Below are 56,204 nucleotides of genomic sequence, written 5' to 3' on the forward strand. Positions count from 1 at the left end.
TGGAGGTCTCTTCGCTGTTGGCTTTAACTTGCCCGAGTTCGGTATAGACTTTCTCCAGGCTTGAGGTTATGTTCTCGATGAGGCCGAGTATCTCCTGCAGGTGGTTCGATTGTTCCCCTGCCCCCGCCGCCACCTGTTGGATGGCCTTGGCCACTTCGCCGGAAGAGGAGGCGATCTCTTCCGAAGACGCGCTTAAAGCTTCCGAGTTGCCGGCCAGGGTTTTAGCGTCATTTCTAAGGCCCGAAAGCAGTGGTCTGAGGTTGGCCTGCAGGCGGTCGACGGCCTGGGCGAGCTTTCCTATCTCATCCTTCATGCGTAGGTATTTTTCAGGCACCGGCCGGGTGAAGTCGCCGTTGGCTATAAGCCCCAGATCGTCGACCGCCAGGATTAGTGGTGTAGTGATGGTTCGAGTAAAGAAATAAGTAATTACGGCCAAAATCAATAAAACAATAATACTGATAGTAACCAAAGAACCGGAAAGGGCCTTTCTGGACTGGGCAATCTCCCGAGCTACATCATTTTTGGCAACCTCTACCATGGATAAATAAGTGCCCGTCCCGACCGCTAACTCGGAGTTGCCAAGTTTAAGAGGGGCTATAATAAGAGATTTTTTCCTCTTCCTTGTTAGTCTTGGGGTTGAGCCAAATGTAAGACACAAATCCCCCGCCGTTCTGGGCCACTCTGATGAATTCCTGAACCACTTTCTTGCCGGATTTATCCGTTAAGTCCCAAAGATTCTGGCCTTCCTGTGACTTGTTTTCCGGCGCCACTACCCTTATACCATCATATCGGTAAGCAAAAAAGTATCCAGCTTCGCCATACCTGCTGGCATCCAGCGTTTTTCTTATAAGCTCAATAAGCTGAGCTTCCGGTATAGTGCCGGCATTACTTTTATACATATCGGTTAAGGAGGATACCATAGAATCGACTGTGTTTTTGAGGCCACTTTTTACTTCATTTAATACGTGTTGTTGTACTATTGATTGAGATTTAAAGGTAAGATTTGCCAGAGAAACGTTGGCAATAATCAATTGAACTACTACTGTTGCTAGTATAGCTATAAGTGTCAGTGCCATGAGCTTGCTTTTTATGCTTCTCAGAGACATTCTCTATCTCCTCCCAGTATACATAAAGTAATGGAACACGCGTCATTTTCATGTCTTCTTCGATAGCGGCGCTGGCCTGAACATCGCGGCGCCCCCGTTCATCCCAAAGCCGGCATAATCTTCGGTTATCACCTCCCTATTGCATACGCTCCAGCATTTCCTTCTCTTCTACCTCGAGGAGCAGTTCCAGTTTGATTATGATGATGATCTTATCGTCCTTCTTGGCCAGCCCCTCCACAAAAGCGGCGTTTACCGTCGTAACATCGGGTGCAGTCTCAATACTTTCTCTACTTTAGAACCACAATTACCAACTTCTTCCCGTATAGGTAGCCGGGTAAGTGTCCGTACTTTGCCCTCCTTAATCTTGACTATTAGTTCTTCGTACGCAGCCAACAGTTCGTTAATTTCTTCCTCAGTTAATGGACCATCAACCATACTTTGCTCCCCCGTAAACAAATGTCCAATGATTTCTGGTGGTAGGTGCTGCCTGGTTTGTTACCCTACTTAGCATTTAACCATAGCCTTGAGGATGTTTCCTTACTGCCGCATGGTAAAGGAAAATACTGCCAGTAAAGGGCCAAAAACCTACGGCCGCCTGGCGATCATACCCATGCAAAGGGCTTTAAACCTATGGCTTTGCGCCCCTGCCTTTCGACAGGTTTGCCTTGAGTGTAAGATACTTAGGGAGGGAAAGTGAGTTTACCGTTGGTTTAGGGTAAGTATGGATTAAAGAAGAATATTTTCGCGGGCGAGGCAAAGGAAAAGAAGGCTAAATAGAAAGAGGATGTAAAGAAGGTTTATTTCCAATAACCGGAGGTTATGGTAATCATACCCCCCCCATTTACATTTATTGGCAATTACGATTTCGCGATTCATCGTGCCTTCCCTTCTTTACTAACCTGTTTTTATTTTTAATTCGACAAAAAGTATCTTTTATTTAGGCGTTCAGCCATTGGAATTTCGGCCTTTTGTTAGAATTGCCGTTTCAGCGTCCCAATCACAGGCCGAGAAGAGACGCGGTTGGCGTGTTTGGCCACATCACATGTCTTTCTCCGCGCGCAGGGAGTCCCGATAGGACACCAGCGTGGCGCCTATTGTTAAAATAATAAGCAGGAAAAAAGCAGTCATTAATTTACCGCGCAAGTTGTTAAAGGCTATTTGCCTCTTTTTCCTCCTCGCGGTTCTGGGTAAGGCCGTCCCCGGCCAAAATGCGGCAGAAAATGTCCACTATTTCCGGATCAAACTGGCTACCGGCACAGCGCCGCAATTCCTTCACGGCTTCATCCGGAGCCAGGGCCTGCCGGTAAACTCGGTCGGTAGTCATGGCGTTAAAGCAGTCGGCCACGCTTAAAATACGAGCTTCCAGGGGTATGGTCGCGCCCTTCAAGCCCCTGGGATAGCCGCGACCGTCGTATCTTTCGTGATGGTACAGGACTGCCCGAGCAATGATTTGTTGATTGCCAGTTACTTTTTTGATTATCTTATAGCCCAGTACGGGGTGGTGGCGGATGGCCTGCCACTCTTCTGGTGTCAAAGCACCCGGCTTATTTAGGCAGGCGTCGTCAATACCAATCTTGCCGATGTCATGGAGCAGCCCGGCCAGGTAAAGGCATTCCTGGAAGTGCGGCGATAAGCCTAAACTGGCTGCTATCCGGCGCGCATAGGCGGCTACCTGGCGCGAGTGCCGACCGGTATACTGGTCGCGCAATTGCAAGGCTTCCAGCAAGGCTTCCGTCGTCAATTGCAGGTTGCGCCGCAATTGCTGGCGCTGCCGGGCCAGGCGCCTTAAGAGTTCGATGGTCACGGGAACGATTAAATAAAAGCCCGTTACCACTAAAAAATCAACATAATCGCTGGCCCTCATGGCTGAAAAAGCCAGGGGGTTCGTAAACATGCGCAGGCAGCCGGCAATCAGGGCAAACGTCAAGCCTTCAAGAAGAGAATTCCATGCGGCGACGGTCACCGGCCCGAGGTAGAGAAAATCAAGAACGATCTGGTAAGACAGGCTCCGGGCATGATTGTTTAACATTGTAACTGCCAGCAGTGATAAAGCTGCTGCGCTCCGCAAGAGCACCCTGGCCGCAGGGGAGGTAAAAATAAGATTATTGATCGCCCATTTGTTAGCGATGCCCTCACTATACAGTCTTTGCCCTCTGCCCATTTTATGCGCCCCCTGCAAGTCCCGGGTATTACAGGGCTGCTGGATTATCACAGTTTTTTAGGGAACCGGTGTCCGGAGGCGCGCGCAGTAGGGACTGCCAGAGGGGGCCGGCATTGCAGATAGCCCAGGTAAAAAAGATTCCCTGTGGTAAAAAGTTGCAGGTTGGACTTTTGAGGAAAGCAGTTAAGCTGCGGCTGTGAAGGCGGGATGGTTTTCTTTTTGCAGGTAATAGTATTAATTCTATTTTCTGGTAATTATGAGATAAATCCCCCCCCCCCCCATTGGCATTTATTGGTAATAATGATTTGGTCCTTCATCTTTCCGGCCTTCTTTATTTTGATTTTTATCTCTTTTTATTCCTTTGTTCGACCTTACTTTTATTATTATTCGACAAAAAGTATTTTTCTCCTCCTTTGCCAACTATTTTAATGAAAATGTCGCTAATCAGAACATCACCTGAATTCTTTCTTAATACTTTGAAAAACATTCTAGAGAAAACTATTTTCTTTAAAACATATTGTGTAGTTATAAAACCCAAGGATCATTTAATGATCCATTGACGTGATATAACACTTAATGTATATTATTACTGAAATAATTTCTAAAACGAGGTGTCTAATGGAAATGAAAAATATCGAATGTACAGTTTCACAAAGCCTTGATACTCCAAAAACTGTATTACGGAGGATTAGAAACTATATGGCCGGTCAAGTAGTCGGCATAACACGCGATGAAACCCTACTTGAGGAAGTACTCAAATGCGCCTATTGTCGAGTATACTTAGAACGTGAAGGAATAGCTTTTTCAGCCAATGAACAAGTTGAGGCTGAGTTTCTTGCTAAGCAATATCGCCAGGCATTTCATCGTATTTGCAACAAGTTCCCTACTCTTTTTGAAAATAATAACGAAATATTATTGGGTCCTAATCACATCGCCTACATAGACCGTGAGTTTGCTACCCTTAATATATTAGATAAAACTTATGATATCATTGGTGACATCTATGAAACTTTCATTGGTTCAGCCTATAGAGGGCAGGAAGGCCAATTCTTCACGCCAAAAATAGCTACGAGTACATTAATTGAATTAACTGCGCCTACCTCAAATGACCTTATCATTGATCCCGCTTGTGGATCCGGCAGTTTTTTACTTGAAGCTGCAAAGTATATTAGCACATCTAGCAAAGTTTCACCTGACCGTATTCATGGCATTGACAAAGACGCCGACCTAGTTCGCTTGTCTCAACTCCACTTAGCCCTCCAGTTCGATACACTCTTTCCTATCAGCTGTACTGATAGTTTAGTTTGGAAAGGCAATGGCTTTGAAAAGTCTGCAACAAAGGCTTTGATGGGGAAATTTACGCTAGTGCTGACCAATCCTCCTTTTGGTTCTAAAATTGTCGCTCTCTCTAACGATGCTCGAAACTCCTTTGAACTCGCTCATAGATGGCGTTTTTCAAAAAGTACTGGACGTTATCAAAAGCAAAATATACTAGCAAAAAACACTCCACCACAGGTTCTTTTTGTTGAACGTTGTATTTCCCTTCTTGCACCAGGTGGTCGGCTCGGCATTGTATTACCAGAAAGTGTATTATCGAATCCAAGTCATCGATATGTGGTACAATATATCCTCGACCATACAACCCCAGTTGCAATTATAGGTATGCCAGAATCACTTTTCAAGACGAGCGGCCGGGGTGGAACTCATACCAAAGTTTGCCTTGTTGTCTTAGAAAAAAAACCACTTGCTATTAACCATAATATTTTTATGGCTGAAGCTAAGTGGTGTGGCCATGATAGCCGGGCACGGGAAATCCCGAAGAACGATCTTCCTGTTATAGTTGAGAAATTTAAAGCCTTTAAAGCAGGTAACGACATTGAACCTGACCATCTTGGTTTTTTAATTTCTTGTAAAGAACTAAAAAATAATGTCCTAGCCCCACGTTTTTATGAACCTGAATCTAAACACATGTTAATAAAGCTTAGTAAAACACATGACTTTTACAGGGTCTCTGAGCTGGTCCAAAATCGTATGATTTCTATTTCAAGTGGTGATGAGGTAGGCAAACTCGCATATGGTACAGGTAATATCCCATTTGTGCGTACCTCTGACTTGTCTAATTGGGAAATCAAGGTTGATCCTAAACATATGATAAGCAGAGAAATCTACCAAAAATATGCTGTTAAACAGGATGTAAGAGAAGGCGACATTCTTATGGTTCGTGATGGTACATACTTAATTGGTACTTGTGCTTATGTATCCCGTTACGATACTGAAATTGTTTATCAAAGCCACATCCTTAAAATCCGTGTCCATGAAAATGCTCCTTTCGATAGCTATTTATTACTGGCAATCCTCTCCTCACCACCTGTAGTTGCCCAAATCAAATCTATGTCTTTTACGCAGGATATTATTGATACACTTGGTGATCGAATTTATGATCTTGTCCTTCCAGTTCCTAAGTCAAAAATTCGATGCCGTGAAATCTCAGAGATGGTCAAACGTGCTATAGAAAGCCGCATTGAGGCTCGTGAGTTAACTCGAAAGGCACGTGAAACTGTGGTTGCACCTTAAAAATTACTACCACTGGAATCTAGGTTTACCCTGGTATTCTCGAATATCATTTAATAACGACCATAACATTTCAACCTTCTCGTAGAACTCTCGAGAAGGTTTTTCTTTTTCCATATCCCGTCTAAGATGATACATAACTGCATCAACTAATTTAACTTCAATTTCTTGCACGGTATCGTTTCCTTGAATACGATTTCCATCATCACTTTGCCATGCTATATTTTCCCATGTGTGCCTCCCGCCCCTCGTTAATGGAGTAATATGACCTACATGATAAGCTGATCTCCCACCCTGGGTATTAATTGCTGCTTGAACGTAGTCAATGAAATTTAATACTCGCCCCGTTACAAAGCACCGTCTTGGATGTGATAAAAAAGTACGTCTACGTGCTTCAATAATTTGGGATTTTATTTTATCTGGTAATAGTGGTGCACCGGCAAACTCATATAGTTCTGCTAATAACTCCAACTCAATCATTGCACATTCGTAGTGAGAAGCATATTGGTTACTACTCGGCCAAGTTGCCCACCTTACATCACGATTAGAGAAATATGGTGGCATAGTTACTTTGTCTGTACAATAGGCCTTAACTTGGATTTTATCTAATGCATTTTTAATTGCATTACTTGGCACACCAGCCCTTCTTAAATGTGAACGCAAGATATTGCGAAGTGTATAGATAATATGTAACGGTTTCATCCAGCCTACATTCGTATGCTCATGGCGGCCGCCAGCATTTAATTCAACCCGGTATGAAGTAGGAATTTCGTAATTACCCAAACGCTGTGTTGTATAACTCAATGCACGTTTTATATCATCTCCAGAAATCATTTTTCCAGTGTGTACGCAAATTAGGCTATGTGGCTTAAATGATCTACCAAGTGTTTCTTCAACAATTTTAATATCCGAATCCGGTGGTATAGATATTCCATAAGCTTCCAAAAGCATGGCTAACAATGTTTCATATACCCGTTGGCATTCTTCTTCTGTAGCATATCTTGGATCCTCGGGCGTAAGGTAGCTTGTTTGATTATTGATATCCCATCGATTAAAGAAAGGGGTTTTATTACATGATCGATCATCTTTTCGTGGTTGACGGATACATGAAGCAAAAAGCCACAACCGCTTCTCTAGTTTGTTTGCTTCATTATCAGACAAATTAAGACTGTTTTTTACATATTGTAGTAGTTTTGAAGCCTTATTATTAGGGTTTGCCATAAATACAACATCTCCTGTACCTAAGAATCAAAGTCCTTTACCATAACTCCGAGAGCTTTGGCGATAACATACATAGAAAAACCACCTTTTTACAGGTGGTGGTAGGTACACGAGATTATTTTTTCGCTGCCCGATACTATATTGAAAAGAGGGTCATTTGGGTTAGTTCCTATAAGCCCATAGACCGTTAATTCTCAAGGTGGTGCGAGAGGCGGGACTTGAACCCGCACGGACCAAAAGGTCCACGAGATTTTAAGTCTCGGGCGTCTGCCGGTTCCGCCACTCTCGCAGGCAAATAATATTATAGCATATAACGATGGGGGTATTCAATACTAAGTTTTAAACTTCCTTCACCACCCGCCGGAGACACTGCGGTATTTTACTGGGCGGTGTGGAATAGATGTCGCCAGTATCTCCCGGTGAAAACCGGATTATTTCACATAAAATATTCCCCCGGCGGTTGCCACCGGCTGGCCGGCAACAGCCATCCTTGCTTCCGTTACTACTATCCGCTCGCCGTTATGGATTACCATCCCCCGGCACTCCACCACTTGGCCGGCCTCTACCGGCCTTAAATAACCAACCTGCAGGTTAAGGGTAACAGCCTGCCTGCCAATAGAACGTACGGCAATACTCATGGCCCGGTCGGCCAGGGCAGCATATACGCCCCCGTGGAGGATCCGCCAGGAATTGAGATGCCTGGGAAGAACTTTCAAGCGTACCAGGCTCCGCCCCGGCCCTACTCCGGCTACTTCTATACCTATCAACTCGGTAAAGGGATTGTCCGGTTGAACGATGGCCTGCCATTTTTCCGCATCAAGTTCACCTGCTGCCCAGGAAAAATCCCCTCCCATAATGCCACCCCTTCTGCTATAATGAATCGCAAACGGGTTACCCTGAAAAAATTACTGTGTCTCCTAATGCCATAAAGGATAAAGGTGGGATTAATCTGGCAACTTTACAAGAACGCATCAACCAGCTGCAGGCGGAAATTGCCGATTTGAAGCGGCGTTTCCCTGCCCATTCTTTAAAGCCTGCCATGTTTCAGCAACTGGAAGACCTGGAAGAGGAGCTGGAAAAGTTGCTCCAGCAACAAAATGAGGAACAATTACATCCTAACAGTTAGCTGCTGATATGTCAACTTCTGGGAAGCAAGATGCTGCAGCTTCAGGCATAAATTGCAGGCAACAACTGGATAATACAAAAAGACCATTTTGCCTACCTGCAAAATGGTCTTCCAGCTACCAACCTGGAGGCGCGGGCCGGATTTGAACCGGCGAATAGCGGTTTTGCAGACCGCGGCGTTAGCCACTTCGCCACCGCGCCAGGGTAAAAAAATGGAGCGGAAAACGGGATTTGAACCCGCGACCCCCGCCTTGGCAAGGCGATGCTCTACCGCTGAGCTACTTCCGCTCGCTCACTGCATGTTAGATTATAGCACGGGTAAAAAGTCCTGTCAAGCATCCGCGATCACTCAAGGCTAACCAAAAGTATAATCTTAACGGAGGAAGTGGGGCCATCATACGGCCCCACTCTCGCTCCTGCCCGTCAGGATATACTCCAGTTCCGCCTGGACAGACGGGTTAGTGAGGGCAAAGACCAGGTCCCCTGCTTTCAGGACCGTATTGCCACAGGGGACAATGGCCGTATCACCCCGGACAATAGTCACCAGGATACATTCGTTGGGAAAGGGTATTTCCTTGATTTTCCGCCCCAGGACAGGGGCATCAGGACCAAGTTTAAACTGGATCATTTTTAAATCCTTAATGCCCTGCATCCACAGGGCCGTAGTCGCATCCATATCCACCCTTTCCTGGATTAATCCCAGGATAAGGGATGCCGGGCCAATTACCTGGTTAACCCCCAGCCAGCGGAAGAGCTTCTCATTGCCCGGATTATTCACCAGGGCCAGGGTACGTCTGGCTTTAAACTGGCGCTCCGCCAGCTGGCAGATTACCAGGTTATCCTGGTCGTCATCCGTGATAGCAATAACTATATCAGCCTCTCCAGCTCCGGCCTTTTTCAAAACCTGTGGTCTGGTACCGTCACCAATGACTACCGGCAGGCCAAGTTCCTGTTTAATTTTCTCACCCTTTTCCTGGTCATGTTCCACCACCACTACTTCACAACCGCAGGCGGCACACTGTTTGGCTACCTGGTAGCCAACCTTACCGCCACCGACTACGACAATCCTCATGACCCAACCCCTTTCTGCTATAACTATTCGCCACCACATACCCGCTTCCTGCCGCTGGTAAATTTTATTCTTTCCGGGCTGGTTTCTGCACCGGCCGGCTATCTCTGCGCCAGGAGGGCCAGGCACAAATTATCAATATTTAAGGTTCGATGATTTGACGGTGGCCATTAATGACCTGGCCCGGACCCGAAGGGAAAACAAAAGCAGCCCCTTGTGACATGGGAGGAGCTGCTTTTCAAGTTTTAAAACATATATTTTAACTTACCCCCACGACCTTACGGGCCTCTGCGAGGAGCTGAATACAGGTAGGCGGCGGCGTTGGTTCAGGTCGCCCGGAGATCCGGGCAATCCGGCTTAAAGCCTGCCATCGTTGCTGCATCCGGGCGTGGAGGCTGGCGACATAATCCCCCAGCTCGCCATCAAGCCAGGCTTCCAGGTAGTTGCGGACGTAATCGCCGCCAGAGGCATCCACGATTTTGTAATAGGCAGCGCGGGTACCCCGGACGCGGCCATTGGTGGTATAGGGCAGCCACCAGGGCCGGTAAGGCTCGTCCACATTATCGCTGTGTAAATAACGGATATACCTGTTGCCGGCAAGGACCGCCAGGGCCGGTTTCATCCAGAAGCGGGCGGCGGCGCTTACATGCAAAACACGGCCTTCACCCAGGAGGATAAGCTGCCACTGGAGGGCCCGGGCCTGGTGCAGGTAGGTGCTGCCTGCTTTTGAAGGCAGGCCCTGGAGCTGGAGGACGGCGGCCTCGTGGGGGGAGAGATCACCTTCCATAGCCCGGCGGGCAGAATTAAAGCTAATAACCTGCTGGACGGCAGTAGCAGCTATTTCCCCGCCAGCTCCCTGGCTACCATCCTGGCCTGTGATGATGACTTCCGTTCCCTCCAGGGTAGGGCTACTATTACTACCCTGTTCCTTCAAGGCCTGCAGTGCCAGCCGCACGTCTTCTTCCAGTTCCGGCCAGATGATATCCGTCCTGTACTTCCAACCGGAGCCGAGTTTGGCGGCCACTCTTTCCAGCTGGGATTTAACTGTACCCTGCTGTAAACCTAATGCCGTTGCTATCTCCCAGCGCTTTAAACCGGCCCGGGCCAGGAGGGCCACCTGGAGCTCAAGGTTTGCTAAGTTGAGACGGGCATCAATAACTTTCTGGCAGCTGCGGTCCATTTGGCTTTATATTTAACTCCTGCAATAGTAACATGATGTATAACTAACTCTTATACATATTCTGCAACTAGGAAAATAATCCTGCTGCCTCGTCCCCCTAGAAATTTATTATGGTATAATAAACCAGGAAAGGAGGGTTTATTATCATCTTTATCAGCAATAACCGCCGCCAACGCCTGACGCCTAAAAATGTCCAGGGGGCGCCGGACCTGGTGGTAGAAGCCTGGATCGTAAATTAAAGCGTAATCTTTATGGGCGCTATGATGTTCTTGAATACTGGCTCTTCGACCCGGACCTTCGCCTAGCGGAAATCTTCCGTCGCGACGAGGCCGGCCACCTGGTGAAGGCGGCCGAATACGAAGATGAAGGCGAGCTGACCTCCCCCCTGTTGCCAGGCCTGGTCATAGATTTAAAACTCCTCTGGCCGGAGGAAGTATGACCCCAGTGTTTCCTTAATACGTCAGGCTTACTGCTCCATTTTCCGTAACCACATATGTATCCTCTACCCCGGCGCTGCCCTGGCCCGGGAAGACAAATTTGGGCTCCAGGGCAAAGGCCATACCGGTTGCCAGGACGGTCTGATCCCCCCTGGCAATCACCGGCCACTCGTTCAATTCCAGCCCGATGCCATGGCCAATATAACTCACCTGGCGGCCATGACCCATAAAATGTTCGCCCAGCCCGGCCCGGCTGGCCATCTTGACGGCCAGGTCATAAAGTTCGCCTGCCGTTACCCCGGGCCTGGCCTTCTCCGCCACCCTAGCTGCTATTTCCATGGCTACTTCCTGGGCTTTCTGCAAAACAGGTGCTACGTCTGCGTCCAGGTAAATGCGCGTCTGGTCGACGGTATAATCGCCATACACGCCGGCGTAGTCAATGAGCAGGGGTTCTCCTGCTTCCCAGCGGTGCCGGCTGGGACCAAGGGGGTAAAGGGGCGTTAGGCCCTGGCCTGCCAGGGGAATATCGAAACAGGAAGCCAGGGCCGAATTGGCCCCGGCCGCAACTATGCCCGGTATCATTCCCTGCTCCTGGCCACGGAAACGTTTCGTACCCTGGTGGCCCAGGCGGCGGGCATAGCCTTCAAACTCGGCGGCAATTTCCAGTTCTGTCATACCCGGCCTTATTACGCTACTTATGTACTTGAAGACCTCGGCGTGCCTGTCCGCTGCATACCGCAGGGCTTCCAGTTCGATGCTGGATTTGAGCATGCGCTGGGACCGCAATATTTTACTTATGTCCACCCACTGGCAGTCCGGGAAAAGCTCCTGGTAACGACGGAACAGGCTTAAAGGGATGACGTCCATTTCTAAACCCAACCGCTTAAGCCCGCTCCAGCCGGCTCCTGCCAGTAGGCCGGGTATTTCTTTAAAGCTGCTAAGAGGCAGTACCTGATTTAAGGCAGCCTCGGCCTGCGCCCGGGTGGTATCCCGGTAGGCCAGGAGCAAGGGTTCTCCCGTCGCCGGGACAAACAGGTGGCAGCTCTGGGCCGTACCGCTCAGGTAATACAGGTCGGCGGCCTGGAAAATGAGGGCGCCGTCTAATTCCCGGGCCTGCAGGGCCTCCTGGAAACGCTTGAGACGCTCTTTGTATTCAGTTGTGGTCATTGCCAGCCTCCATGATTAGCCTTTTTAATTCTTATTCTAACCCACGAAAATGCTCCTGGCAACCACCGGGATAATAAAAAGGCCTGGTTTCTCCAGGCCTTCCGTGCTGGTGCCTCAGGGCGGAATCGAACCGCCGACACGAGGATTTTCAGTCCTCTGCTCTACCAACTGAGCTACCGAGGCATGTCTGGCGGAGCCGACGGGATTTGAACCCGCGATCTTCGGCGTGACAGGCCGACATGTTAAACCGCTACACTACGGCTCCTCTTCTGGTGGGCAGTGGCAGGATTGAACTGCCGACCCCCTGCTTGTAAGGCAGGTGCTCTCCCGCTGAGCTAACCGCCCTCATGTACCTGTCGCGTAAGATATTATAGCATGGTACTCCCCGTAAGTCAAATATATTTTCTCCGTTAGGTTATTTTACCTTCCCCAGGCAAGGATGGCCTCGCGGATGATTTTGCCTGCCAGGATGGCGGTAATATTGCCATGATCGTATGCCGGGCATACCTCTACCAGGTCAAAGGCCACTACCCTGGCCTGTCGCAGCAGGTAGATAACCTGCAGGATCTCCCGGGGCGTACAGCCACCCGGTTCGGGGGTACCGGTGCCGGGGGCGAAGGCAGGGTCCACGACGTCAATATCTATGCTGACATAAAGGGGGCGGGAGCCCAGTTCGGGCACCAGCTTCTCCAGGGGGGTAGTGATGACGTCCATAAAAAAATTGGTTTCTTCCTGACCGTAAGCAAATTCCCCCCATGTGCCTGACCGGATACCAAACTGGTACAGGTTCCCGGGGCCGATTTCCTCCGCCACCAGGCGCATGACGGTGGCATGGGAAAGCCTTTCCCCCAGGTATTCCTCCCTTAAATCGGCATGGGCGTCAAAGTGGAGGACGGCAAGATTGGGGTAGTAACGGCGGGCCGACCGGATGAGGGGGTAGCTCACCAGGTGCTCACCCCCCAGAAAAAGGGGGATCTTCTTGTCCTGGAAAAGGGCGGCAGCAGCAGCCTCCATACGTTCCAGGTTGGCCTCCAGCCGGCCCGGTACCAGGTCAAGGTCACCGGCGTCGTAAAAAGGCACCTGCCCCAGTTCTCGCTGCAGGTAAGGGCTGTATTCCTCCAGGACTTCGGACACGGCACGAATGGCCTGGGGGGCCCAGCGGGCGCCGGGGCGAAAGCTGGTGGTAGCGTCAAAGGGGATGCCCGCCAGGACCACCCGGGCGCCTTCATAATTATCCCCGCTGGCCAGGAAGCCCTGGTTTTTTACATAACCTGCCAGCACTTGAATTGTTTCCTCCGTTTCAACCATTTTTACATAACTATATTACCTGGCCGGTACTGGGCGCGGGACCCTGCAGAGAGGGGCCCACCTAAAACTCCTCTTCGTCCCGCTTTTCTAGAATCTCCTGGACGAAGGGGGGCAGGGCAAAGGCCCCCTGGTGAATAGCCGGGGTGTAGTAGCGGGTCACCAGCTGGGGTGCCTTTTTCCAGTCGACCTCCAGGGGATCATATTCCTTGCTCCCCAGGCTGAAGCTCCAGAGGCCGCCGGGGTAAGTGGGTACCGTTCCCAGGTACAGGCGGGCAATGGGGAATATCTCCGCCAGGTCGCGCTGGATGCGGCGGATGAGCCTGCCGTTAAAGAGGGGTGACTCGGTCTGGGCTACAAATAGCCCGTCCGGCTTCAAGGCCCGGTAAACGTTGCGGTAAAACTCGGCACTGAAGAGACCTACCGCCGGGCCAATGGGATCAGTAGAATCAACGATAATCACGTCATAGGCATTTTCCATCTGGCGGACGTGCTCAATGCCGTCTTCAAAACGGATCTCCACCCGGGCATCATCCAGACCGCAAGAAATCTCCGGCAGGTATTCCCGGGCGTTAGCCACCACCCGGGCGTCAATCTCCACCAGGGTAGCCTTTTCAATGCTGGGATGTTTGATAATCTCCCGGATAACACCCCCGTCACCGCCGCCAATGACCAGGGCCGTGCGGGGATTGGGGTGGGTATTTAAGGGTACGTGGGCGATCATCTCGTGGTAAAAGAATTCATCGCCAACGGTTGTCTGGATAATGTTATCCAGGAGCAACATGCGCCCGTAAGACTCCGTTTCTACCACCGCCAGGTCCTGGTAGGGCGTTTTTTCATGGTGCAGGGTTTTTTTCAGCTTGACGGATATAGCCAGCCCGGGGGTTTGTAGTTCGGAAAACCAGATGCCTTGCAAAGTCAACAACTCCTTCCTTTTATCCAGAAAGCTATCATAGCAAAAAAATACCTTTACCTCAAGGCCTGCTGGCTAAATAATGCCCATGACCGCCTGGGCTATACTGACGTTATGGATGTTGAGACGCAGGAGCTGGTTAATAAGGTCCATGTGAACGGACGTGGTTTCTAGACTCAGGCGGTTTTCCTGCTGCAGGCGCTGGAAATGGGAGTAGCGCAGGTTCTTTTCCAGGCGTAAGATCTCGGGATGACCCTTTATGACCCTGGCGGCCATGGCTTCGTCACCGGCAGCAAAGGCCTGGATGGCCGTCGTAAAGTTCTCCTTAACTTTATTGAACATCTCCTGGAGTTCAGCCTGCCCCGCAGGGGAAAATTCCACCCCGCTGGCTTCGATTTTCCGCCACTGGTGGGCCATTTCCACGACCACGTCGCCAATATGCTCCAGGTCGTTAGCTATATAGAGGAGCCTGGTCTGGGCCACTAACTGGTCGTCGGTAAGGTTACCCTGGTTCAACTGGGCGAGGTACCTGGCCACCGCCCGGTAGAGATAGTCAAGGATATTATCCAGGCCGCGCAGCTTTTCCAGCAACTCAACCTCCCGCTCGGCCAGGGGCTGCATCACCCGGGGAAACATTTCTTCCCGGATGAGGCCGGCCATGCGTAAAAGCTCCTGGGTCGCCCGGGCCAGGGCCAATTCGGGTATATCCAGGACTTCTGTATCCAGGTATTTGGCCACCTTTTCTTCCTCGGGGGCGTCGGGAAGGATCCTTTCCATAAGGCGGCCTACCCACGGAGTAAAGGGAAGAAAGACGAGCATGTTAATAATATTGAAAAGGGTGTGGCCGTTGGCCACCTGGTGGGCAATATCCGGGGATGTCACCCGGGATAAATGGCTGTACAGTCCCAGGAAGGGTAAAAAGAGGAGGACCCCGGCCAGCTTAAAAAAGAAATGGGCCAGGGCCACCCTTTTGGCTTCCCGGGAAAGGGCAATGCTGGAAATGAGGGCTGTAGCTGTGGTGCCCAGGTTGGCCCCCAGGACCATGGCCAGGGCAGGCTCCAGGGGCAGGGCTCCCTGGGCGGCCAGGGTCATGGCCAGGACCACCGTCGCCGTGCTGGCCTGGACAATACCGGTAAAAAGGGTCGCTGCCAGCATCATTACCCAGGGGTGGGCTGCTATGGAGCTCAAGGTACTCACAAAGCCGGGCAGGGTATTTAAGGGCGCTACGGCCGTACCCATGAGGGCCGCACCATAAAAAATAAGGCCGAAACCGAGGACGGCCTGGCCCAGGTGGTGCCAGCGCAGGCGCCTGGCAAAAAGATAAGGTATGAGGCCGGCCACCACGGCCCAGAGGGCGTAGTCGCTGAGGCGCAGGGCAATGAGCTGGGCCGTCAGGGTAGAGCCAATGGCCGCCCCCAGGATGACCCCCAGGGCCTGGCCCAGGCTCATGAGTCCCGCGCTGACAAAGCCCACCAGCAGCACTGTGGTGACGGCGCTGGTCTGGAGGAAAATGGTCACCACCAGCCCGGCCAGCATGCCAAAAAAGCGGTTTTTCGTTACTGCCCCCAGGAGTTGCTGCACCTGGCGGGCTGCCGCTTTTTGCAGGCCGGTGCTGATGAGGTGCATCCCGAAAAGGAAAAGGGCCAGCCCCCCTGCCAGCCCGGTGGCGATGGTAAAAAACAACGTGCTCAAGTTATTACCCCTCTTATTATTACCCCTCTTAAATTGCCGGTGTTGGCCCTTTTATTGCCGCAACCCCGGCAGGACGGTTTTCTGTGGTCCCTGGTAGTCTTTGAAGGCGCGGCGCTGTCCTGTCTCCAGGTAGACGACCATCTCAGCCACGTTCACGGCATGGTCGGCAATACGTTCCAGGTAACGGGCCACCAGGGCGAGATAACTGGCCTGGTCGACATATTCCGGCCCCCGCTTCATAAAGCCCACCAGTTCGTCGTACAGGTCTTCAAAAAGACGGTCGACAGCGTCATCGGCACGGACTATTTCCCTGGCCGCTTCCAGGTCGCGGTCCACCAGGGCCTGGAGGCTTTGCCTCAGCATGGCCCGGGCCAGGTCGCTCATCCGGGGAATATCCACCAGGGGCTTAAAATACGGTCCCAGGCGGGTGAGGCGTTCGGCCACCTCGGCAATATTGACGGCATAATCGCCGATGCGTTCCAGCTCTTTGCCCACCCGCATTACAGTGGCCAGGGTACGCAGGTCTTCGTCAGTGGGTTGCTGCAAAGAGATCAGGTCCAGGGCCGCCATCTCGATATCGTAATCCAGGTTATCGGTAACATCGTCCCCCTCAATCACCTGCCGCGCGAGCAGGCTGTCCTGGGCCTTCAAGGCAGCCAGGGCCTTATCCACCTGGCCGGCAACATAATCACCCATCCGTAAAATTTGTTTTTGCAATTCCATTAGCGCCCGGTCATAGGCGTTAAGTGGCCGGCCCATGGGAATCCCTCCAAGAGACAAATTTACCTTATATTATATTCCTCTTGCCACCGGGGATAAAGGGCCGGCATACTGATTTTTTGCCCGGCTTTCCCGGGCTTTGGTGAAAGCTCGAGTTCCCCCGGTTTCAGGGTTAATTGCCCTGTTGCCGGGCCCGGCCTGCCGGCGCCAGGATCCTGGCTTCAATCAGGTCCACCAGGCCGGCAGCATCGTCCAGGTCATAGCAGGGGACGTCAATGGCCAGGGGTTCGTCGGTGGCCACGGCCAGGAGTTCTCCCGCCGTGCAGAGGAGTTCGCCCCCCACGGCCGCCCGGTGGACTTCAATCTTGGGCTTGTCGCCGCGCTTATAGCCCTCGGTGATGATGAGGTCGACATGATGGATGCGTTCCGCAATGGCGTCCAAGGGCAACTCCGTATCTACCTTTTCAATGAGGGCTATTTTGGTGGGTGAAGAGATGACGACAACGTCGGCACCGGCTTCGGCGTGGCGCCAGGTGTCTTTGCCGGGGCGGTCAATGTCGAAGCCGTGGGTATCATGTTTGATAGTAGCGACCCGGTAACCTCGCCGTTTTAACTCGGGCAGGAGTTTGGTGAGTAATGTTGTTTTCCCGACGTCGGACTTGCCGACAACGGAAATAATGGGAGTTTTGCTTGTCATGGAAAACCTCCTTACTTTTACCGTTGTTGCCTTCAGCTAAGCATAATCACCGTTACTTCCTCCCCGGGCCCGGGAGCAGTACCGGGTGGCAGGTCAATTAGAGCGTTGGCCCCTATAGCAGCGCGGATGCCGCCGGGCCGGCGCGGCAGGGGCGTAACCTCCCAACCGTTGCCGCTGGCCCGGGCCTGGGCCCAGAGGAAAGCCCGTTCCACCCGCGGCCGGTCGATGGCTGCCGCCAGCCTGGCCGGGAAAGTTACCGGCGCCGGTTCCCTACCTCCCAAGGCCCGGATAACCGGCCTCGCCAGGAGGTAACAGGCCACCAGGGCTGCCGGCGGGTTACCGGGCAGGCCCAGCATCAATTTTTCCCCGGAGCGCGCAGCTATGACCCGCCGGCCGGGGCGGATATTTAGTTCCGTAAAGAGCACCTCGCCCCCGGCCCGGGTAAAGGCGGCGGCTGTGAAATCACCGGCGCTGCCGCCGGCACCGCCGGTGGCCAGGAGCAAATCGCCTTCTTCCAGGGCAGACCGGTAGGCCCTTACCTGTTCCTCCAGGTTGTCAGCCAGGGGACCCAGGGATATTACCCGGCCGCCGGCAGCTTCTACGGCCGCTGCCATGGCGTAAAAGTTACTATTATATATGCGGGGAGGTACATTTACGCCGGGGTAACCCGCTTGGTGGCCGGCAGGGGTACCTGCCGGGTTGCTTTTTAGGAGGCTTCCCTCCTTGCCGGCCGGGTCCAGCAACTCGCTACCGCTGGTGGCCAGGACCACCCGGGGCCGCTGGTAAACCAGCACTTCCCGGAAGCCCAGGGCTGCTAAAAGGCCGATTTCCGCCGGTCCCAGGGTTGTACCGGCGGCCAGGACCTCTTCCCCTGCGGCCACTTCGGCTCCAGCCAGTTCCAGGTAGCGGCCGGGAGGCAGGCCGGGTACGCTGATGAAATCACCCCGGCGCCCTACCAGTTCCCTGGGGACAATGGCCACGGTCCCTGCCGGTGGCCGGGCGCCAGTAAAAATGGCTGCCGCCGTCCCCGGACTTAAGGTTATATCCGGGTTGCTCCCGGCCGGAACCGTCCCCAGGAGGCGGTAGATTACCCCCGGACCAGCAAGCCCGGTAGGGATGGTACCAGGGGCGGCAACCGGCGGCCCCAGGGCGTAGCCGTCGACCAGGGAGCGGGGAAAGGGAGGAAAGGGACCCGGGGCTGTTACCGCTGCCGCCAGCACCCGCCCGGCAGACTCCTCCAGTTTCACTTTAACCAGGCCGGGCGGTTTTAACCCGGCCAGCAACATCGCCCGGGCCGCCTCCAGGGATAAGAGTGACATGCCATTGCATCCTTTCGCCAGGAATAGACGAATTTATTCCCCTCCTGCCGTCAGGGGCGCGCCTCACGGCAAGAGGTCCTTCTCATGCAGCATTCGCCGCGCCCGGGCCAGGTCGGCCGGGGTATTGATATTAAAGAATATCTTCTCCGGGTCGCTGAAACCTGCGAGCCGGTCAATGTCCACATAACGCACCTTCACCCGGGGATAAAAGGCAAAGGCCTGGTAGTTTCCCCCTGCCAGGCAATCTTCAATGGCCCTTAAACAACCCCGGGAATAAACAGCGTGCAGGGGCTGCAGGTACTCACCCCGGCGCGGTACCACCACATCATAACCCGGCGCCTGTTCGAGGAGGTATTTGATAAAATCGGGGGCCAGGAAGGGCATGTCGCAGGCCACGATAAAGTTGTGCCAGTACGGCGATGCCAGGAGCCCGGCATGGAAGCCGCTTAATGGTCCCCTGCCGGGGATAACGTCCGGGACCAGGCGTGCCTTTAAGTCCCGGTACAGCTCCGGGGTGTTGGTGACAACGATTATCTCGGGAAATAACGGCCGTAAAGCTGTCACGACCGTAGCCAGCATGGACTCCTGCCCCAGGGGCAGCAGGGCTTTATTGGTACCCATGCGGGTACTTTTGCCTCCTGCCAGGACGATCCCGGCTGCTTTGTACACTGCAAGTTGCGCCTCCGTTATCCTTCTTCATCTACCGGCAAGACCCAGAAAGAATCTTTTTTTAAAGATACAGTCACGTGGTTACCTATACTGATAGCCATGTCATGGTAAATATAACCCGGCAGCTCCAATTCAATCTCTATTCCTGTACCGGCAAGATCTAAGAACAATAAGTAACTGCCAAACTGGTCAAAAATCCGCCGGACAGTGGCGGGAAAAATATTGGACCGCACCCTTGGTGTCAAGGGACGGTCAGGGCGGATGATAACGACTTCCCGCGGGTTAATGCCAAAATGGATTTTAGCGCCCGGCTGCAAATGGTGGATTGCCGGCAGTCTAAACTCAAGTCCCCGATCATTTTGAGCTACAATTTCTCCGGTTGAAAGGGTAACCACCCTGCCGCTAAAGGTGTTCCGGTTTAATAATAACCTGGCTACTGCCAGGGTGGCTGGCCGGCGGTAAATCTCGTCCCGGCTGCCTATTTGCTGCAAGCGCCCGTCCATTAAAACGGCAATTTTATCCCCCAGGAGAAAGGCTTCCTGGAGGTCATGGGTGACATGGATAACTGTCACCTGAAATTGGGCGAAAATCTCCGGGAGTAAAAAAATTAACTGCCTCCTGGTAAAACTATCCAAAGCGGAAAAAGGTTCATCCATTAGTATAATATCGGGTTCCACCAGCAGGGTCCTGGCCAGGGCCACCCGCTGTTTTTCGCCACCGCTTAAAGTCAGAGGATTAGCGCGGCTTAAAAGGTGTTCAATGCCGAGTAAAGCCGCTAATTCCCTGGCCCGCTCGCCGGCCCTGGCAGGCGGGATCCGGTTGGGACGGGCGCCAAAGGTGATGTTTTCCATGATCGAAAGGTGGGGAAATAAAGCCAGGTTTTGTTGAATATAACCAATCTTCCGTTCTTCCGGCAAAGCACGGGTAACATCCCGGCCGGCAAAGAGTATCCTGCCTTTTTGGGGTTTTTTAAGGCCAGCCAGGGTATCTAGCAGTACTGTCTTCCCGGCACCGGACGGCCCAAGAATAATCAGATATTCGGCTTTGTTTACCCTGAAGGAAATGTCGCCCAGGTAAAAACCGGGGCCTGCCACGGTTAGATTTTCAACCTGGATCACTGGTACAATGCTCCTTTATCCGTCAGTAAACGTAAAGCCAGGAGAATTAAAAAAGCCATCAGAACTATAATGCTTACCAGGGCCACTGCCTTTTCGATCTTTACAGCAGAAAGATTTAAATAAATGGCAATGGGCAAGGTCTCAGTTTTCATCTTGGTAGCTCCTGCCAGGGTAACGGTGGCGCCAAACTCACCCAGGGCCCGGGCCCAGGAGAGAATAAAGGTAGCCATAATGCCGGGCCTGGCCATAGGCAAAGTCACCCGCCAGAAGGCCCCGGCCCTGCTTTCCCCCAGTACCCGGGCCGCCATTTCATAGGCCGGGTCGATGGCGTCAAAAATAGATTTCATCAAACGAATGGCCAGAAAAATGACAATGGTAGCCTGAGCCACAATAATGCCGGTCACGTTAAAAACTACCGGGAAAAAATGCTCCTGAAAAAACAACCCCGGAGCTGTGTTAAAAAAAATCAGCAGCATCGCCCCCAGGGCAACGGGTGAGATGACCACCGGCAGATCCATAATGGTATCGATAACCGCTTTAGCCGGCACGGTAAAGCGCGACAGGGCATAACCGGCAGGGATGCCAATTAAAAGGGCCAGTGCAGCCACTACAAGGGCTGATTCTAAAGAGAGGGCCAGGGCAAAATGAACCTCCCTATCTTTCAGGCTGCTGAGAATTACTTCTTTGTTCAAATAGCTAACCTGGGAGAATAAAAGCAGCAAGATATACATTAACACCATGGTAAGAAGGCCACTAAAAGCCATGGTAAAGGCCTTGGCGGCAATTTTTTTCCGGCCCACTTTCCTTCTTCACCCTCATTCTTAAAACCCTGGCCTGGCAGCTTAGCGCCAGCCTGCAGGCAACTGGTATTCGCCGCCTACCGGGGCCTCCGGAGCAAATTTACGCGCCTCTTCGACGCTTCCCAGGTAACCGTATTTCCGAAAAACCTCTTTACCCTGTTCTGAGGTGAGAAAAGCCAAAAATAAGGCGGCCAGCTCCTTTTGTTGGGAAAAACTAGAGATGGCTGCGGGAATATAACCAATGCGGGTTACCTGTTCTGGTGGCAAATAGATAGTTTCAATCTTAGCCGGGTCCCACTTTTGGAAGACATCCCAGCCCATAACGGCGTCAACTTGCTTTAGGGCTACGAGGTTGGCTGTTTTCTCGCAGCTTTCCGCGTAAGTAACAATATTCTTTTTAACCTTGTCAGCCAGGCCAGCTTTCTCCAGGATTTCTACCCCATAAAGGCCTACGCAAACCGTCTCGGGACGCGCCAGGCCGACCCGCATCCCGGGCCGGGCTAAATCGTTTAAAGACCGGATTCCTTGCGGGTTGCCCTTTGGTACATTAATTGCTGGTATAAGGTAGACCAGTACCTGTTCGGTTTTAGGGTCCACAACGCCCTCTTTCTTGGCCATCTCCATGAAATCAGAAGAACCGGGGATGTAAATATCGCCCTGGCGGGACAATTTCATCTGAGAAAGGACGGTACCCGAACCGCCAAAGGTAAGGTTTACTTTAACGCCGTACTTTTGCATAAAAAGCGTGGCAATCTCCTCCAGGGGAGGTTTACTGGCCGCCCCGGCAAAGACCTGTAGTTCTTTAGTTTCTCCTTGCCTGGCCGGAGTTACGCTTTCCTTTTGCGAGGTACAACCAGCTAAAAAAAGAACTGCCAGCATTACCAGTATAGTAATGACTGCCATCTTCAAGATTCGTCTCAAAGTTAATCAACCTCCCGCAGTTTTATCAGCCTTCCGGTCCTACATAAGTAAATGCCCCGGCTCGCAAAGGATGCCGGGGCAACATTGACCCTGCCACGCTGCATCTCCTTTCCGAGCAAGGGAGGCAGGCCCGTTTCCCGGCCTACCCCGTGGGTAATACGACCCAGGCCGGTGTCCCATAGGCTGGCAGCCCTTAGGTAACACCGGCTCGGAGATGGTATTTAATTTATTTCATCATACCCTTATCCCTTTGTCCCGTCAAGATATTGAGAAGAACCTTTACTATCGATCAACTATTAACAGGCAACGGGAGCTGGAGATGGTGTTTTTCCAGAAAGCAGGTAAAGGCCTCGGCGGCCGGGCTTAAGGGCTGGCGGCGCCGGACCAGGTACAGGTCGCGTTTCAAATTTACCCCCTGGAGGGGAACGGTAACCAGGCGGCCGAGTTTGACGCTTTTTTCCACCGCCCAGCAGGTAACCAGGGAAATACCAAGGCCGGCCTCCACGGCGCTGACAATGGCTTCCGTACTGCCCAGCTCCATGACGACCTGGGCAGGATCGACGGTGAAACCGGCTTTTTGCAGGCGTTCTTCCACCACCCTGCGGGTACCGGAACCGGCCTCCCGCCAGACCAGGGGTTCACCCTGTAAATCCCCGGGAGTTGCGGCTGTAACCCCGGCCAGGCGGTGCCCCGGGGGTACAATGAGGACCAGTTCATCCTCTACCAGGCGGCTATAGGAAAGGCTCCGGCCCCGGCCCCCGGCGCCGACAACCCCCAGGTCGATTTCTCCATCCTGGAGGCGCCGGATGACTTCCTGGGAGTCGGCAATCTCCACCACCACCTCCACCCGGGGATATTCCCGCCGGAAACCGCCAATCAGCCTGGGCAGGATATACTGGCCCGGCGTAGTGCTGGCCCCCAGAAGCAAGCGGCCCTTCACCAGCTGGGCCAGTTCGGCCAGTTCCCGCTGGGTTTGTTCCAGGTGGCGGGCAATGGCTTTAGCATGCCGGTAACAGATCTTCCCGGCCGCCGTCAGCCGCACCTCGCGACCCCGGCGTTCAAGCAAACGCAGGCCGTAGTAATCCTCCAGGGCCTGGAGCTGCTTGCTGACCCCCGGCTGGGTAAGGTGCAGCTCCTCGGCTGCCGCGGAAAGGGTGCCTTTTTCTACCGTGGTAATAAAAGTTAACCAGTAATTGAGGTTCATAAATTTCCGGCTCCAGTTCCTGCATAACTCTCCTGGTAACAGTGGAGAATATGCCTTGAGGTGATATTATGCCCCTGCAGGGCCCTGCCAAGGTAGCCATCATCGGCGCCGGCTATGTCGGCGCCAGTACCGCCTTCGCCCTCCTCTTCAGCCCCATCGTCAAAGAAATGGTCCTTGTCGACATTAACCGTGCCCGGGCTGAAGGGGAAGCCATGGACCTCGCCCACGCGGCCACTTTGATCCGCCCCGTAAAAATTTATGCCGGCGGCCCGGCCGACTGCGCCGGCGCCCGCATTATTATTTTCACCGCCGGCGCCAACCAGCAACCCGGGGAAACTCGCCTGGACCTGGTGCACCGCAATACGGCCATTGTCCGCGAGGTCCTGCCGCCCCTTTTACAACACTGCCCCGATGCTTTAATCCTCATGGTGGCCAACCCGGTGGATGTCCTGACCTATGTGGCCTGGAAGATCTCAGGACTTCCGGAAAACAAGGTCCTGGGCTCGGGGACTGTCCTGGACAGTGCCCGTTTCCGCCACCTATTGAGCCGCCACCTCCATGTCGACCCCCGCAACATCCATGCTTATGTCATCGGCGAGCACGGCGATACCGAAGTGCCCGTCTGGAGCCTGGCCAATGTGGCCGGGGTTGACCTGGAGGAGTTTTACCTCCTGGACGGTACCACTGAAGAAGAGACCTTCCGGACCGGAATAAGCCGCCAGGTCAGGGAGGCCGCTTATGAAATCATCGAACGCAAAGGGGCTACTGCCTATGGCGTAGCCTTAGCCTTGAGCCGGATTACCGAAAGCATCCTCCGGGATGAGAAGAGCGTCCTCACCGTTTCCAGCGTCATCCGCGGTCTTTACGGCCTTGAGGGTGAAGTAGCCTTCAGTCTCCCCTGCCTGGTAGGCAACCAGGGGCGGGAAAAAATCCTGGCCATTCCCCTGGGAGCCGGGGAACTGGCTGCCCTCAGGCACTCGGCGACCACCCTCCAGGAAATTATCACCCGGCTCCGTCTCCCGGGTTAGTGGCAGCGTTTATAGAGCTGGATAAAATTGAGGATAAAGCGGAGTTCATCCTCGGTACAATTACATACCAGGCGCAATACAGACTGTACCTTGGGTTCCATGAGCAACCGGCGTACTTCGGGACTCATCTGGTTAAGTACCTCATCCAATCCGGCATCGTCGGCTATAAAATAACAGGGGGAAATATTCAGGACTCCGCCTATTTTTTCCAGGGTTTTTAAGGATGGCTGTACCTTCCCCTGTTCAATCTGGCCGATGAGGCCAGCCGAAACTCCGGCGGCCCTAGCCAGGTCAGCCTGGGTAAGACCCTGTTCTTCCCGGGCCTGGCGCAATTTATGCCCCAGGGAACCGCCCGTACCGATAATTGCACTTAAGGGGACATCCAGAGCGGCAGTAATTTTTTTCAGGGTATCGATGGCCGGGTAAACATTACCCCTCTCTATTTCACTCAAGTAGGAAATGGAGATGCCGGCTTCCTCGGCCAGGGTGCTCAAACTTTTACCTCGCTTTTCCCGCAAGAGCCGGACCCTGTCCCCCAGGGCGATGCCCCTCTCGTTACCGGCCTCCACGAGTTGTTCCCGGGGGAAATTTAAGGCCCTGGCAATTTTCTCCAAAGTTTTTAGAGAAGGCTTTTTGGCCCCCCGTTCGATTTCACTCAAGTATGAAACTGAGACTTCCGCTTTACTGGCCAGGTCCTGAAGTGAATAACCCCGTTCTTCCCTCAGTTCCCGGATGCGTTTACCACAGACGCGCATTCTCTTTCGCTCTCCTGGGATATAATTTAAATTAACTTATAGTATTATCGAACAAAGTATAAATTAAAAGCTCCAGCCCTGTCAAGTTTCAAATTTTCTTCATACTTTGCCCATATTTTTATCATACCTGCCGGATAGAATATACCTCGAAAGGAGGTGGCGCGGGTGACGAAAAAAATTGCCATCGTCCTCGCCATAATTTTAATGCTGGGGGCGCTGGCGCCGGTAGCCTTTGCGGCAGTTACCGACCAGCAAAAAGCAGAGATTGATGCCTTGTACCAGCAGATTATCGAGCTGCGCCAGAAAATTGTCGACAAGTATGTCGAAGCAGGTGAACTAACTAAGGAACAAGGTGAGGCGATTAAGGAAGGGATCCGGGACATGGAAGAATACCATAGTAAATATGGTATAGTTCCCGGCGCCTGCCATGGCGGGGCGGGCTATGGCATGATGGGCGGCTGGGGCCGCGGTTTCATGGGAGGTTTCAGTAATAACCCCAACCAGGGTAACCAGAATTCTGCCTTCTACGGCCCCGCCATGATGCGCGGTTACCTGGGTCTATAAAGCCACCGTTTTTAGTCTTACTAAACTTAAAGGGAAACAGCCCCATAATAAGAATGGGGCTGTTTCCCTTAGTTTCTATTCATGATGAAAACCAAGCCACTGATGCCCATTTTGTTCCAGGTAACAGGCAGGTCAAAGAAGATCTTTTACAAGATTATCCAGTTCTCCTGGCCCCAGGGGCCCCTGTTTGACCCGGCGGATCTGGCCCTGGCGGTCGATGATAAAGGTAGTGGGGATGCCGCCGACTCCGTAGTTCCTCGCTACCCGGCTGTCGTGGTCCAGTAGTACAAGGTAATTATGCTCCTTATTTCCCAGGAAGGCCCGGATGCCGGCCTCTGTCTCCCGCTGCATGATATTGATGGCCAGGACCTTTAGCCCCCGGTCCGCAAGTCTCCCCGCCGCCGCGTCCAGTTCCTCCATTTCGGCGACACAGTAGGGGCACCAGGTGGCCCAGAAGTTCAATACTACCACCTGGCCCTTGAGGCTTGCCAGGCTGACCTGGCCGCCATCCAGGACTGGCAGGGCAAAGGAGGGGGCCTGGACCTTGCTGCCCTGGCGGCCCGGCAGGATGAAGGAAGCGGCCAGGACAGCAAACATAATGACAATGATTATGAGGGGCACCTTCCAGTTTTTCGGCATGGAGACTCCTCCTAGATAAAAGTATTTAGCTGCCCGAAAAAGACCAGCAGCCCCATAAAAATAAGTATAATCCCGCTTACCAGGGATATAATGGGTAAATAACGGGAAAACTGGCGTAAAAGGCGCAAAACCGGTCCCAGGGCCATGGCGCTGGCTATAAAGGGGACTGCCAGTCCCAAGGAATAAAAGGTGAGGAGAAGCATACCCTTAAAAAGGGTGGCCTGGCTGCCGGCATAAATCAAAATAGAAGCCAGGACCGGACCGATGCAGGGCGTCCAGCCGGCGGCAAAGGCCATCCCCAGCAGAAAGGAAGGGGCGGCACCGGGAGCCCGGGGCTGCAGGTACCACTTTTTTTCTTGACTTAAAAAGGGCAGGCGGACAATTCCGGCCACCTGCAAACCGAAGAACATAATCAGGATTCCCCCGGCGCGGTTTAAAAAGGGACGGTACAGCTGGAGCAGGGAGCCCAGGCCGCCGGCCGAGGCCCCCAGGAGGATAAAAATCAGGGAAAAGCCGGCGGTAAAGAGGGCCGCCCGGCCGGCTAAAAAAGAGCGGTCCATGTCCTCTGCCTTACCGGTAGCTACCGCCGAACCGCCCAGGTAAGTAAAATAGGCCGGCAATAAAGGTATAATACAGGGAGAAAAAAAAGATAGCATCCCGGCGGCGAAGGCCATGGCTATAGACCCGTTTCCCAAGGTCGTTCACCTCTTTTGGATTATATTATTTTTTCGTTACGCCGTCAATATAATGCTGCCAGGAAAAGGGATAAAGCAGTATGATAAGCAAATGAGACAAAAGCCCCGGCAAATAAGTCCTTTACTACCTGAAGAATACTTCTTGCCTTTGTACCGTCATTAAAACCAATTGGTGGTAATGGCTTCTAATGCTATAATAGTTGGCGGTGCAATTACCCTGATTGGGGGAGATAAGGATGGATTGGGAAATAATAAGCCCTGCCCAGGTTTTATATCTAATTGCTGTTGGCTTTTACTTGCTTTTTTTCGCCCTCTTCCTGAGGTATTTCTTCTGGAAGTGGTATTCCTACCGTAATTACTGGCGCAAGCGGTTAGCCCTCGACAGGGAAAAGGTGGCGGCCCTGGCAGCTAGCAAAAACCTCGAGCTACCTTTTTTTACGATTCTGGTCCCGGCCCGCAATGAGGCCGACGTTATCGCCAATACCATTGAACACCTGGCGTCTTTAAATTATCCCAACGACCATTACGAGATCCTGGTAATTACCGATGAAAAAGAAGCCCTGGCCAAATCTTCCGGTGAACACACCGGTCCCACGACCATGGAAGTGGTGGAGGCCAAGATCCGGGAATTTGCCGGCCGCCAGGATGTACCGCAGCTGAAACACTGTACCGTTCCCTATGATTTTGACGGGCGCTTCAGGGGTTCGCGCCGGGGCTACACTATTCCATCAACTAAAGGCCGGGCCTTGAACTACGGCCTGGAGTTTGTCGACCCCAGGACCACCATCTGTGGCTTTTACGATGCCGAAAGCCATCCCGAAGCCGATGTCCTGCTCTACATAGCCTGGTCATGGCTCCACGACCCCCGGGAGCGTATCTGGCAGGGGCCGGTTTTCCAGGTCCGCAATTTCTACCAGCTTGGCGTCATCACTAAAATAGCGGCCATTTACCAGGCCATTTCCCATGAGATCTACCTGCCGGTATTGATGAGAAAGTTGCCCTTCGTAGGGGGGACCAACCTTTTCGTGGGGCGGCGCCTGCTGGAGCGCATTGGCGGCTATGACCACCGCGCCCTGACGGAGGACCTGGAACTGGGGGTGAGGGCCTACCTGGAAACAGGCGTCTGGGCCGAATACTTCCCTTACTACAGCACCGAACAGACTCCCGCTACCTTCCATGCCTTTTTCCGGCAGCGGCTGCGCTGGGGTAGCGGCCATCTCCAGGTCTGCGATAAATTCCGCTATGCCTACCAGTATTCCTGGGATAAACGGGGTCCCCTCCTGTACAATCTCTTCTGGAAGGGTCAGGGAGAATGGCTCCTTTACCAGGGCGCCGTCCTGGTACCCCTGTCCATCCTTTTCCTGGGACTTAACGGCGGGCTGGATCCTTCCATCCTGCCTTTGGGCTTTCGTACTGTGCTCCACTACCTGGTATTTATTTACTTTGCCTTTACTTTTTATGCCTATGGCCACTTCAGCCGCCATATGGCGCCGGTTACCTGGTGGCAGCAGTTAGGTGGAGCGCTGCAGCTCCTGGCCCTGCCCTTCGCCAGTTTCTTCCTACCGCTCCCCTACACAACGGCTTCTATCATGAAGGCTTTGAACCGCCAGCCCCAGACCTGGGTGAAAACACCGCGTACAAAAGAGGCAACTCGCTAGTATGAAATGGCGGGCGGCGGTGCACAATAGCAATACTTTGGGAATAGACTTGGGGGGATGACTTTGAAGGTTAGCGTTGATCAGGATCTCTGCATTGCCTGTGGCACCTGCATCGACCTGTGCCCCGGTGTTTTTGACTGGGACGATGAAGGGCTTTCTCACGTTATCGTGGAGGAAGTACCGGAAGACGCCGAGGATTGTACCAGAGAATCCATTGAGTCCTGTCCAACCGATGCTATCAAAGAAATTTAATCACCGGGGATAGGCCCAGTCCTGGTTCCCGGACTATAGGGAAGCAAAGTACTTAAGGGGAGCTATGTTTCAGCTCCCCCTCTTTTTAATGAACCATATCCTCCTGGCGACGGCCATCGCTCACCATCCTGGTAATCAGGGCCGCCAGGACCCGCCTTTCATCTTCGCTGGCAACGTCCCATAGTTCTTTAATGACCCGTTGCTCCCGGTTCATAGGATCAACGTGTTCTGCCAGCCAGTTGCCCAGGCGAAAAGCTATATTGTTCATGGTTTTTTCCTCAAAACCCAGTTTTTCGCCCAGATTAACCACCATAGAAAGGGAACCCTTCCACTTTTCCCATTCTTTTTCCTGATCAGGCATGCCGTCACCTCCAGGTAAAAATAAATGTTTTCGCTAGTTTATCCCCTTTAAACACAGGTTTATGCGGGCCGCTGGACTTTCTTTATTCTTGACAAGGGCTGGTAAAACAAGGGTCAATAGACCACCTGCAGTAGCCAGTAGATCGTCCGCCTGTCCCAGCCCATGTCCCAGGGGACACGGGCGCGGTCAGCCGTATGGCTGTTGACCAGGAGGTAACCGGCGGAATCCCGGCCGACAACCACCGACACATGGCTGATCTCGCCCTTTTCTTCATAGGCAATGATATCCCCCGGCTGGAGGGCATTGACGGCCCCCTGGGGGTAGGTGGTTGAAGTCCTGGTAACCTCCTCAAAATTACCCCGCATGATTCTTACGGCCAGGCCACTGTCCAGGAGGTAATGGACCAGGGCCTCGGCCTGTACCCAGGCCTGGCTGCCGTTACCGTTATGGTAATTCCAGACCCAGTCCCGGGGTATAGCGCCGGCATTTTTGTCGCTTAACACCTGGGAAACAAAATTGGCACAATCGCCGCCCAGGCCTGTAAAGTCCCGGTAAGCCTGGTTATAGCGGCCGTCACCGGGGCCCAGGCGCACGCCGCTGTAACGGTCAGCATAGCTGACGGCCGCCTGGCGGCGGTATTTACCCGGCGGCGGCGGTGCCACCTCCCGGGAACACCTGGCTGTACCTGGAGTAATGTCCGGGTCCAGGTTGTCAGCCTCAAAGGGGTCCCAGTACCAGTCGCGGGCAATTAACCACTGGCCGTCGCGCTTCACCAGCTCTACCCAGTGAATAGTCCTGACACCCATCTGGTTGATTGTTTTTTCCGGCTCACCCTGGTGGTGGTAGTTAAGGATGATATGCTGGGATACAGAGGCCCAGCCCTTGCCTTCTTCACTACCGGCGTCAATAATAGCCAGGTCCATCTGGCTGCCGGAAACGATCACCTGGCGCTCCTTCACCCATTCCCGGACATATTTAATGCGGCCGATTTCATGGTTTAAGGCAAAAAGGCCGGAAGTAACCGTCGTATCGTAGTAAGCCTTCAAGCCTTCATAATTGCCGTTAACGAGACTTTGAGCGCGGGTGGTAAAGATATGATGGAGTTGCTCCTTTAATTCCTTCTGTTCACTGCGGGCCGCAAGGGCCGGCAGGACCTGCTGGCGCAAGGGCATAACTATCAGTACCAGCCCGAGGAGAGCCAGCAGCAACCCCAGCTTAAAAATCCGGGAACGTAAAACCACTACCAGCACTACCAGGCCCACGGCCATCCCCCTAAAGTCAAAAATCACTATAAATGTATATTCAGTAAGGGGGATAAAAAAAACTTGACAGGGGGGGCGGGATTGATAGATGGCCTTATGAGTACCGCGCCCGCCAGGGTAAAAAAATAAAACGTGGGCATTAACCCACGTTATATCCTGGTGCGGCGAGCGGGACTTGAACCCGCACGGGTGTACCCATACGCCCCTCAAACGTACGCGTCTGCCAGTTCCGCCATCGCCGCACATCTGGCATGGTTAATTATAAACCCTGGACGGTATTCCTGTCAAGGATAAGACCGGCTTGATCACCGTTCTCTACTTGAGTTTTTCCAGCCTGGGGTTGGGGATAATTCCGGGCAGGCGACCGCGCTTGGCCACCGGCCGGCCGTCAACCTCCTTTAAATCCATAGTCATATCAATGGGCGCTGCCCCCGAAATATAGCTACCCACACCAAAGGCATCGGCTCCGGCTTCAATGAGGGCGCGGATACGCTCCGGTGTCAGGCCGCCGGAGACAAAAATCCTCACATGGTTAAAGCCGGCGGTATCTAGGCGGTAGCGCACCTCCCGCACCAGCTCCGGGGTAACGCCGCCCCGCTCGCTGGGGGTATCCAGGCGTACCCCCGCCAGGGCTGGCCCCAGGGCTGCTGCTACCCGCAGGGCTTCTTCCGCTTCGTCCTTAAAGGTATCGACGAGGATGGTCCGTTTAGCATCAGGGGGCATAAGGCGATCATAAGCCAGGGCTCCCTCGACAGTATCGCCAATAATGAGGAAAATGGCGTGGGGGACCGTCCCCTGGGGCTCCTGGCCGGCCAGTTTGGCTGCTAGAATACAGCTGGCGCCACTGGCGCCGCCGATAATGGCCGCCCGCTCCATGACCGGGGCCACGGCCGGGTGGACGTGGCGGGCACCAAAGCAGAAAAAGGGATGCTCGCCGGCTGCTTCCTTGATTTCCCGGGCGGCAGTAGCCCAGCCACTGGAACTGGCCAGCATCCCCAGGAGGGTAGTCTCAAAGAGGCCAAATTCACTGTAGGGCCCCTGGATCCGCATGACCACTTCCTTGGGGGAAAAGGTGCTCCCCTCCGGTAGCCCCCAGATGGTAACCCTTTTCTCCTGCAGCAACTTCAGGACCTCATTGACGCCGCAGAGGATGCCGGCGCGGCGAGGAAAAATTTCCGCCGTAACAATAGTATCAACCTTACCCAGTGCCTGGAGAATCTCATAAGTACGGACAAAATATATGTCGGTAGTTGCCCCGCTGGCTATCTCGTCATGCTGGGCGGAATAGAAGCGCCTGCCAGGTGCTACCTGGAGCTGCCGTACCTTGGCCAGGGAATCCATGACCTCCGTCGCCATTAAAATCCACTCCTCGACCTGTAAGTTCATTTTGCCAAAGGTTTCCCTATATTATTCTGCTTCCACGGCCAAATACCTGCTACCGCACACCGGGATATAAGATACGGTATATCCGGTAATTCTGGAGCACCTGGCGGACAAACTCCCTGGTTTCGGGGAAGGGAACCTGGCTTAAGTTGCGGCTGCTGCCGTCCCAGATGCCCCTCTCCAGCCAGTTATGGACGTTACCCCGGCCGCCGTTATAGGCAGCCAGGGCCGGGGTGAGGTCACCAAATTCCCGCAGGAGGGCAGCAAGGTACCAGCTGCCCAGGCGCAGGTTATATTCCGGAGAAAAGAGCCGGTCAGGATCGTAGGGTAACCCCAGCTGCCCGGCAGCCAGCCTGGCTGTTTCCGGCATCAGCTGCATCAACCCCCGGGCGCCCTGTTCGGACTGGGCCCGGGGATAAAATTTGCTTTCCACCCGGGTGACGGCTGCTACCAGGAGGGGGTCCAGCCCTTCCCGGTGGGCATAGGTTACGATAATTTCCCGGTAAGGAAGGGGATACAGGAGCCGGGCCCCCCGGGGAAGGAGGAAAGAAAGCAGCGCCACCAGTACCAGCAGCCACAGGTAACGGCGCCAGGTTTTTAACATTGCCAACAGGATCCTTTCTTCATGACAACCTTCCTGCTCGCTGGAGTTCCTGCCAGGCTGCCAGGACGGCGGCATGGGTGGCGCTCAAATCGCCACCGGTAGGAATAATCCGGGTGGCGTGGCGCAACCTTTCCCTTTCGCCCATCTGGGCCTTGAGACGGCTTTCAGCTTCCTGGGGCGAGAGGTTGTCCCGTTCCATCAATCTTTTTAACCGCACCGTTGCCGGTGCGGTTACCACCCAGATGGCATCCACCATGTCGTCCATGCCGGCTTCAATTAAGAGAGGTGCCTCAATAACCACCACCGCCTCCGGGTCAGCCTGCCGTAAAGCCGCTATTTGCGCCTGGACTTTCTCCCGGATGCGGGGGTGGGTAATGGCGTTTAACAGTTCCCGGGCGGCAGCGTCACTAAAAACTATCCGGCCCAGAGCCCGCCTGTTGAGGTGGCCATCAGGCTGTAAAATCCCCCGGCCAAAGGCGGCGACAATGTCCCGGTAGGCAGGCTCACCGGGAAGCACTACCTCCCTGGCCACCTGGTCGGTGTCGATGACTTTAGCCCCCAGTTCTTTTAAAATCCCGGCCACAGTACTTTTACCGCTGGCAATACCGCCGGTAAGGCCGATGATAAACATCAACATTGCTCCTACCATCGCCAGAGTCCAATGGCGATTAAAATTAATCCCGGGAGGGCTGCCCCCCGCCAGCCGGCTTTTTCTGGCTGCCAGCGTCGCCCCAGGACCAGGCCTGGCTGGACCAGGAGCAGCTGGCAGCAGCCAATGAATACAGGCGTCAGGAAGAGGGAAAAACCGGCGGCAGCGGCGCCAAAGCCTATCCCCAGGGTATCCAGGGCCAGGGCCAGCCCCAGGGTCATGGCCTCCTGGCTGCTAATACTTCCAGAAAAATCCTGATCAGCCCGGCAAGGTTCCTTTAAAATCTGGATTACCAGGCCGAGGCGGTGAAGGCGCAATTTTATTAAAGTCTCTCCTGCCGCCCCGGGCTCGTCTTTTTTCAGGTAGGCCTCAAAAATAATGCTCAGTCCCAGGGTTAATAATATAACAGCGCCCAGGCGCCCGGCAAGAGTTGGATTAAATATCCTGGCCACCAGGTGGCCGCCGGCCATGGCCAGGACGCTGACCGCCGTGGATACCAGAGCAATCAGCCCCAGGGAAAGCCAGGGCAGCTTAATTTTCCTCAGGCCATAGGAAAGCCCCACACCCAGGCCATCCAGGCTGGCGGCCAGGGCTAAAAGTAGCGTTGCCAGCAACATGGTAATTTATCCCACCCTTTGCCCTGTTGTGCTCTATACAGTAATATACGGGTAGAAGGTGGGATACGTGCCTGTCATTTAAACCTGGCAACCGGGGCAAAATACGGTGCTGCGGCCGCTTATTTTTACCCGCTCCAGGGTACGACCACAACGGCGGCAGGGCTGGCCGGCGCGGCCGTAAACCTGGAGGTAATCCTGGTTTTTCCCTTGCTGGCCGCGGCCATCGACGTAATCCCGGAAAGAGGTGCCGGAATTGGCTATACCCTGCTCTAGCGCGGCCTGCATGGCCAGATGCAGGCGCACCAGTTCATCCCCTGTCAGGGAGGCCGCCGGTCTTAAGGGGTGCAGCCCGGCCAGGAAGAGCATTTCATCGGCATAGATGTTACCAATCCCGGCTAGGAGGTGCTGGTCCAGGAGAACCTGTTTTACCGGCCGGCGGCGGCCGGCACAGATGGCTGCCAGGGTAGCGACATCAAAGGCCGGGTCCAGTGGTTCCGGCCCCAGTTCTTTCAGCCCGGCCGTTACCGTTACCTCGTCTTCCTGGCCCAGGTAGAGGCGGCCAAAACGGCGGGTATCCAGCCAGCGCAAGGTGGTACCACCGGCCAGGTGGAAAACCACATGGGTATGGGGCAGCAAGGGGTCAGTCGCCGCCGTCAAGATAAGGCGCCCGGTCATCCTTAAATGGGCCACCAAGCAATAGCCGGCCGCCAGGTGGAAGAGGAGATATTTCCCCCGGCGGTCGAGCCGGGTTATCCTTTTACCTGCCAGCAAATGGCTAAAGGTGGCGGCGTCAGGAACAGCAATAACGCCGGGGTGGTAAACCTCTACCCCGGCAATGGTTTGCCCCTGGAGATGGGGGATCAGGGTACGTTTGATGGTTTCCACTTCAGGCAGTTCCGGCATCTTTTATCGCTCCATCATAGGGTTCCATATCATACCAGTTGGGGCCGTATTTTAAGTCCACCTGGAGGGGAACCTGGAGTTCCAGGGTATTCTCCATATTCTCTTTAACCAGGGTGGCTACTGCCGGCAGGTCTTCCTCAGGGACATCAAAGATCAATTCATCGTGAACCTGGAGGATCATCCGGGCGGCCGGGTATTGCTCCTCCAGGAGGCGGAAAATCTTAACCATGGCGATTTTAATAATATCTGCCGCGCTGCCCTGGATGGGGGTATTCATGGCTGCCCGCTCCCCAAAGCTCCGGGCGGTATGGTTGGAACTGAAGAGATCCGGCAGGTAGCGGCGCCGCCCCAGGAGGGTGGTTACATAGCCATCCTGCCGTGCCCTGGCAACGACCTCCTCCATGTAAGCCCTGACACCGGGGTAACGCTGGAAATAACGCTCAATATATGCGTGGGCTTCACTGCGGCTGATGCCCAGGTCGCGGCTGAGGCCAAAATCGCTAATTCCGTAGACAATGCCGAAATTCACAGCCTTGGCACTGCGCCGCATTAACGGCGTAACTTCATTTAAGGGGACACCAAAGACCTCGGCTGCCGTCCGGGTATGAATGTCTTCTCCCCGGCGGAAGGCAGCAATCATGCCGGCATCGCCGGAGATATGGGCCAGGACCCGGAGCTCGATCTGGGAGTAATCGGCTGCCAGGAGGAGGCGGCCGGGGGCATGGGGAACGAAGGCCCGGCGCAGGCGCCGGCCCACTTCCAGGCGCACCGGGATGTTTTGCAAATTGGGCTCGCTGCTGGACAGGCGGCCGGTAGCCGTCACCGTCTGGTTAAAGGTTGTATGGAGGCTCTTCGTCCGGGGGTTGACCAGGGGTTTCAGCCCGTCCACATAGGTGGACTTTAACTTGGTGAGCTGGCGGTATTCTACCAGTTTGGCGGCAATGGGGTGTTTCGCGGCCAGTTCTTCCAGCACGGCAGCGTCGGTGGAAAAACCGGTCTTGGTCCGCTTTACCGGCGGCAGGCCCAGTTTTTCAAAGAGGATGCTCCCCAGCTGCCGCGACGAGTTGATATTAAACTTTTCCCCGGCCAGGCGATAGATCTCTTCCGTCAGGGCGGCAATATTGCCCTCCAGTTCGGCAGCCATAAGGTCCAGGGTTTCCAGGTCAACAGCCACACCGTAGCTTTCCATCTCGCCTAAAATCCGGGTCAGGGGAAGTTCCACCCGCCGGTAAAGCTCTTCCATGCCGGCTACCTGCAATTTGGCAATCAGTTCCCGGTGCAAAAGCCTGGTAGCCACGGCCCGCCGGGCAATAGTCAGCAGTAAAGATTCATCATCCACCAGGGCCAGGTTCAGGTGTTCCAGGCAGAGTTCCGGCAAATCATGGCGGGAGGCAGTGGGATTGAGGAGGTAGCCGGCGAGCATGGTGTCGCCACCCGGGTCGGTAACCCGTGCCCCGGCCTCCTTCAGCCAGACCAGGGCTGCCTTGGCATCGTGAAAGACGGGCCCTGCCTGCAGCAGCGGTTCCAGTGCCTCAGCCAGGCCGGCGCCCGGCACCCCTGCCGTATCTAGGACGGCTACCCCGCCTTCCCAGGCCAGTCCCACGGCTAAAGCTGCTGCGTCTAAATAATTGGCGTTATTCAGGGCCAGCTCGATAGCAACTTCCTGCTCCCCGGCCAGGCGCCTGGCGAGTACAGCCAGTTCTTCCAGGCTGCTCAAAGTAACATGTTCTGGTAGGTTCAGGGATTTAACGTTGGTTCCAGGCGCCACCCCCGCCCCTTCTTCCTGCATGGCTTTTAAGACATCCTTGACCAGGCTGTTGAACTCCAGTTCCTTGTAAAGGGCCAGGACGGCCTCATAGTCCGGTTTCTCACGGCGGCAGGTTTCAAGATCAAGCTCCACTGGCACGTCGCAGCGAATGGTAGCCAGCTGCCGGGCCAGGCGGGCCTGGCCGGCATAGGCCACCAGATTGGCCGCTACTTTCCGCCCCCTGACCTCACCTGCATGAGCCAGGACCCCTTCCAGGTCGCCATACTGGCGGACCAGCTGCACGGCCGTCTTTTCCCCTACCCCGGGTACGCCGGGGATATTGTCGGAGGCATCACCCATGAGGGCCTTGACGTCAATGAGCTGGCCGGGGTCCAGGCCATAGGCTTTTTTAATGGCCTCCCGGTCAAATAATTCCACCTGGGAAAGGCCGCGCCGCATGAGGAGGACCTTAACCCTGTCATCTACCAGCTGCAGGGCATCCCGGTCGCCGGTCAGGATTAAAACCTCCAGCCCTTCAGTTGCCCCCTTACGGCTTAAAGTACCAATGAGATCGTCGGCCTCAAACCCTTCTACTTCACAGCTTGCCAGTTTCCAGGCTGCCAGGAGGCGTTTGGCGAGGGCAAACTGGGGCCTGAGTTCCGGGGCAGTCTCAGGACGCGTCCCTTTATATTCATCATAAAGGTCGTGGCGGAAAGTGACCTTGCTATGGTCAAAGGCTACGATTACATAGTCCGGCGCCACCAGGTCAAAGGCCTTTTGCAGCATGGTGGCAAAGCCGTAAACGGCGTTCGTCTGGACGCCTGCACTTGTCTGGAGCGGTGGCAGGGCATGAAAGGCCCGGTGAATAATGCTGTTGCCGTCTACCAGGAGTAATCTTGCTCTTTTTACGGGCATCCGTCACCCTTCTTTATTAAAAACGCTGCTTATATTTTATCTTTTTATGTTTCCGGTGGCAATTATTTTCACCAGTTGCGGCTAAGTTGCCGGGGCCAACCATCAAAAAACCACCCTTAAGGTAAGGGTGGTCTGGAAAGCACTTCCGGTATGCCGGTTAGGGCTGGTTCCTTATATACCTTTGCCGGTACTGTCAAAGATTGGTTTATACCTGCTGATTCAATATTATTTTGCGAGGACATCCTGGCATCAAGGGTGGCCTCATTCTTTTCCTTATTTACTTCCGGCCTGTTAACCCCTGGAGTAATTTGCTTTTGGGCTTGCTTGTCCTCAGGACCAGTTACCTGTTCACCAGGTAATTTTTGTCCCTCTCCTACCTGCAGGTTCTCTCCTAATGCCGCATCAAGGTTTTGTCCCCGGGAGTTAACATTGGTACTGGCCTGGGCAACCGGATTTCTCTCCCTGCTATTGAAAACTGGCTGGGGTTTGGGGGGCTTCGCCGGCTGTCGCCTTTGGGGCTGCGCCGGCCGGGATTCTTCCCGCGAGGGGGTTATTGCTGGTGCTGGTGGTTTATTTTCTTGGTCTGTAACTATCATAGAGAAATCCCTTGCTGGCGCTGGGGCCACCGGGGCCTGCAAAGCTTTAACTTGTCCCTGTTCTCCTTGCGTAACCGTAGGTGCTGCTTCCCTCACCTGGAATGGATGGAGGAAATGGAAATAATCAGCATAGGCCGTAATGGCCACTGCCACCACAATGGCTGCTGCTACTGCCAGGGAAAGCCATCTTTGTGGCAAGCGCCGGTACCAGGGCCGGCAGGCCGCCTCAAGTCGCAACCGCAAACGCTCCTCAAAACCGGCCGGTAAATCCAGTTCTTCTTCCGACCAGGCCTGGAGAAGGTTCACCGTCTGGCGCAGGGCCTCCAGTTCTTCCCGGCAGGAGTTGCACAGGCGCAGGTGATTCTCCACGGCCCGGCGCTGGGTTACCGCCAGGACGCCGTCCAGATATGGTGACAGGAGTTCCCGGTACTGGCTGCAGTTCACCGCCCCTCACCCCCTTTGCTTATATAGACGCTTTGCTTCGCAAAATGTTCCCTTTCCCGTACCAGGTGCTGCCGTAAAAACTGCCGCGCCCGGCTCAAGCGGGATTTTACCGTCCCCACAGAGCAGCCCAGGGTGGCCGCTATCTCTTCATAGCTAAAGCCCTGCAAATCCCGCATGATGATTACCATGCGGTATTCCGGCATGAGAGCCTGGATTAATTTATGTAAATGGTCCTCCCCTTCCCTGGCCAGGATAATTTCTTCCGGTGAAGTGACTGCTTCCCCGGCGGCCAGTTCCCAGGGTACCCCCTCTGTTTCCTGCAGGCCCTCCAGGGAAAGGGTGGGCCGCCGCTTGAGGCGGCGCAAGGCATCGCGACAGACATTGGCAATGATATGCTGCAGCCAGGTTTTAAAGGAACACTGGCCCCGGAAGCCCGGCAGGTTTTTATAGGCGCGCACCAGGGCCTCCTGGGCGGCATCACCGGCATCCTCGGGATTGCCCAGGAAACGATACGCAATGGTGTAGAGCATCTTCTGGTAACGCTCTACCAGGAGGGTAAAGGCCTCCATATCGCCCTTCTGGCTCCGGGCCAGCAATTCCTCATCCGGCACCACGGCTGCCACCACCTTCCAGCTTCTTTCCTATTCGACATCTCTCTTCCTTTATCCTTTTAGGCCTTGCAGGAATATGAAGTCTATGTTAAAATGATATAGCGAATGGGCCGAAGTGGTGGAACTGGCAGACGCGCCGGACTCAAAATCCGGTGGCCGCGAGGCCGTGCGGGTTCGACCCCCGCCTTCGGCACCAATAATACCAAGGCGTGAAAGCCTTGGTCTTTTGCTTTTTATAGACGAATTAACGCTGCCTTCCTTCCCGGAGCGCTGCAGAAGGAATTTGTCCCCGAGGTAAAGTGCCGGCGCATACCGCAATTTGAGCTGCTACCAAGTCAACACCCTATTAATAATCGAGGTGGTCCGGAATATGTGCACCGACCACCTCGATTACTCACGGGTATTAGGCGGTTGAACTTAGAACGTTTTATACTTGCTATCGTTTGGCTCTAACTTACTGGTACGCTGCTCTAGCGAGAAGTTTTTCCCGTCAGTCAGTTATCCAGGCCGTTTTTCGGTCGTCAACCCCTCCAGGGTAACTTTGCCTGTCACCTGCCCCCGGTGCTATGCTAATATAGGATTGCTACCAGTTGATTTGCGGAGGTTACATAAGTATGGCTTTATGCCAGGAAACTGAGGGGCTAACCGTTTCCTGTCATCACAACAAAAGATCTCGCCACTTGGGCTATGGAGCCATTCTCCTCGCTACTTTCCTTTACGGGGGCAATGTTATAGCCGGCCGGTTGGTGGCCCCCATGGTACCACCCATGGCCCTGTCCGCCATACGGGGTGTACTGGGCCTTATAATACTGCTACCCTTTGCCTGGCGGGAACCCCATAAACCGCACCTCCAGGACCTGCCTTATCTGGCTATAGTAGGTTTTCTTGGGATCAGTGTAGCCTATGGTACCTTTGCCTGGTCCATGCAAGAGAGCCCGGCAATTAATGCCGCCATAATCATTGCGACCTTCCCAGCCGTTACCCTGGTCCTGCTAGCCATGGGCTGGCACGTAAAGCCCAGTCGTTACCAAATCTCGGGAATTATAATCGCCTTCACTGGCTTGGCCCTGGTATCTGCCCAGGGCTCCCTTGAACGCATACTAACTTTACGCTTCCAATCGTCTGATTTGGTTCTCCTGGCTAATGTTATTGCCGTTTCCCTGTCTAATATCCTGGTGCAAAAAATGATGCAGCGCTATCCAGCAATCATTACCAGTACTTGGAGCCTCTTTTTTGGTACCCTTTTCCTGCTTCCTGGGGCTCTGTGGGAGGTGGTCCACCAAGGCTGGTACCTGCCCTGGAAGGGATGGCTATTACTTATCTATATGGGGTGTATCATTGCCGGTCTGGCGCTGTTACTTAACTTTGAGGCTATCAACCGCCTTGGCTGCGGACCGGTGGCCATGTTCAACAACTTAACCACCCTCTTTGCTATTGCCCTCGCAGCTTTAATCCTTAAGGAAAAGCTAGCCTGGTATCATGCTATAGGTATAATTTTAGCCCTGGGCGGGGTACTTATCTCCCTCTGGCAACATCACCCGGAAAAGAAACCGGCCTAATATAACGGCCACATTTTCTACCGGCGCCTCGGAAATTTTTTTACAGATGGCTTCCAGTACCACCCGGATGTGATAAAATAGTTAAGGACTTTTTCCCAGGAGCCACGCCAAAGGGGTTAACTGCCTACCGGCGAATTATGAAAAAAATTTGGCTAAGACGTTTGGCTTGAGCGGCAGGCCGCTCTCCAATGGGGTAAGGAAAGAAAGCCCGTAAAAAGGCCGTATTTTTGCAGGAGGGGCCAGGGGTGAAAAAAATTGCCGCCGTTGTGACGGCTGTAGTCTTGTTTTTGTCCTTAACTGTTATTTACGGTAAATCTTCTTCCCGCCGCCCGGACCAGGAAGTAAATACCGCCGGCAGCGCCTCGATAAAAACTGCTGGCCCAGAAACAACGCCCGTATCCGTAACAAAGGAAACCGCAACAATAACGCCGGCCCTGGCTGCTACAACCGGGAACCCCGCAAAGATTATTTACCAGAATAAAGTCGTCGTTCTCATCTACCATCATATTGATTACCAGGAAGTCCCGGGGTTAGTTATCTCCCCGCAACGCTTTCGCCACCACCTGGATATGCTCCGGGAAAAGGGTTACCGGGTCATCAGCCTGGACCAGTTGCGCGACTTTCTAAATGGTGGACCTATTCCTGATAATGCCGTTCTTATTACCTTTGACGACGGCTATGAAAGCGTCTACCAGTATGCCCTGCCCGAGCTGCGCGAGAGGCAGATGCCGGCCGTTTCCTTTGCCATTGCCGGCTATGCAGGGCAAAAATTAGGCCATCTCCAGCATTATGGCTGGGAGGAAGCCAGGGAAATGGCAGCCGCCGGGTTTATCACCCAGTCTCATACTTACAATTTGCATAGCTACGGTCTTCTAGCTAACGGCCATCAAGGCCCCCTCCTGAGCGGTCCTTTAAAAGATCAAAGCCCGGATGATTTTATGAATATGGTTTACCAGGACCTGGCCCGCTCCCGGGAGGAAATTGAGGCTCACCTGCAGCAACCGGTCTGTGCCCTGGCCCTGCCCTATGGCGCAGCCAGCCACTTGGCCATACAGGCAGCCGTCCGGGCCGGGTTTAATTTTATTTTTACTACCCAGGCAGGCGCTATTGCCCAGAAAAGCAATCCCCTGGCCCTGCCCCGGATCAATGCCGGTTCGCCGGCCATATCGGCCAGCGCACTCGACATAATGATCCGTAAAGCTGCCGGAGTAGAAACTCCTGCTTTAACAAAGCCACAGGCCCAAACCAGGATAACTGGTAAAAAGGTTAAGAAAGGGATCTAGCGAAGGACCAGCCTCCCCCACCCACGCTTACAAAAACAACCTTGCTGAGCTAATTATACAGGCTTGAGATGGCCTCAAAAAAGCAATCATCCTACTTTTTTGCAGGGTCAATCCCCCCCTGCCAGCCGTGGCGCCGGCAGCGGCCCCGTCCCGGGCCGGAAGCCGGGCTGGAGATTTCTGCACTGCCACAGCTGGGGCAGGTTTCTGTTCCCTCCGTTTCTGGTTCCCATTCATGGCCACATTCCTCACAGCGGGCCTTCGGCCCGGCCAGGCGGTAAACCCCGCCCTCCACCCGGATAGCCTTACCATTAATCAGGGCATCGGCAACCTTACCCCGGGCTGCGTTAAGGATACGGAAAAAAGTTGGCCGCGAGACCCTCATCCTGGCGGCGCAGTCTTCCTGCTCCAGGCCTTCTATATCCTTCAGGCGAATGGCTTCCAGTTCTTCCACTGCCAGGACAACTTCTTCCAGCTGGCGTAAAGGTACTGCTGCCGGTTTAAAATAAGTGATCCCGGGTATAAATTCTACCCGCCGGCACTTGGGTGGCCTCGGCATTGTGGTCCCCCACTTTCTAACTTTATCTTAACCTTATCATAACCTTTATGTGGTCTTATGTCAACAAAAAGACATCCAATGCCTAATTCCTACAGGGTTTTATTTTAGCCGGCGCAGGTAGATCTCATTCTCAACTATACCGTCTGTCGTGGTTATATACAACCATTCTCCTTCCTGCCACCAGGTCAGGTAACGGCCGGTCACGCGATAACGGTGACTTCCAGTGTGGACGGCCACCGTCAGATCGGCCAGGCCGGCCTTATTTTTGAGCTTTATTACCCAGCCGGCGGGACCCCGGTTAAAGGTAGCTTGCGCCTGCTCATGGCGGTTTAAAAAGGAGGCAAAGCGGCTCATGGGCCAGACCAGCAAGCGCCCTTCCTCCTGGTCCCTGGCCGCCCGGTTAGCCAGGTAGGCCAGGGCCGCCAGGGCGTACTCCTTTTTGCTGGCATGGGTATAAATCAAGCGGATGGCGTGTTCCTCCTCGATAAAGTTGAGGAGGTCATCGAACCAGCTTTTAACCTCTTCCAGGGGTACGCCGGCAGCCATTAATTCCTCCAGGGCGGCATACTTCTGGTAAGGGGTGATGGGGAAAGACCATAAGCTGCCGCTAACCTGGCGGCCGTAAAAAATGCTCCGGGTAGGGCTGGAGCCAGTATCCCCGGGGCTGTAGTAAGCCAGCACGCCGTGTTGTTGTAACCACTCATTGACAAAGGCAGGATGGTTGCCTACAGGAGCGCTGTATTCCAGCACCGGCTGGCCGGTAATTCCGGCCAGGGTATCGCAATTCAAGGCCAGGTAGCGCCAGACCTCCTGGCGCGGCAGTTTTTCCAGGTTGGCCGCAAAATAATTATGGATCCAGCCACCATGGGAACCGATGGCTCCGTATCTCTGCATCAGTTCCACCCAGGGCCGCCCTTTAAAGGGCGAGGCGGCATCAAAGCCGTAGCCATCCCCTGGCCGGTATGTATCCGGGCCGGCAGTTATGTGAATGGAATAATGGAGGTCAGGCCGGAAGATACCCCGCTGGATCATAGCCCGTAAAGGGCCGATATGGGCATTGCTGTCCAGGTGAAAGTTGACTACCAGCCCGCCTTTACCCCGTGGTGTATTGACCAGGCGGGGGAGGTGGGCATATTTGATTAAAAAGGTCCGGACAATAGAACGTAAGGCGAGGTCGTCGGACATTTGCTTGTAATACCCCAGGGGTATGTTAACAAAAACCACGCTCCCCCCCGAGGGATAAGATTTTTCGGTAATAACCGGATTTAAGCCTGCCTGGCTGTCAAAGGCTATCAGCCGGGCGTCCAGAAGCCTCGCCCGGACATGCCGGTAGCGCAGCCGCCCGTAACCATAGCTGCTGACGGCATTGTCCCGGTCCAGCTTACCGGGTGTGATCCCCCAGGATGCCGCTACCTGAGGCGTAGAAAACTGCCAGTAACCGCTGTCATAGGTTTGCTGGTCCCCACCCGGTGCCGGGCCGTAATTTACCCCGGCCAGGCCTGCCAGGGCCGGCTCGGGTAGCCTCTCCCCGCCAGCCCCCCTGGTCCCGGGGTCATAGACCAGTAAAACCTTACCGCCTGAGTGGACATAGTCGGTTAATACCCGGGGTACCGGCGACGGCAAAACCTGGTTTAACCCTTCCGGCAAAATCAGGGCCGGGTAGCGTGCTACCAGTTCCCGGGGTGACAGGTTGAGGTCCCCGGGGCCAACTTCCGCCCAGGGGAAACCCTCTTCCTTTAAGACCGCTCCATAGGCCGCCAGGGTGCCCTGATCTGCCCCTGGCGTTGTAATTAAGAGCCCTGCCCGTACCTGGTGGGTTGCCTGGGTTGGTTGCAGCCAGCCGGTACTCGCCACTATGAGCAAGATTAAAAACGCTATTAAGCCTAAAAAATAATGCCGGAATTTAATTTTTACCATCCTGCCTTTACCCCTGCCAGAAAGAATAACCAAAAACCATAGCCTATTATTCGCCTGAAGAGGTAGGAATCCTTCCAGACTTAAATCTTGACAGGGCTTAACACCCTTCCTGCCCAACTGGTCCCGGCAACAAATAGCGGCAACTTTTTTCCCTGCAGCAGGAAAAATGGTATTTCAAGGCGAATCTTTCCAGGAAGATGGATTTACTGCCGAAAATTTTTCCTGCCCGGAAAGGAGTAGCCACATGGCGCAGGATTGTATCACCTTCAAAGGGACCCGTGGCGGCCTGCTGATTTTATTAGATGCCAGCCGGGATTTTAATGAACTGCGGGCTAACCTCGCCGCTAAATTTGCCGCGGCCCGGGGCTTCTTCCAGGGCGCTTCCTTTGCCCTGGTACCAACCTCCCCTTTAAGCAGCCGGGAAACAGCCGAACTGGAAGCTATCTGCCGGGAGCACGGCCTGGTCCCGGGGACCAATATACCTTTGCCGGATCGCTACCGGCCCCAGAAAAACCAGGGAAAACTCGCCCCTGCCACTATGGTAGCGGGCGCTAACTGTTACTCTACCTCTGCTGTTCCACCTGCCGGCTTGCATGTAGTACCTGCCCCTGCGGTAGACGGCGCTGCCGGGCTCTCTACCCTGCTGGAAGAAGGCAATCTCCGTAACGGCCAGGAACTGGCTTACAGCGGCCATGTGGTGCTGGTGGGCAACGTTCACCAGGGTGCCACCATTAAAGCCACTGGCAACATCCTGGTCATGGGTACGCTGCTGGGCAGTGCCCACGCCGGAGTCTCAGGTGACAGGGCAGCAGTTATTGTTGCCTACCGCCTGGTCCCGGTGCAGCTCAGTATCGCCGGCGTAATCGCCCGCTCCCCGGAGCAAAAAACAAGGCGGGCCTACCCGGAGATAGCCCGCCTTGCCGGCGATAAAATTATCGTCGAACCATATTTAAGCCGTAAACCCCCCTGCAACTGAACTTATTTGTCTTCCAGGTCTTCCGGTTGCATGGTATAGGCCGGCACCATTGTTGGCGTGTAGTTGTTAAAGGGCGCCACCGGGTAGAGCTGGCCGTGACCCATGAGCAGGCTCTCCATATTTTCGACTATGGTTTCCAGCAAACTGTAAGGCGCTGCGAAAACCAGCTCATCCTTCTGGGTCCCCCCGAAGGTACGGTCGCCGGCGCAGGGAAAGCCAATGATGGGCTTTTGTTCTTTCAGGGCAAAGCCAATGGAAGAACAGAGGGCCGCTTCGGCTACCGTATCAGCCTTGACCGGTTCCCCTGTTTCATGGAGGCAGCAGTGGACCAGGCGCATAACTTGCGCCGGGTTGGCGTAAATGACCACCACATCGGGGTCTTCTTTGGTAAAGCCTTCTACAGGGGCTACAAAAATACCGTCATAAACTTTACCGGCATCCCCCACCTTGTAGGTATTGGCCATAAAGCGCCGGCCGGCTTCGACATCGGCTACATAGCGGCCCAGGGGGGCTTTACCGCTGGTGAAGCGCTCCGGGGTCTTGATGAGGCCGGTGCAGGCGGCGCCAATGGCGCAGACCATGAGGTCCGGGGTACCGGCACTGGCCCGGCCCTGGTAGCGGGCCGCTGATACCTGCTGGCAGATGTTGATTTTCCAGTTGTACGGCCGCCGGGGCAGGTCCTTCCTGTCTTTATAAAGCTTTACCCCTACAATGCCCGTATCCAGGCGCAGGACTTCAGTTAACCTTCTGGCCATGGTGGTTTTGTCTAAATCTGCCATGGTTTCTCCTCCTTTAAATTTTATGCCGGGTAATATGCTTCCCTGGCCGCAGCTACCAGTTCGTAATCCACCCGGGTACGGGCGGCCAGGCGCTCGGCCAGGAATTGTTTAGCTACTGCCGGGAAAAGGGCGTAGGAGAGGACGTCTTCTTCCTTCTCCATGTAGGGCGCTACTTCCTGCCGGGCTGCCGGCAACTGGGGTTCCAGCAGGTCGGCGGGGCGGCAGGTAATGGGTTCTTCGTCACCAATGATTTTACGGCGGATCTCTTCATTGACCGGCACCGGTGGCTGGCCATAGAGGCCGCGCAGGTAATCCTTGACTTCCCTGGTGACCATCTTGTAGCGCTCCCCGGCCAGGACATTCAATACTGCCTGGGCGCCAACCATCTGGCTGGAGGGGGTGACCAGGGGCGGGTAGCCGAGGTCGGCCCTGACCCGCGGCACTTCGGCCAGCACTTCCGGCAGGCGGTCCAGGGCGTTCTGCTGGGCCAGCTGGGACATAAAGTTGGAAAGCATCCCGCCCGGGATCTGGTAACGCAGCACATTGGCGTCAACGGTACCGTCGCCCACGTCAAATTCCCGGTACTTCTTGCGAACCTGGCGGAAATAGACGGCTATTTCGGCCAGTTTATCCAGGTCGAGGCCGGTATCCCAGGGAGTCCCGGCCAGGGCGGCCACCATGGTCTCGGTTGCCGGCTGGGAAGTGCCCAGGGCCAGGGGGGACATGGCCGTATCCAGGACATCGGCGCCGGCTTCAACGGCCTTCAGGTAAGTCATGGCGGCCATGCCGCTGGTATAGTGGCAGTGAAGCTGGAGGGGCAGGTTTACTTCAGCCTTAATTTTTTGCACCAGCCGGTAGGCATCTGCCGGGGTGAGGAGGCCGGCCATATCCTTGATACATAAAGAATCGGCACCCAGGTCGGCCAGGTTCCGGGCCAGGCGTAAATAATAGGCATCGTCATAAACAGGCCCCAGGGTGTAGCAGATAGTGGCCTGGACATGACCGCCCTCTTCCTTCGCCACCTTCATGGCCAGGGCCATATTGCGGATATCATTCAGGGCATCGAAGATGCGTAAGATATCGATGCCGTTTTTTATGCTCATTTTTACAAACTCGGTAACAACGTCGTCGGCATAATGGCGATAACCAAGGAGGTTCTGCCCCCGGAGAAGCATCTGTAACTTAGTACGGGGCATGGCCTGGCGTAAAGCCTGCAGGCGTTCCCACGGGTCTTCGTTTAAGAAACGCATGCAGGCATCAAAGGTAGCACCACCCCATACCTCCAGGGAATAAAACCCGATAGCATCCATCTGGGCCGCTATGGGGATCATGTCCTCAGTTTTGAGCCGGGTGGCCAGCAACGACTGGTGGCCGTCTCGCAGGGTTGTATCGGTTATACTTACTTTTTGCGGCATAATTCAATCCTCCGCGTAAATCTTCCATACAAAATTCTTCCTGGCGCGGGCATCCCTCCGCTAACCCGGAAAACACCTATAACACCCGCGTCTGGCCGCGGTAGACCAGGCCCCGGACAACGTCGACAGTCACAATCATACCGTCAGCCAGCTTTTGGGTTGCGCCTTCAGCCCCCACTACTACGGGGATTCCCAGGCTGAAGCCATTGACGGCCGCGTGGGAACTCAAGCCCCCGGCCTCGGTAATAATGGCCGCTGCCCTTTCCATGGCCGGTAAAAAATCGGGCCCGGTTTCTACCGTAACCAGGATATCGCCCTTTTGGACCCTGGCTATGGCCTCGGCTGCCGTCTTCACCAGGCGCACCGGGCCACTGGTCACCTCCCTGCCGATACCCCGGCCCCGCACCAGCACCTCGCCAACGATATGTACCTTGAGGAGGTTGGTCGTGCCGGGCACCCCGGCGGGTACACCGGCGGTGATGACTACCAGATCGCCCTGTTTGACCCGGCCCGAGAGAATGGCTGCCGCTACGGCCGCGTTGACCATTTCATCGGTACCGCTGGTGGGCTCGACTAGCAGGGGTTCGACACCCCAGACCAGGCAGAGCTGGTTCAGCACCCTTTCATTGGGACTGGTGGCCAGGATAGGGGCCTGGGGCCGGTATTTGGCCACCCGCCGGGCCGTGGACCCGGAAGCTGTTGGAGTAATGATAGCCGCCGCACCCAGCTCATAAGCGATGGTACAGCTGGCATGGCTAATGGCATCTGTGGCCGTCCTTTCGGCGGCCAGGCCCTTTTTCAGCAACAGGTCGCCGTAGGGCAACCCCCTTTCCGCCCGCCGGGCAATGCGGGCCATGGTGGCCACTGCCTCTACCGGGTAACGGCCCATGGCCGTTTCCCCGGAAAGCATGATGGCATCAGTACCGTCAAAAATAGCATTGGCCACATCGCTGGCCTCGGCCCTGGTCGGCCGCGGGTTATGGATCATGGACTCCAGCATCTGGGTCGCTGTGATGACCGGCTTGCCAGCCCGGTTACAGGCCTCGATAATTTTCTTCTGGACCAGGGGTACTTCTTCCACCGGGATTTCTACCCCCAGGTCACCCCGGGCCACCATGATCCCGTCGGCCACCTGGAGTATTTCCTCCAGGTTGTTGACGCCAGCCTGGTTTTCGATCTTGGCAATAATCGCCACCCTGGCGCCGCGTTTCTCCAGCTCTTTGCGCGCCGCCAGGACATCAGCAGCCGTGCGGACAAAGGAAAGGGCGATAAAATCTATCCCCTGCTCAAGGCCAAATTCCAGGTCTTTAATGTCCTGTTCCGTCAGGGCCGGCAGGCTAATCTCGGCTCCGGGAATGTTGACACCTTTATGGCTGGAAATAACATCGCCGTGGCGGACCCGGCAGCGAATCTCAGTGCTGGTTGTATCCAGGACTTCCAGCTCAATTAAACCATCGTCTAATAAAATCGTCTGGCCGGGCCGGACATCGCCGGGCAGGCCGGCAAAGCTTACCGGCAGGCGGCAGGCATCGCCGGTAATCGGTTCCGTAGTCAGGATGACTTCGTCCCCATCCTTTAGGGTTACCTCTCCCCGGATCTCCCCCAGGCGGATTTCCGGGCCTTTATTGTCCAGCATCAGGGCCACCCTGACACCCAGTTCCGCCGCTGCCTGGCGGACGGCAGCCATCCGCGCCCCGTGTTCGGCATGGCTACCGTGGGAAAAATTGAAACGGGCTACATTCATGCCCGCCCGGATCATCTCTTTGATAATGTCAACCCGGGAACTCGCCGGGCCCAGGGTGCAGACAATTTTGGTGTGGCGCATAGTTGCCCCCCCTGCCAGTCTTACAGGGCCAGCACTTCGGCCAGGCGGTATAAATCCGGGTCGATGGTCTTTTTTTCCTGGAGGATTGTTTCCAGGTCCCGGTCTACCAGTTCATTGGCCGCTATGCCTACCATACGGCTGCTGGCACCAGAAGCTAGAAGCTTTACCGCGTGAGCGCCCAGGCGGCTGGCCAGCAGGCAGTCAAAGGCCGTCGGCGCTCCCCCCCGCTGGATATGGCCGAGTATTGTTACCCGGCTTTCCAGTTTGGTGCGCTTGCCGATTTCCCGGCTCACTTCCAGGGCGCTGCCCACACCCTCAGCTACCACAATAATGCTGTGGAGCTTGCCCCGGTGGCGGCCCCGCTCAATGCGTTCCACCACCTGGTCATAATCGACGGGGTATTCCGGTATCAGGATGGACTCGGCGCCGCCGGCAATGCCGGCCGCCAGGGCAATCTGGCCCGAATGGCGCCCCATAACTTCAATGATGAAAATCCGTTCGTGGGAAGTTGCCGTATCCCGGATGCGGTTGATGGCTTCAACAGCCGTATTGACGGCCGTATCAAAGCCAATGGTATAATCGGTACCGGCAATGTCGTTGTCAATGGTACCGGGGATGCCAACCGTCGGCATTCCTTTTTTCGCCAGGTGAACGGCGCCGTGGAAGGAACCGTCGCCGCCGATGACGACCAGGCCTTCAATGCCTTCCCGCCTCAGGTTGTCCAGGGCTATGGCCCGGCCGGCTTCCGTGCGAAATTCCTCTGACCGGGCCGTTAATAAAATAGTACCGCCCCGGTGGATAATGTCGGCCACCGCACCGGTATTGAGGCGGCGAAAATCACCCTGGATTAATCCTGCGTATCCCCGGGCAATGCCGATTACCTCCATGTTCAGGGCGGCAGCCTGGCGGACTACCGCCCTGATGGCCGCATTCATTCCCGGGGCATCACCCCCGCTCGTCAGTACTCCTATCGTCCGCAAGAAGTTCCCTCCTCAAAAATTATATGGTTTTGGCTGGGGTATGTCTCCCCGCCGCTTTCTTCATCGTACCAGGGCCGTATTTAATATTTCATTGGCTTCTTCAGCTTCCGATTCGGGGACCAGGAGTTCGTACCCCGCCAGGTCCTCCATCTGGCAGGAGCCAATGGGCCGCAAGTTTACCATGATACCCTCCTGGGTCAAAACCTCTTTCAGGCGCAAGGCCTGTTTACGGTTGGCCGCGATGTAGATCACAGTCCACATGCCGCTCACTCCCCCGCTTCTAAACTCCCGTATTTGGTGAGAACCAGAGCCCGGCCGCGGATTTTCATAGCAGAGGTATGCTCGGTAAACTGGGCAATCATGATTTCTCCTTTATCTAGTTTTTCGGAGTGATGGAACTTGGTATCCTTGCCACGCGTCAAGCCAATGATGGTTACCCCGTTCTCCAGGGCTTTAATGGCAATAAAATCGGCACCTGTCACACTGTCCCTGCCCTCCATTTATAACCTACACCTCCTCCTACAAAAATCCGTAGCGTTGTAATAAGGCTCGTTCTACTTCCGGCGGCACCAGGCCGCGGATGCACCCTCCCAGGGAGGCTGCCTGGCGAATAATGCTTGAACTTATGAAGGAGTACTCGGTAGCTGTCATTAAAAATACCGTCTCCAGGTCGCCGGCCAGTTTTTTATTCATGATGGACATCTGGAACTCATATTCAAAGTCGGAAACAGCCCTTAGACCCCTGACGATGGCCACGGCGCCTTCCTGGTGGGCAAAATCAACCAGGAGCCCGGAGAAGGCCTTGACCGTGACCATGGGCCAATCTCTGGTAACAGCTTTTACTAACTTTACCCTTTCCTCCAGGGAAAACAGGGTTTCTTTATAATTATCAGCAGCAACTCCTACAATCACCCGGTCAAAGATCCCGATGGCCCGCCGGATGATATCCAGGTGCCCGTTGGTGATAGGATCAAAGGTACCTGGATATACAGCCACCCTCAATGGCTATCACCCCCTTGCCTCCTTAATTTAAGCTAATTCCACTCCTCTATTGATATTCCTGCTAAGGAGACTTTAAATTATCTATTTTTCCGGTACTAATTTAACTTTATCTTGCCCACCTAAAAGGCGGGCCAAACTTGCCAGCAGGGCCGGCACCGGTTCAACCCATAGCCGGCGGTGAAGAACAAGGGTCCGCCCCTCGCTGCTCAAGTGCAGGTACACCGGGCAGTCACCGGGAAAAGCGGTCAAAATATCCTGCAGGGCTGCCCTCTGCTCTTTCCCCGTCAACTTCAGGTACAGGCGCCGGCCAGACCTGCGCTCCCCCTCCTTCCAGGTGCCGGCAAGGGCAGGCGGCGCTGCCCCTGTCTCCTGGCCGGATGCCCCCTCCCGGCCCACTGCTCCGCCCGGCGATGTCACGGCCGGAAGACCGCCGGCCGGTGCTCCTGCCTCGCCGGGACCTGCCTTTACCGGCTTTACCTGGTCGGCCAGGACGTGGACCCCTTCCTCCTGTTTATCGGTGTGGCCATAAATAATAACCACCTGGTCGGGGGCAAGCCAGGCACGGCCCTGGCTGTAAATACGGGGGAAAAGGACGACTTCCACCTGGCCGCTGAAATCCTCCAGGGTAAGGACGGCCATGGGCTCACCCTTACGGGTGACCAGGCGGCGCAAACCGCTTACCAGGCCGCCAAGGATAACCTGGCTGCCGTCGGGTATTTCGGAGAGATCAGCCAGGGCATGGGTAACGACCTGCTGCAAGGCTTCTGTATAGGGCTCCAGGGGATGACCGCTTAAGTAGAAGCCCAGGAGTTCCTTTTCCATGGCCAGGATGTCGGCCCGGGAAAAATCGGCCAGATCCGGCAGGGGCGGCTCGTTAACTTCTTCCGGTACCATATCCATTAAAGATATCTGGCCGCTGCGGCGGTCCTCCTGGCGCTGGGCTGCCAGCTCAAAACATTCATCCAGGATGGCCAGGAGCTGCCGCCGGTTGGGGTGCAGGGAGTTAAAGGCGCCGCAGCGGATGAGACTCTCCACCACCCTTTTGTTGGCCAGCCGGGCATCAACCCGGCGGCAGAAGTCCAGGAGGGAAGTAAAGGGGCCCCCGGCCTCCCGGGCGGCAATGATGGCTTCCACGGCGGCACGGCCGACGTTTTTAACCGCCGCCAGGCCGAAGCGGATGTGCCCGCCGGCGATGGTGAAATCCACACCAGATTCGTTGACATCAGGAGGCAGGACCCTGATCCCCAGGCGTTGACATTCGGCGAGATAAGGCCCCATTTTGTCCAGGTGTTCGGCCACACTGGACAGCAGGGCTCCCATCAGCTCCGCCGGGTAATGGGCCTTGAGATAGGCCGTCTGGTAGGCTACCAGGGCATAGGCCGCCGAGTGGCTGGCATTGAAACCGTACCCGGCAAAGTATTCCATGAGTTCAAAGATTTTAATGGCAATATCTTCCGGCAGGCCTTTTTTGACGGCCCCGGCTAGAAAACGCTCCCGCTGGGCCGCCAGGACCTCCGGCTTCTTTTTGCCCATGGCCCGGCGTAAGAGGTCAGCCTGGCCCAGGGTAAAGCCGGCCAGCTCGCTGGCAATGCGCATGACCTGCTCCTGGTAAAGGATGACGCCGTAGGTATCCTTGAGGATGGGCTCCAGGGAGGGGTGGAGGTAAGTAATGGGCGTTACGCCGTGCTTGCGCTCTATAAAGTCCTCTACCATGCCGCTACCTAACGGGCCGGGCCGGTACAGGGCCACCAGGGCGATAATGTCCTCAAATCGTTCCGGTTTTAATTCCTTTAAAATGGCCCGCATGCCGCTGCTTTCCAGCTGGAAGATGCCGCTGGTTTCTCCGCTGGCCAGGAGCCGGTAGGTAGCCTGGTCATCCAGGGGCAGGTTTTCCAAATCCAGGTCGCGGCCGTAGTTCAAGCGGATAGCCCGGCAGGCCTGGTCGATCACCGTTAAGGTGCGGAGGCCCAGGAGGTCCATTTTTAAGAGGCCCAGTTCTTCCACCACCTGCATGGGAAACTGGGTCGTCACGGCCTCACCGGTTTTTTGCAGGGGCAGGTAGTAAGTTAAGGGTTCCTGGGTAATCACAATCCCGGCCGCATGGGTAGAGGCATGGCGGGGCATGCCCTCCAGGGCCCGGGCCGTATCCAGGAGTTCCCGCACCGCCGCGCTGCCTTCATAGCTTTCCTTTAACTCCGGCGTTGTGGCCAGGGCCCGGTCCAGGGTAATGCCCAGCTCCAGGGGGACCATCCTGGCAATCCGGTCGACTTCGCTCAAGGGCATCCCCAGGACCCGGCCCACATCCCTGACAGCACCCCGGGCAGCCATGGTGCCAAAGGTAATAATCTGGGCCACGTGCTCCCTACCGTATTTTTCCAGGACATACCGGATAACCTCGTCCCGGCGCTCAAAGCAAAAGTCAATATCTATATCGGGCATACTGACCCGCTCCGGGTTGAGAAAGCGCTCAAAGAGGAGGTTATAGCGCAAAGGGTCTATGGCGGTGATCCCCAGGCAGTAGGCCACAAGGCTACCGGCAGCCGAGCCCCTTCCCGGACCCACCGGGATGCCCCGCCGGCGGGCAAAATTGACCATGTCCCAGACAATGAGGAAATATCCCGGGTAGCCCATTTGTTCAATAATGCCCAGCTCATAGTCGAGGCGCTGCCGTGCCGTGCCGTCATCCCGGGGGTAACGCCTGCTGAAACCCTCATAGCAGAGGCGGCGCAGGTAACTGGCAGTATCCTCCCCCGCCGGTACCCGGTAGGCCGGCAGGTGCAGTTGACCAAAGGTGAAGTCGAAGTTACAGCGTTCGGCAATGGCCAGGGTATTTGTTAAAGCAGACGGCACTTCGGCAAAAAGGGCCGCCATTTCTCCAGGGCTTTTTAAATAAAACTGGGCGTTGGGAAAGCGGAGGCGGTTGGGATCGTTAAGGGTTTTACCAGTCTGGATACAGAGGAGGATATCATGGACGCGGGCCTGGTCCTGGGAGACGTAATGGACATCGTTGGTGGCCACCAGGGGTAAACTTAACCTCTGCCCCAGTTCAATGAGGCGGCGGTTTATTTTGCGCTGTTCGGCCAGGCCCTGGTCCTGGAGTTCCAGGTAGAAATTCTCCCGGCCAAAGACCTCCCTGAGCCAGGCAGCCGCTTCATATGCCTTTTCCTCCTGGTCCTTTAAAAGCCGGTCCGGCACCTCGCCGGCCAGGCAGGCGCTTAAAGCAATGAGGCCCTGGCTGTGGCGGCTCAAAAGTTCACGGTCCACCCGCGGTTTATAATAAAAGCCCTCCAGGTAGGCGGCCGAAACCAGGGCCGCCAGGTTCCGGTAACCGGTAGCGTCGGCAGCCAGGAGGACCAGGTGGTACTGGTAATCATCCCGGTGGGGCTCCCGGTCGTGCCGGGACCTGGGGGCCACATAAACCTCGCAGCCAATAATGGGCTTGATCCCTTCTTGCCGGGCTGCTTTATAGAAATCCACAGCCCCATACATGACACCGTGGTCCGTCAGGGCCAGGGCGGGCATACCCATCTCCCTGGCGGCCCGGACCAGGTCATTAATGCGGCCGGCCCCGTCCAGGAGGCTGTATTCACTGTGGACATGGAGGTGGACGAAGGAATTCATGGGGAGTAATTTCTACATCCAGGGCCAGATTCCTCTTGCTTTTGTCTGGCATAGGCCATCCTTGGCAGCCGTATATATAATGGAGGAGATATTTCCGGAGGAATAATGCCGGTGGATGGTTTTTTTCCCAAGCTGCTGCTCATCTTTTTTACCGCCCTGGGAGTCGTCCTGGGGGCCGCAGTAGTCGGCTCCCTGGCGGCCGTCCTTGTCGGACAGCCGCCTTTAAGGACCATGACCCGCCTGGCCCTGGAAATAAAGATCTGGGCCATTGCCGCCGCCATGGGCGGTACCTTCAGCGCCATCGAAATTCTGGGCCAGGGTCTCCTGGAAGGCCAGTTCCGCGTCCTGGCCAGACAGCTATTATTTATCATTGTAGCCTTTTTCGGCGCCCAGGTGGGTTACTGGCTCATTCAAAACCTGGCCGGAGGTAAGTAATGCGCTACCTGGCCATTTTTATCCTGGGTTTTCTCCTGGGCGCCAGCCTGACCAACCTCCTCCTGGCCCGCCAGCAGGAGCAACTCCACCTGGCCCGGGCGGAACTGGAACAGCGCCTGGCGGCAGCCAGTGAAGAACTGGCCCAATTAAAAGAAAACCTGGACCGGGAAAGCCGCCAGGTGATTGTGGCCATCGAACCGGTGATCACTTTTAGCGGCGACAGGCCACCGGCAGTGGAAGGCCGGGCCGTTACCCAATCCCTTACCCGGGAAATCCAGGACATCCTGTCTCCCCTGAAGGGCCAGGAAGTGCGCCGTTTAAACCCGGCCCTCGTCCCCGCTATGATTGACGGCCGTACCGTTAAGGTGAACGGCCGCCAGTTTAAACTTAAAGTTACCCTGCTCCTGATCAGCGATAAGGTAATTGTCCACGTCCAGGCTCAGAGCCTGCCAGCTTCTTCTTCGTCCTCAGCCGTATCCCTGATGGCCGGTTGCCCCGCCACAGTAGCCATATAGCCGGAGCCAATCTTCATCTTCGCCAGCAACCCGCCAATTTTTCCGCTTTCCGCCGAACTCAAAGCCCCCCAGCCCTCCTTTTCTATTTTGCCCAGCAGGCCCAATTCGGCGGCCACTTCCAGTTTTAAAGCCAGGACTTCCGGATCTTCCTTCTTTTTACTCACCAGGCATCACCTGCATCCGGCCGGATCACCTTCCCTATTACTGCTCCTGCCCGTCCCTTCTACTCCCATCTATAGCTTCTCCCTCGACAGGCTTGCGAG

The 56,204-nt window shown here is 54.9% G+C and carries 56 protein-coding genes, 8 tRNA genes and 2 riboswitches (1 of these 66 running past the window's edge); of the genes, 13 read left to right on the forward strand and 51 right to left on the reverse strand.

All coding sequences use genetic code 11. The features are described 5' to 3' along the window. The 3 genes from MOMUL_RS12060 to MOMUL_RS15855 form a co-directional block, all read right to left on the reverse strand. A partial coding sequence (locus MOMUL_RS12060; RefSeq protein ID WP_153018396.1) for a HAMP domain-containing protein occupies nt 1-538 on the reverse strand: 538 nt, incomplete at its 3' end. A 46-nt stretch (nt 539-584) separates the two neighbouring features. Beyond that, a complete protein-coding gene (locus tag MOMUL_RS12065) occupies nt 585-1,106 on the reverse strand; it encodes a cache domain-containing protein (RefSeq protein WP_062285247.1) in 522 nt (173 codons plus the stop codon). Nucleotides 1,107-1,692: 586 nt separating this feature from the next. Further along, nucleotides 1,693-1,781: riboswitch (cyclic di-GMP riboswitch) on the reverse strand. A gap of 472 nt (nt 1,782-2,253) precedes the next feature. Next, nucleotides 2,254-3,267 carry an HD-GYP domain-containing protein gene (locus tag MOMUL_RS15855; protein WP_084785628.1) on the reverse strand — a complete coding sequence of 338 codons (1,014 nt, stop codon included), beginning with the start codon at nt 3,265-3,267 and terminating at the stop codon, nt 2,254-2,256. A gap of 624 nt (nt 3,268-3,891) precedes the next feature. Here MOMUL_RS15855 and MOMUL_RS12085 point away from each other — a divergent pair. Further along, on the forward strand, nt 3,892-5,841 hold the full coding sequence (locus MOMUL_RS12085; RefSeq protein WP_064774416.1) for an N-6 DNA methylase: 1,950 nt from the start codon (nt 3,892-3,894) through the stop codon (nt 5,839-5,841). A 6-nt stretch (nt 5,842-5,847) separates the two neighbouring features. On the opposite strand, the gene MOMUL_RS16305 is transcribed toward MOMUL_RS12085, so the two are convergent. The 3 genes from MOMUL_RS16305 to MOMUL_RS12095 all read right to left on the reverse strand — a co-directional run bounded on the left by MOMUL_RS16305 (nt 5,848) and on the right by MOMUL_RS12095 (nt 7,913). Beyond that, nucleotides 5,848-7,059 carry a hypothetical protein gene (locus MOMUL_RS16305; protein ID WP_153018397.1) on the reverse strand — a complete coding sequence of 404 codons (1,212 nt, stop codon included), beginning with the start codon at nt 7,057-7,059 and terminating at the stop codon, nt 5,848-5,850. Between the two features lie 200 nt (nt 7,060-7,259). Continuing rightward, nucleotides 7,260-7,348: transfer RNA gene (locus MOMUL_RS12090), tRNA-Leu, on the reverse strand. Between the two features lie 142 nt (nt 7,349-7,490). Beyond that, nucleotides 7,491-7,913: a PaaI family thioesterase gene (locus tag MOMUL_RS12095; protein ID WP_062285251.1), complete on the reverse strand. Its 423-nt coding sequence runs from the start codon at nt 7,911-7,913 to the stop codon at nt 7,491-7,493. A 56-nt stretch (nt 7,914-7,969) separates the two neighbouring features. Here MOMUL_RS12095 and MOMUL_RS12100 point away from each other — a divergent pair, with 56 nt between their 5' ends. Then, nucleotides 7,970-8,185 (forward strand): hypothetical protein, encoded by a 216-nt coding sequence (locus MOMUL_RS12100; protein ID WP_062285252.1) that lies wholly within the window; start codon nt 7,970-7,972, stop codon nt 8,183-8,185. 124 nt (nt 8,186-8,309) lie between these two features. Here MOMUL_RS12100 and MOMUL_RS12105 read toward each other — a convergent pair. The 4 genes from MOMUL_RS12105 to MOMUL_RS12120 form a co-directional block, all read right to left on the reverse strand. Continuing rightward, nucleotides 8,310-8,385 (reverse strand) — tRNA-Cys (locus MOMUL_RS12105). Between the two features lie 12 nt (nt 8,386-8,397). Beyond that, nucleotides 8,398-8,472 (reverse strand) — tRNA-Gly (locus MOMUL_RS12110). Nucleotides 8,473-8,578: 106 nt separating this feature from the next. Beyond that, nucleotides 8,579-9,256: a potassium channel family protein gene (locus tag MOMUL_RS12115; protein ID WP_062285253.1), complete on the reverse strand. Its 678-nt coding sequence runs from the start codon at nt 9,254-9,256 to the stop codon at nt 8,579-8,581. Nucleotides 9,257-9,512: 256 nt separating this feature from the next. Continuing rightward, nucleotides 9,513-10,433, reverse strand: a complete 921-nt coding sequence (locus MOMUL_RS12120; RefSeq protein ID WP_062285254.1) for a helix-turn-helix domain-containing protein — start codon at nt 10,431-10,433, stop codon at nt 9,513-9,515. 223 nt (nt 10,434-10,656) lie between these two features. Between MOMUL_RS12120 and MOMUL_RS15860 the strand changes: the two genes are divergently transcribed. Further along, nucleotides 10,657-10,872, forward strand: a complete 216-nt coding sequence (locus MOMUL_RS15860; protein ID WP_084785630.1) for a Uma2 family endonuclease — start codon at nt 10,657-10,659, stop codon at nt 10,870-10,872. Between the two features lie 13 nt (nt 10,873-10,885). Here the strand turns inward: MOMUL_RS15860 and MOMUL_RS12125 are convergent, their stop codons facing one another. The 15 genes from MOMUL_RS12125 to MOMUL_RS12195 all read right to left on the reverse strand — a co-directional run bounded on the left by MOMUL_RS12125 (nt 10,886) and on the right by MOMUL_RS12195 (nt 23,395). Next, nucleotides 10,886-12,037: a M24 family metallopeptidase gene (locus tag MOMUL_RS12125; protein WP_062285255.1), complete on the reverse strand. Its 1,152-nt coding sequence runs from the start codon at nt 12,035-12,037 to the stop codon at nt 10,886-10,888. Nucleotides 12,038-12,144: 107 nt separating this feature from the next. Continuing rightward, a tRNA-Phe gene (locus tag MOMUL_RS12130) sits at nt 12,145-12,220 on the reverse strand. A 5-nt stretch (nt 12,221-12,225) separates the two neighbouring features. Next, nucleotides 12,226-12,302: transfer RNA gene (locus MOMUL_RS12135), tRNA-Asp, on the reverse strand. A 5-nt stretch (nt 12,303-12,307) separates the two neighbouring features. Further along, nucleotides 12,308-12,382, reverse strand: a tRNA-Val gene (locus tag MOMUL_RS12140). A 75-nt stretch (nt 12,383-12,457) separates the two neighbouring features. After that, on the reverse strand, nt 12,458-13,345 hold the full coding sequence (gene speB, locus MOMUL_RS12145) for an agmatinase (RefSeq protein ID WP_062285256.1): 888 nt from the start codon (nt 13,343-13,345) through the stop codon (nt 12,458-12,460). A gap of 61 nt (nt 13,346-13,406) precedes the next feature. After that, the gene (gene speE / locus MOMUL_RS12150) at nt 13,407-14,258 is read right to left on the reverse strand and encodes a polyamine aminopropyltransferase (RefSeq protein ID WP_062285257.1); all 852 of its coding nucleotides are present in this window, start codon (nt 14,256-14,258) and stop codon (nt 13,407-13,409) included. Nucleotides 14,259-14,330: 72 nt separating this feature from the next. After that, nucleotides 14,331-15,947 (reverse strand): Na/Pi cotransporter family protein, encoded by a 1,617-nt coding sequence (locus MOMUL_RS12155; protein ID WP_169802202.1) that lies wholly within the window; start codon nt 15,945-15,947, stop codon nt 14,331-14,333. 51 nt (nt 15,948-15,998) lie between these two features. After that, nucleotides 15,999-16,706 carry a phosphate signaling complex protein PhoU gene (gene phoU, locus MOMUL_RS12160; RefSeq protein WP_062285259.1) on the reverse strand — a complete coding sequence of 236 codons (708 nt, stop codon included), beginning with the start codon at nt 16,704-16,706 and terminating at the stop codon, nt 15,999-16,001. A 133-nt stretch (nt 16,707-16,839) separates the two neighbouring features. Beyond that, the gene (gene mobB / locus MOMUL_RS12165) at nt 16,840-17,364 is read right to left on the reverse strand and encodes a molybdopterin-guanine dinucleotide biosynthesis protein B (RefSeq protein ID WP_062285260.1); all 525 of its coding nucleotides are present in this window, start codon (nt 17,362-17,364) and stop codon (nt 16,840-16,842) included. A gap of 32 nt (nt 17,365-17,396) precedes the next feature. Beyond that, nucleotides 17,397-18,683 carry a molybdopterin molybdotransferase MoeA gene (locus MOMUL_RS12170; RefSeq protein WP_084785631.1) on the reverse strand — a complete coding sequence of 429 codons (1,287 nt, stop codon included), beginning with the start codon at nt 18,681-18,683 and terminating at the stop codon, nt 17,397-17,399. Between the two features lie 63 nt (nt 18,684-18,746). Beyond that, on the reverse strand, nt 18,747-19,352 hold the full coding sequence (mobA, locus tag MOMUL_RS12175) for a molybdenum cofactor guanylyltransferase (protein WP_236713105.1): 606 nt from the start codon (nt 19,350-19,352) through the stop codon (nt 18,747-18,749). Nucleotides 19,353-19,369: 17 nt separating this feature from the next. Further along, a complete protein-coding gene (locus MOMUL_RS12180; RefSeq protein WP_062285262.1) occupies nt 19,370-20,470 on the reverse strand; it encodes an ABC transporter ATP-binding protein in 1,101 nt (366 codons plus the stop codon). Beyond that, the gene (locus MOMUL_RS12185; protein ID WP_062285263.1) at nt 20,467-21,270 is read right to left on the reverse strand and encodes an ABC transporter permease; all 804 of its coding nucleotides are present in this window, start codon (nt 21,268-21,270) and stop codon (nt 20,467-20,469) included. The genes MOMUL_RS12180 and MOMUL_RS12185 overlap by 4 nt, the downstream gene beginning before the upstream one ends. Nucleotides 21,271-21,312: 42 nt before the next feature. Beyond that, complete coding sequence (gene modA, locus MOMUL_RS12190; protein WP_201786520.1) at nt 21,313-22,191, reverse strand: molybdate ABC transporter substrate-binding protein; 879 nt, start codon at nt 22,189-22,191, stop codon at nt 21,313-21,315. Between the two features lie 88 nt (nt 22,192-22,279). After that, nucleotides 22,280-22,417, reverse strand: a riboswitch (molybdenum cofactor riboswitch). A 63-nt stretch (nt 22,418-22,480) separates the two neighbouring features. Next, nucleotides 22,481-23,395: a selenium metabolism-associated LysR family transcriptional regulator gene (locus MOMUL_RS12195; RefSeq protein ID WP_062285265.1), complete on the reverse strand. Its 915-nt coding sequence runs from the start codon at nt 23,393-23,395 to the stop codon at nt 22,481-22,483. Between the two features lie 68 nt (nt 23,396-23,463). On the opposite strand from MOMUL_RS12195, the gene MOMUL_RS12200 reads away from it, so the two are divergent. Beyond that, nucleotides 23,464-24,423 carry an L-lactate dehydrogenase gene (locus tag MOMUL_RS12200; protein ID WP_062285266.1) on the forward strand — a complete coding sequence of 320 codons (960 nt, stop codon included), beginning with the start codon at nt 23,464-23,466 and terminating at the stop codon, nt 24,421-24,423. On the opposite strand, the gene MOMUL_RS12205 is transcribed toward MOMUL_RS12200, so the two are convergent. Next, complete coding sequence (locus MOMUL_RS12205) at nt 24,420-25,178, reverse strand: helix-turn-helix domain-containing protein (RefSeq protein ID WP_062285267.1); 759 nt, start codon at nt 25,176-25,178, stop codon at nt 24,420-24,422. The two genes, MOMUL_RS12200 and MOMUL_RS12205, sit on opposite strands and share 4 nt — an antisense overlap. 165 nt (nt 25,179-25,343) lie before the next feature. Here MOMUL_RS12205 and MOMUL_RS12210 point away from each other — a divergent pair, with 165 nt between their 5' ends. Beyond that, nucleotides 25,344-25,742, forward strand: a complete 399-nt coding sequence (locus tag MOMUL_RS12210; RefSeq protein WP_062285268.1) for a YckD family protein — start codon at nt 25,344-25,346, stop codon at nt 25,740-25,742. Nucleotides 25,743-25,874: 132 nt separating this feature from the next. Here the strand turns inward: MOMUL_RS12210 and MOMUL_RS12215 are convergent, their stop codons facing one another. Beyond that, nucleotides 25,875-26,381, reverse strand: a complete 507-nt coding sequence (locus MOMUL_RS12215; RefSeq protein ID WP_062285269.1) for a peroxiredoxin family protein — start codon at nt 26,379-26,381, stop codon at nt 25,875-25,877. Nucleotides 26,382-26,392: 11 nt separating this feature from the next. Further along, nucleotides 26,393-27,076, reverse strand: a complete 684-nt coding sequence (locus MOMUL_RS12220; protein ID WP_062285270.1) for a cytochrome c biogenesis CcdA family protein — start codon at nt 27,074-27,076, stop codon at nt 26,393-26,395. Nucleotides 27,077-27,312: 236 nt separating this feature from the next. On the opposite strand from MOMUL_RS12220, the gene MOMUL_RS12225 reads away from it, so the two are divergent. Both MOMUL_RS12225 and MOMUL_RS12230 read left to right on the forward strand, forming a co-directional pair. Next, complete coding sequence (locus MOMUL_RS12225; RefSeq protein ID WP_062285271.1) at nt 27,313-28,734, forward strand: glycosyltransferase family 2 protein; 1,422 nt, start codon at nt 27,313-27,315, stop codon at nt 28,732-28,734. Between the two features lie 63 nt (nt 28,735-28,797). Further along, nucleotides 28,798-28,986 carry a ferredoxin gene (locus MOMUL_RS12230; protein ID WP_054935771.1) on the forward strand — a complete coding sequence of 63 codons (189 nt, stop codon included), beginning with the start codon at nt 28,798-28,800 and terminating at the stop codon, nt 28,984-28,986. Between the two features lie 85 nt (nt 28,987-29,071). Here MOMUL_RS12230 and MOMUL_RS12235 read toward each other — a convergent pair whose 3' ends face one another. From MOMUL_RS12235 to MOMUL_RS12280, 11 genes are all read right to left on the reverse strand, one after another. Next, the gene (locus MOMUL_RS12235; RefSeq protein WP_062285272.1) at nt 29,072-29,347 is read right to left on the reverse strand and encodes a DUF3243 domain-containing protein; all 276 of its coding nucleotides are present in this window, start codon (nt 29,345-29,347) and stop codon (nt 29,072-29,074) included. 113 nt (nt 29,348-29,460) lie between these two features. Further along, a complete protein-coding gene (locus MOMUL_RS15870) occupies nt 29,461-30,609 on the reverse strand; it encodes an amidase domain-containing protein (protein WP_169802203.1) in 1,149 nt (382 codons plus the stop codon). A 157-nt stretch (nt 30,610-30,766) separates the two neighbouring features. Then, nucleotides 30,767-30,851 (reverse strand) — tRNA-Leu (locus tag MOMUL_RS12240). A 73-nt stretch (nt 30,852-30,924) separates the two neighbouring features. Continuing rightward, complete coding sequence (locus MOMUL_RS12245) at nt 30,925-31,965, reverse strand: nicotinate phosphoribosyltransferase (RefSeq protein WP_062285273.1); 1,041 nt, start codon at nt 31,963-31,965, stop codon at nt 30,925-30,927. Between the two features lie 79 nt (nt 31,966-32,044). Beyond that, a complete protein-coding gene (locus MOMUL_RS12250; protein WP_062285274.1) occupies nt 32,045-32,596 on the reverse strand; it encodes a lytic transglycosylase domain-containing protein in 552 nt (183 codons plus the stop codon). A 19-nt stretch (nt 32,597-32,615) separates the two neighbouring features. Next, nucleotides 32,616-33,227: a dephospho-CoA kinase gene (gene coaE / locus MOMUL_RS12255; RefSeq protein WP_062285275.1), complete on the reverse strand. Its 612-nt coding sequence runs from the start codon at nt 33,225-33,227 to the stop codon at nt 32,616-32,618. 11 nt (nt 33,228-33,238) lie between these two features. After that, nucleotides 33,239-33,862: a sporulation membrane protein YtaF gene (ytaF, locus tag MOMUL_RS12260; protein ID WP_062285276.1), complete on the reverse strand. Its 624-nt coding sequence runs from the start codon at nt 33,860-33,862 to the stop codon at nt 33,239-33,241. A gap of 78 nt (nt 33,863-33,940) precedes the next feature. Next, nucleotides 33,941-34,765: a bifunctional DNA-formamidopyrimidine glycosylase/DNA-(apurinic or apyrimidinic site) lyase gene (mutM, locus tag MOMUL_RS12265; protein WP_062285277.1), complete on the reverse strand. Its 825-nt coding sequence runs from the start codon at nt 34,763-34,765 to the stop codon at nt 33,941-33,943. Further along, the gene (gene polA, locus MOMUL_RS12270) at nt 34,749-37,427 is read right to left on the reverse strand and encodes a DNA polymerase I (protein WP_062285278.1); all 2,679 of its coding nucleotides are present in this window, start codon (nt 37,425-37,427) and stop codon (nt 34,749-34,751) included. Before polA ends, mutM begins: the two co-directional genes overlap by 17 nt. Before the next feature lie 116 nt (nt 37,428-37,543). Continuing rightward, complete coding sequence (locus MOMUL_RS12275) at nt 37,544-38,467, reverse strand: anti-sigma factor family protein (RefSeq protein ID WP_062285279.1); 924 nt, start codon at nt 38,465-38,467, stop codon at nt 37,544-37,546. After that, entirely contained in the window at nt 38,464-39,081 is a 618-nt protein-coding gene (locus tag MOMUL_RS12280; RefSeq protein ID WP_062285280.1) for an RNA polymerase sigma factor, read from the reverse strand. The genes MOMUL_RS12275 and MOMUL_RS12280 overlap by 4 nt, the downstream gene beginning before the upstream one ends. A gap of 106 nt (nt 39,082-39,187) precedes the next feature. Between MOMUL_RS12280 and MOMUL_RS12285 the strand changes: the two genes are divergently transcribed. The 3 genes from MOMUL_RS12285 to MOMUL_RS12295 all read left to right on the forward strand — a co-directional run bounded on the left by MOMUL_RS12285 (nt 39,188) and on the right by MOMUL_RS12295 (nt 41,920). Beyond that, nucleotides 39,188-39,274, forward strand: a tRNA-Leu gene (locus MOMUL_RS12285). A gap of 418 nt (nt 39,275-39,692) precedes the next feature. After that, a complete protein-coding gene (locus MOMUL_RS12290; RefSeq protein WP_062285281.1) occupies nt 39,693-40,637 on the forward strand; it encodes a DMT family transporter in 945 nt (314 codons plus the stop codon). A gap of 245 nt (nt 40,638-40,882) precedes the next feature. Beyond that, nucleotides 40,883-41,920: a polysaccharide deacetylase family protein gene (locus MOMUL_RS12295; protein ID WP_062285282.1), complete on the forward strand. Its 1,038-nt coding sequence runs from the start codon at nt 40,883-40,885 to the stop codon at nt 41,918-41,920. 91 nt (nt 41,921-42,011) lie between these two features. Here MOMUL_RS12295 and MOMUL_RS12300 read toward each other — a convergent pair whose 3' ends face one another. Continuing rightward, nucleotides 42,012-42,476, reverse strand: a complete 465-nt coding sequence (locus MOMUL_RS12300) for a DUF134 domain-containing protein (RefSeq protein WP_062285283.1) — start codon at nt 42,474-42,476, stop codon at nt 42,012-42,014. Between the two features lie 99 nt (nt 42,477-42,575). Beyond that, complete coding sequence (locus MOMUL_RS12305; protein ID WP_062285284.1) at nt 42,576-44,393, reverse strand: polysaccharide deacetylase family protein; 1,818 nt, start codon at nt 44,391-44,393, stop codon at nt 42,576-42,578. A gap of 244 nt (nt 44,394-44,637) precedes the next feature. Here MOMUL_RS12305 and minC point away from each other — a divergent pair, with 244 nt between their 5' ends. Then, nucleotides 44,638-45,369: a septum site-determining protein MinC gene (gene minC / locus MOMUL_RS12310; RefSeq protein WP_064774420.1), complete on the forward strand. Its 732-nt coding sequence runs from the start codon at nt 44,638-44,640 to the stop codon at nt 45,367-45,369. 2 nt (nt 45,370-45,371) lie between these two features. Here minC and MOMUL_RS12315 read toward each other — a convergent pair whose 3' ends face one another. From MOMUL_RS12315 to MOMUL_RS12350, 8 genes are all read right to left on the reverse strand, one after another. Continuing rightward, nucleotides 45,372-46,148: a DUF169 domain-containing protein gene (locus MOMUL_RS12315; RefSeq protein ID WP_062285286.1), complete on the reverse strand. Its 777-nt coding sequence runs from the start codon at nt 46,146-46,148 to the stop codon at nt 45,372-45,374. A gap of 20 nt (nt 46,149-46,168) precedes the next feature. After that, nucleotides 46,169-47,563 (reverse strand): oxaloacetate decarboxylase subunit alpha, encoded by a 1,395-nt coding sequence (locus MOMUL_RS12320; protein WP_062285287.1) that lies wholly within the window; start codon nt 47,561-47,563, stop codon nt 46,169-46,171. 76 nt (nt 47,564-47,639) lie between these two features. Then, on the reverse strand, nt 47,640-49,388 hold the full coding sequence (pyk, locus tag MOMUL_RS12325) for a pyruvate kinase (RefSeq protein WP_062285288.1): 1,749 nt from the start codon (nt 49,386-49,388) through the stop codon (nt 47,640-47,642). A 20-nt stretch (nt 49,389-49,408) separates the two neighbouring features. Continuing rightward, nucleotides 49,409-50,368: a 6-phosphofructokinase gene (gene pfkA, locus MOMUL_RS12330; protein WP_062285289.1), complete on the reverse strand. Its 960-nt coding sequence runs from the start codon at nt 50,366-50,368 to the stop codon at nt 49,409-49,411. A 60-nt stretch (nt 50,369-50,428) separates the two neighbouring features. Then, the gene (locus MOMUL_RS12335) at nt 50,429-50,629 is read right to left on the reverse strand and encodes a putative signal transducing protein (RefSeq protein ID WP_054935309.1); all 201 of its coding nucleotides are present in this window, start codon (nt 50,627-50,629) and stop codon (nt 50,429-50,431) included. 5 nt (nt 50,630-50,634) lie between these two features. Continuing rightward, nucleotides 50,635-50,868, reverse strand: a complete 234-nt coding sequence (mtrB, locus tag MOMUL_RS12340; protein WP_054935308.1) for a trp RNA-binding attenuation protein MtrB — start codon at nt 50,866-50,868, stop codon at nt 50,635-50,637. A 19-nt stretch (nt 50,869-50,887) separates the two neighbouring features. Continuing rightward, nucleotides 50,888-51,370, reverse strand: a complete 483-nt coding sequence (gene coaD / locus MOMUL_RS12345; RefSeq protein WP_054935307.1) for a pantetheine-phosphate adenylyltransferase — start codon at nt 51,368-51,370, stop codon at nt 50,888-50,890. Between the two features lie 81 nt (nt 51,371-51,451). Next, entirely contained in the window at nt 51,452-54,991 is a 3,540-nt protein-coding gene (locus MOMUL_RS12350) for a DNA polymerase III subunit alpha (protein WP_062285290.1), read from the reverse strand. Between the two features lie 105 nt (nt 54,992-55,096). Here MOMUL_RS12350 and MOMUL_RS12355 point away from each other — a divergent pair, with 105 nt between their 5' ends. Continuing rightward, the gene (locus MOMUL_RS12355) at nt 55,097-55,426 is read left to right on the forward strand and encodes a YtrH family sporulation protein (protein WP_062285291.1); all 330 of its coding nucleotides are present in this window, start codon (nt 55,097-55,099) and stop codon (nt 55,424-55,426) included. After that, nucleotides 55,426-55,941 (forward strand): sporulation membrane protein YtrI, encoded by a 516-nt coding sequence (locus tag MOMUL_RS12360; RefSeq protein ID WP_062285292.1) that lies wholly within the window; start codon nt 55,426-55,428, stop codon nt 55,939-55,941. The genes MOMUL_RS12355 and MOMUL_RS12360 overlap by 1 nt, the downstream gene beginning before the upstream one ends. Here MOMUL_RS12360 and MOMUL_RS15875 read toward each other — a convergent pair. Further along, entirely contained in the window at nt 55,866-56,105 is a 240-nt protein-coding gene (locus MOMUL_RS15875) for an alpha/beta-type small acid-soluble spore protein (RefSeq protein ID WP_084785636.1), read from the reverse strand. The genes MOMUL_RS12360 and MOMUL_RS15875 overlap by 76 nt on opposite strands. Before the next feature lie 37 nt (nt 56,106-56,142). Continuing rightward, nucleotides 56,143-56,204, reverse strand: partial view of a YkvI family membrane protein gene (locus tag MOMUL_RS12365; protein ID WP_062285293.1) — the 3' portion only. It continues 1,096 nt past the right edge of the window; 62 of the gene's 1,158 nt are visible here — the last part of the coding sequence; its start codon lies off the right edge, out of view; its stop codon occupies nt 56,143-56,145.

The organism is Moorella mulderi DSM 14980 (assembly GCF_001594015.1).
GTDB classification, from domain to species: domain Bacteria; phylum Bacillota; class DSM-521; order Neomoorellales; family Neomoorellaceae; genus Neomoorella; species Neomoorella mulderi.

Coding starts and splice junctions, on each gene's coding strand:
- MOMUL_RS12065 (WP_062285247.1), bottom strand. CDS start 1,106: ATGTCTCTGAGAAGCATAAAAAGCAAGCTCATGGCACTGACACTTATA.
- MOMUL_RS15855 (WP_084785628.1), bottom strand. CDS start 3,267: ATGGGCAGAGGGCAAAGACTGTATAGTGAGGGCATCGCTAACAAATGG.
- MOMUL_RS12085 (WP_064774416.1), top strand. CDS start 3,892: ATGAAAAATATCGAATGTACAGTTTCACAAAGCCTTGATACTCCAAAA.
- MOMUL_RS16305 (WP_153018397.1), bottom strand. CDS start 7,059: ATGGCAAACCCTAATAATAAGGCTTCAAAACTACTACAATATGTAAAA.
- MOMUL_RS12095 (WP_062285251.1), bottom strand. CDS start 7,913: ATGGGAGGGGATTTTTCCTGGGCAGCAGGTGAACTTGATGCGGAAAAA.
- MOMUL_RS12115 (WP_062285253.1), bottom strand. CDS start 9,256: ATGAGGATTGTCGTAGTCGGTGGCGGTAAGGTTGGCTACCAGGTAGCC.
- MOMUL_RS12120 (WP_062285254.1), bottom strand. CDS start 10,433: ATGGACCGCAGCTGCCAGAAAGTTATTGATGCCCGTCTCAACTTAGCA.
- MOMUL_RS12125 (WP_062285255.1), bottom strand. CDS start 12,037: ATGACCACAACTGAATACAAAGAGCGTCTCAAGCGTTTCCAGGAGGCC.
- speB (WP_062285256.1), bottom strand. CDS start 13,345: ATGGTTGAAACGGAGGAAACAATTCAAGTGCTGGCAGGTTATGTAAAA.
- phoU (WP_062285259.1), bottom strand. CDS start 16,706: ATGGGCCGGCCACTTAACGCCTATGACCGGGCGCTAATGGAATTGCAA.
- mobB (WP_062285260.1), bottom strand. CDS start 17,364: ATGACAAGCAAAACTCCCATTATTTCCGTTGTCGGCAAGTCCGACGTC.
- MOMUL_RS12170 (WP_084785631.1), bottom strand. CDS start 18,683: ATGTCACTCTTATCCCTGGAGGCGGCCCGGGCGATGTTGCTGGCCGGG.
- MOMUL_RS12195 (WP_062285265.1), bottom strand. CDS start 23,395: ATGAACCTCAATTACTGGTTAACTTTTATTACCACGGTAGAAAAAGGC.
- MOMUL_RS12200 (WP_062285266.1), top strand. CDS start 23,464: ATGCCCCTGCAGGGCCCTGCCAAGGTAGCCATCATCGGCGCCGGCTAT.
- MOMUL_RS12205 (WP_062285267.1), bottom strand. CDS start 25,178: ATGCGCGTCTGTGGTAAACGCATCCGGGAACTGAGGGAAGAACGGGGT.
- MOMUL_RS12215 (WP_062285269.1), bottom strand. CDS start 26,381: ATGCCGAAAAACTGGAAGGTGCCCCTCATAATCATTGTCATTATGTTT.
- MOMUL_RS12225 (WP_062285271.1), top strand. CDS start 27,313: ATGGATTGGGAAATAATAAGCCCTGCCCAGGTTTTATATCTAATTGCT.
- MOMUL_RS12235 (WP_062285272.1), bottom strand. CDS start 29,347: ATGCCTGATCAGGAAAAAGAATGGGAAAAGTGGAAGGGTTCCCTTTCT.
- MOMUL_RS12245 (WP_062285273.1), bottom strand. CDS start 31,965: ATGGCGACGGAGGTCATGGATTCCCTGGCCAAGGTACGGCAGCTCCAG.
- MOMUL_RS12250 (WP_062285274.1), bottom strand. CDS start 32,596: ATGTTAAAAACCTGGCGCCGTTACCTGTGGCTGCTGGTACTGGTGGCG.
- coaE (WP_062285275.1), bottom strand. CDS start 33,227: ATGTTTATCATCGGCCTTACCGGCGGTATTGCCAGCGGTAAAAGTACT.
- ytaF (WP_062285276.1), bottom strand. CDS start 33,862: ATGTTGCTGGCAACGCTACTTTTAGCCCTGGCCGCCAGCCTGGATGGC.
- mutM (WP_062285277.1), bottom strand. CDS start 34,765: ATGCCGGAACTGCCTGAAGTGGAAACCATCAAACGTACCCTGATCCCC.
- polA (WP_062285278.1), bottom strand. CDS start 37,427: ATGCCCGTAAAAAGAGCAAGATTACTCCTGGTAGACGGCAACAGCATT.
- MOMUL_RS12290 (WP_062285281.1), top strand. CDS start 39,693: ATGGCTTTATGCCAGGAAACTGAGGGGCTAACCGTTTCCTGTCATCAC.
- MOMUL_RS12300 (WP_062285283.1), bottom strand. CDS start 42,476: ATGCCGAGGCCACCCAAGTGCCGGCGGGTAGAATTTATACCCGGGATC.
- MOMUL_RS12305 (WP_062285284.1), bottom strand. CDS start 44,393: ATGGTAAAAATTAAATTCCGGCATTATTTTTTAGGCTTAATAGCGTTT.
- minC (WP_064774420.1), top strand. CDS start 44,638: ATGGCGCAGGATTGTATCACCTTCAAAGGGACCCGTGGCGGCCTGCTG.
- MOMUL_RS12315 (WP_062285286.1), bottom strand. CDS start 46,148: ATGGCAGATTTAGACAAAACCACCATGGCCAGAAGGTTAACTGAAGTC.
- MOMUL_RS12320 (WP_062285287.1), bottom strand. CDS start 47,563: ATGCCGCAAAAAGTAAGTATAACCGATACAACCCTGCGAGACGGCCAC.
- pyk (WP_062285288.1), bottom strand. CDS start 49,388: ATGCGCCACACCAAAATTGTCTGCACCCTGGGCCCGGCGAGTTCCCGG.
- MOMUL_RS12335 (WP_054935309.1), bottom strand. CDS start 50,629: ATGTGGACTGTGATCTACATCGCGGCCAACCGTAAACAGGCCTTGCGC.
- mtrB (WP_054935308.1), bottom strand. CDS start 50,868: ATGGAGGGCAGGGACAGTGTGACAGGTGCCGATTTTATTGCCATTAAA.
- MOMUL_RS12350 (WP_062285290.1), bottom strand. CDS start 54,991: ATGAATTCCTTCGTCCACCTCCATGTCCACAGTGAATACAGCCTCCTG.
- MOMUL_RS12355 (WP_062285291.1), top strand. CDS start 55,097: ATGCCGGTGGATGGTTTTTTTCCCAAGCTGCTGCTCATCTTTTTTACC.
- MOMUL_RS12360 (WP_062285292.1), top strand. CDS start 55,426: ATGCGCTACCTGGCCATTTTTATCCTGGGTTTTCTCCTGGGCGCCAGC.